The organism is Clostridium tyrobutyricum DSM 2637 = ATCC 25755 = JCM 11008 (assembly GCF_000359585.1).
In the GTDB taxonomy this organism is placed as follows: domain Bacteria; phylum Bacillota; class Clostridia; order Clostridiales; family Clostridiaceae; genus Clostridium_B; species Clostridium_B tyrobutyricum.
In genome coordinates, this window is the sequence record NZ_APMH01000019.1 from 1 (window position 1) to 57,671 (window position 57,671).

Genomic DNA, 57,671 nt, shown 5'->3' on the forward strand with positions numbered 1-57,671 from the left:
TTAATTTCTATTGACTTTTACTAGCTGGTCTCTATATGTTTATAAATCCATTATATAGAAAACCTTTGGCATCATTATGTCATGTTTGAATTTATTTATATATATCACTTGTTTTTTTTGACTTTTCTCCTATAATTTTCCTTATATGTTCTGGTTCAAGTACCTCCACATATTCACCATAACTCAATATCACAGAATAAATCCAGTTGTCTTCCACAATTTCCGTATTTACTACAACACTGCCATCTTTAAGAAATGTTGTCTCCTCTTCATCAAAATAATCCTGTATTCTATATCTTGCTTTCTCGGAAAATTTAAGTGAAATTTTTACAGGAACTACTTTTTTGGAATTGTAAGTTTTTATATATTCTTCATATGAAATTCTGTATTTGCAAACATCTTTGTTTAAAATCTTGAGTTCATCCATTCTGGTCAATTTAAATGTTCTATAGTCCTTTCTCAACATACAAAATGAAAAAACATACCATGAGAATCCCTTAAAAACAAGGGTTATTGGTTCTGCATTTCTTAAAATATACTCTCCTTTTGAATTTCTGTAGTTAAAACTTATGCATTTATTTTCCTTCACTGCTTCATATACTATTTTATATTTAACATTTTCCTTTTCAGATTTTTTAAAACCCCAGGGCAACGTATCTACAAATACCTGTTTGAAGTACAAGTCAACTGCACTTTTTTTATTATATGGTATAATACTCTTGACTTTTTCCATGGCTATTTCAACATTTCTATCATCCAAAACTCCATTTATATTTTTCAAAGCTTCCACTATGGAGATCATATCATTCAGTGTTAGAAACTGATGATTTATTTTGTAGTTGTCTAAAATATAAAATCCTCCATTGTTTCCCTGTCGTGAGGCTATTGGAATCCCTGACATATCAATTGCCCCAATATCCCTGTAAATAGTTCTTATGGAAACTTCAAATTTTTCCGCCAACTCTGCTGCTGATATTTTATCCTTGTTTAAGAGCATAACTACAATTGCCAGCAACCTGTTTATTTTCATAAATTTCAAACCTCATTTTCTGTAAATATAATAAAATTCTATTATACATATATTAACACAATAATATAAAAGTCAGCCATAAACTATTAAAAATATATTGACTAAACAAGCTCATACATCTTTAATTGATTTTAAAATATATCGGATTTCTGAAGCTTAAACAAATAATTGTATAATCCCTTTGGATTTATCAATTCTTTGTGTTTGCCCATTAGTTCTCGTTTTGAGAAGAGCTTTTCATAATTTTGATATTTCCCAGATACTCCTGAATTCTTTCGCTTACACTAAGCTTTGCATTACGATTTTTCAATATCTTGATTAGTAGTAATAAAACAAAAAGAAAATCCTCCTGTAATATATACAGAAAGATTTTTATAAAAAATTAAGTTGATTGGCATGTTAAATAACTTCTATACTACAGCTGGTGGCATAACAAGAGCTTCTCCTTCTATTACTGTCTTCCCAAGTTGATTGGTACAAGTAGTTTTCAATTTAAGTCTATTTTTTGCAATATTCATATCTATTACCTGTACCTCTGCTTTTATTGTATCACCAATATGCACAGGGGCTGTAAATTTAAGTTGTTGTCCCATATAAATGGTTCCAGGTCCAGGGAGATACATTCCAAGACATGCTGAAATAAGTCCTGAAACCAATATTCCATGAGCTATTCTTCCTTTAAACATGGTACCTTCAGATTTAACTTGATTTATGTGTGCAGGATTTAAATCACCGGTTATTCCAGCAAATAGATATACATCGGTTTCAGATATAGTCTTTTCTATGGAAACTTTATCTCCTATTTTTATTTTATCAATAGTCAAACCTTCCATAATTATTTCCCCCTTTATTTTAATATATAAGTACTTGACTTTACCTATATACACAGCAATAACCATGCCATAATACGCAAGCTTGATTTTAGATGCCATAAAAGTTTATGTACTGTTAATTATTTATACACAATATTGTAGGATACATTGAATTCAATGTATCCTACAATATTGTGTATTTAGTTTACATGTATTATATGCATATATGTGATTACTTTGAAATTTTTATATCTCCAGATACTGCATTTGCATTTATTTTTTTATATGGCCCACTGCCTACTTTAGCCGATGCCCTGCTCTTCCTTTCATTTTGATAATTCAACGGAAAGTTTGCATTTACATTGCCTGAAGTACAATTACCGTCAAATTCAAAACTCATATTTTCAGGAACTATCAAATTTATATCTCCAGAGGTTGAACTCATATTTGAATATTCATTTATACCTGAATAGTTTATCTTTACATCACCTGATATTGTCTTTACATTTCCGGAACCCGATATTGAATTTATATCCAGATCCCCAGAAGTAGCATGTATATCATAATGTTTGGAATTTAATTTTTCTGCAGTTATATCTCCTGAAATAGATTTTATATATATATTACTCCCGGTAATGCTATTGTTAACATGAAAATCCCCTGAACTCTGACTACATTCTATATCATTTAATTTAATATCCGAATTAAAAGTAATATCTCCAGATGCCACATGAATATTTAAATTTTTAGTATAATTTTTAGGGATGTATAACTCTATTTTTTCATTAAAATTCCCAAAATCAAATATATTAAACACTCTATTACTATTTTTTCTGATTACAATACTGTTGTTTTGTCTATCTACTATAAATTTTTCTGCATCTTTAAGATTTGTGGATGCTTTCTGAACAACTTTAAGACCGTTCCCATCTGTTGTACTCACGAATATATCTGAGCTTGGGAAATCAATATTTATATTATCATAACCCTTGATTGCTATATTCTCATCTTTTTGTATGATATTAGCTTCACCAAATCTGTTTTCAAAACTAAACCCTTTAATGCCTTTATATCGTATACCATATACAAGAAAACACGAAGCTGTAATGGCAATAATCACCCATATTACAATTAAAATTTTTGTTAATCTTCTATTCATGCTTTTACTCCTTCAATCTAAAACTTAACGTAATAATTTTTTCTACGGCTGCTCCTATTATAAATATAATCCATGAATACGCCCATGCACCAAATACAAAACTCAAAATAAAATATAATGCAACTATACCAAGCCATACTATGGATTTTATAGATTTCATGATTTCCTTCTCGGCATTATTGGAAGATTTCCACTCTTTAAATTCTTCTACTATAGTATCATCTGATTTCACATATCTAGGTCTTGAAGCCGCATTATATATAATAAAACAAGTAGCTATAGCATCAATAGTCAACATAATACAAACAGATATGTTTTCATTTACCATAAAAACTTCATTAAGCATTATAAGAACTACTACACTCATTATATATAATCCTATTGATATGGACAGTATAAATGCACTCCTTTTACGATGCTTCTGCATCTGATCATAGTTAAATATATCCTTTTCTTTTAATCCTTCTATTAATTCGTCTATGTCACCAATACTTGAAATTGCTATTTTAAAAGCATCTTCCTCATTTTTACCTGAAGATACAAGATCATCATACTTGTCTATGAGGTTGGCTAGAAGTTCTTCTTTTAATTCATTAGCTCTGTTGGTCTTTGGGGCATTTTCAAATAACTCCTCAACACTCTTTCTCAATTTTTCATACATATTTAAATACCTCCATTAATCAATTTATCAATTAATTTTTTAGACTCATCCCAGTCCTGCTTATTCTGAATTAATGCTTCTTTCCCCAATTCCGTTATAGAATAATATCTTCTTCTTGCTCCAGTATTCTGATCTCCCCAATAAGAAGTTATAAGGGAAGCTTTTTCCAACCTTCTGAAAGCAGAATAGAGAGTCGATTCTTTAAGTTCATACTTGTTGTTGGTCTTTTCCTTTATAAATTTATTTATTTCATAGCCATAACTATCTTTTTCAATTAAATGTGCCAAAATTATGGTATCGGTATGACCTCTTATTATATCGGATGTTATAGACATAGCATCACTCCTTCAATCACTTTAGTTTATGCAATTATATACTTTAATAGCGTAGTTATAGTATATAAAAATATACTTCGTCTGTCAATGTATATTTTATTTTGTTATATATAAAAATAGACCATAGAGTAAAATTTTCTATAATCCACTCCATAGTCCATTTTTTATTTTTATGTTAATGATTATCATAACCTTAATGATTCAAAAATTCTCTAGCTATAGCCTAATAAACTGCAGAATTAGGATGAAAATTACCTGCTGTCTAATAGTAAAAAATTATTGTGGATAAATTAATCTATCCTCTGTTATATTATTCAAAACTTCATTGAGATATTTGTTGCCCCAGTAATTTGCCATTGAAAGATTCATGTCCAGGTAATTCCCACAATCTTTTGCTGCGGCACCAGGAACATCACCCTTAAAGTTCGCAATAAATCCATACATCTCTTTCAACAGATCAATTATATCTTTTGACTCATAATCCCCATTTAGTATAAGATAGAATCCAGTTCTGCAACCCATAGGTCCAAAATATACTGTATTAGGTCCATATGTCTTGTGATTTCTCAAAAAAGTAGCACCTAAATGCTCTATTGTATGAACCTCAGCAGTATTTATAACAGGCTCAAGATTTGGTGTTGTCATTCTTATATCAAAAGTAGTTATGATTACTTCCCCAAATTTATCTTTTCTTGAAACATAAACTCCCGGTTTGAGTTTCAAATGGTTAACTGTAAAGCTTGCAATTTTTTCCATAATAAGCTACCTCCTATAGGTTTAATTATATAGCAATAGCTATTTTATTTCACCATGTTTTTCATAATTTTTTATTTCAATTATTGAGTTATTTTCGTCCACAAATACTACTATAGGATTATAATTTTTAGCTTCACTCTCATCCATCTGACAATATGTCATAAGTATAACTTTATCTTCTGGCTGTACATATCGCGCAGCTGCTCCATTCAAACAAATAACCTTACTACCTTCATCTCCTGCTATTACATATGTTTCAATCCTATTTCCATTATTTATATCAACTACTTGAATTTTTTCATATTCAAGTATATTGGCACTTTCCATCAACTTTCTGTCAATTGTTATACTGCCAACGTAGTTTAAATTAGCTTCAGTTACAGTTGCTCTATGAATTTTTGACTTTAGCATATTTAATTGCATGATCTTCCTCCTTGCCCAATACAGTCTCTAAATTTTAAAAGTAAAATTATCTATAAGTCTTATTTTCCCTATATAAACGGCAATTGCAACCAAAATATTTCCGTCAATATTTGAAACAGGTTTCAAATTTAAACTGTCCACTATCTCTACATAATCTATTTTTGCAAGAGATTCTGAATTCAACTTTTGTATAATTATTTTTTTTACTTTATCTGCATTTCTCTCTCCTGAGTTCAATGCTTTTTTCCCACACTCAAGACTTTTACTTAGCACTACAGCTGCCTTTCTTTCATCTTTTGAAAGGTAGGCGTTTCTAGAACTTTTTGCAAGTCCATCTGCTTCTCTTATTATAGGACACCCTATTATTTCAATATTAAAATTAAGATCCCTTACCATTCTCTTTATAACCGCCAGCTGCTGTGCATCTTTTTCACCAAAATAGGCTCTATCTGGAGTTACAATATTGAACAATTTAGAAACTACAAGACATACTCCGCCAAAATGAACTGGTCGTTTGGCGCCACACAGTCCTTCAGTCAATCCTTTTACATTTATAGTTGTACTTGCATCTTTATAATACATAGTTGAAGGTTCTGGATTAAATATCAAACTAGCTCCAGCACTTTCACATAATTCTCCATCTCTCGTAATATCCCTTGGATAAGTTTTAAGATCCTCATTTGGTCCAAATTGAGTTGGATTTACAAATACACTTACTACTACTTTGTCATTTTCTGATACCGCCCTTTTAATAAGACTTTCATGCCCCTCATGTAAATAACCCATAGTGGTAACAAGTCCAATAGTAGAGCCTTCTTTCCTCCATGATTTTACTTTATCTCTCACTTCTTCTATTGTATTTACTATATTCATTTCTATTGACCTCCATATAACTTTTCTAAAACTCTATCATCAACTTTAAAGCTGTATTTTTCATCAGGAAAAATACCAGATTTAACTTCTGATATATAATCTTTAAAAGCTTTTTTTACAACTTCTCCAGCATTACCATATGACTTTACAAATTTTGGCTTTAAATCTGAAAACAATCCAAGCATATCCTGATATACAAGTATTTGCCCATCACAATATTTCCCTGCACCTATTCCAATGGTAGGAACTGATACAGATTCTGTAACAATTTTTGCCAGTTTATATGGGATTCCTTCAAGTACAATTGAAAAGACTCCTGCATCTTCCAGCTTTTTAGCATCTTCCACTATGTTTCTAGCCTTGATTTCATCTTTGCCTTGAACCTTGAATCCACCAAACATATTGACTGACTGAGGGGTAAGCCCGATATGGCCCATTACTGGAATCTGTGCATTTACAATGGCTTTCACCTTTTCATAAACTGAAGCTCCCCCTTCAAGTTTTACAGCTCCTGCTGATCCTTCCTGTACTATTCTTCCAGCATTTTTTACTGCGTCATATACTGAAGTCTGATATGACATAAATGGCATATCACCTACCACAAGTGCACTGTGTGCAGCTCTGGACACTGCCTTTATGTGATGAATCATATCCTCCATAGTTACAGCCAAAGTATCCTTATAGCCAAGACAAACCATTCCAAGAGAATCACCTACTAGGATACCTTCAACTCCTGATTCGTCTATAAGCTTGGCCATAGAATAGTCATAAGCAGTAAGCATGGTTATTTTTTCATTTTTATGCTTTGCATCAATAAAAGTTGAAACACTATTTTTTGTCATCATCCATTCCTCCAAGTTTTTATTATTTTATACCTAGTTTGAATATGATATTTTCAGATAAATAAAGTAAATTCTGAAAATACATACACTGAATGGATAGAATATAAGAATGCGCCTGAAGTGCTAATGTTTGAAAAGCTCGATAAAGATAATAAGCCATTTAATTTTTAAATGGTCTTATTTTTTAGATTATATTTTTAAATTAAACAACAATAGAAATTAAATATATCTAAAATAATAATCTTATGATATTTAATAACACTTACGGTGCAGTTCAAAAATGATACTACCCATGTTAATTTTATCACATATTTATTTAACTTTCAATTTTATTCCAGATTAAATTCTAACCTGTTTTCCAACTTTTCCTCCATTTATAATCTTTATTTCCCCACTATACTCAACTCTATTTATATTACATCCTTTTCCTATAGTAACATTGTTTCCTCTTACTATATTGGCAGTAGTTCCTTCAAGACAGACGTTATCTCCCTCCATGGATTCAGTAACAAGTTCCCTTCTATAAGTAAATACAGATTTCAAAAGCTTGCCTACTATTGATTCATCAAATGCAGATATTCTGATATTTATATTTTCCCCTCCTATTTCTCTTGCGGTAGATTTTCCGTGTAAAACTATGTCTATTTCGCCAGCATTTAAAAGTCCACCTATCCGTGCAAATCCATATGCCTTGAAAATTTCACTTTCACAATCACCTTTTACATTCAATCCTCCTGATATATCAACTTCCTGCGCATATAAATTTCCATCTATATTACCATTTCCAGATATCTTTATTTTTCTGACTCTTATATTTTCCGAAATTCTACATGATCCGCTTATTTTAATCTCGTCAGCTTCCTCTATATTTCCCTCTATATTCATAGAGCCACTTACATCTATTCTCTTTGATTTGACATTTCCATTTATTTTGCCTGATCCACTAAACTTAATAATATCCTTTGTCGTTACATTTCCCTGTATTTTCCCAGTTCCACTTACTTTTAAAGAATTACATTCTATATTACCATTAACTTTCCCTGAACCACTTATCTTGACTTCATCATATATTCCTCCTCCTACACTTCCCGAACCTGAAATTTTAAGATTTTTTCTTTCTTCCACTTCAAAACAACTCCTTGATTTTTAATTTTAATTTCTGTACGGATTTACTAATATCCAAATTCATTACTACTTTAGATAAATTGTCAAAATGAATTTGATTCGGCAGTAATGAGATAAAACATATTCCAACCCCCATTTTCCTGACAAAGACTATTTCACAGTTTTTTCCACAGTAGCTGTTATAATTATCATGCATAATCTGAAGTACACTTTTGCTCTCTTCAATAGTAATATTCCCTACTGATAGAAACTCCTGCAATATAGTCATGTATAGTATTTCATTAAATGAATAAATAGAAGCTTTAGAATTAAAATCACCATATATTTTTATTACATCTTCCATAATAATTCCCTTTTCAATAATATCCTCACATGAAATTTTAATGTTGGAGACTTCATTAGAAAAAATTTGGGCCAAATCATCTAAAGACGTATCATCTTTTAAATTTTTTATTTTTTGTACTCTATCAAGTATTTCTTCTCTTGGGAAAAAAGTTTCCTGACCTGTAAAAGAAGCTTTTTTTATAAACCATTCCTCAGGAATTATTTTTTTTCGCTTCCATCTATAGAGTTGACCATAGGATATGTCTGTTAATTTCAAAAGCTCTTTTTTAGAAATTAAATTTTCTTCCATAAATTTCACTCCTTGAATATAGTGTAACATAACATTGTTATGTTGTAAATATTATTTACATATAATTAATTTACTTATACAAGCACATTAATTATAATTAATATATATCTATGACAGGAGGATCTATTATGAAAAGAATTTGTGTATATTCGGGATCAAGCTCGGGTATCAACAAAGAATATAGTAAATTTGCCAGATTGCTTGGAAAAGAATTAGTCAAAAATAATATTGATTTGGTTTATGGAGGCTCAAAAACAGGTCTTATGGGAGACATATCAGATGAAGTGTTTAAAAACAATGGTAAGGTAATAGGTATAATTCCACAAATACCCCTCTTAGAAGAAAAGACAAGCAAAAATCTCACTAAACTTATTAAAGTAAAAAATATGAGTGAACGTAAAGAAAAGATGTCTGACCTTTCTGATGGATTTGTAGCTCTTCCTGGAGGACTTGGTACATATGAAGAACTATTTGATACTTTAAGTTGGGCTAGAATCGGGATTCATCAAAAACCCATAGGTTTATTAAATATATCAAATTATTTTGATCCCCTGATATATATGCTTGAAAATTCATATAAGGAAGGATTTATAAGTAAATTAAGTATGAAACTATTATTGATTTCAGATAATCCCTGTGAATTGATAAATAGTATGAAGATTTCATGTAGACAACAAATAGAAATCAGAAAATCATAAAAAATTTTTCTGATTTCTATTATCAATTTACTTTATAACTTGTGCAATTATTCTTGCTAAATATTTCATAGAAGCCTGAGCTTCAGTTGTAGTATTTATGTCTGAACCAACTTCTATCAATATTGCATTATTACTCATACCTTGATTAAAATTTCTTATGCCGTGATTATAATACAATACTCCTTTTGCAAAACCAGGATACAACTGATTAGATACTTGAAGTATCTGATTAGCCAATGCCATATTTTTGCTAAAATGAGGGTTGTTTCTAGACATCACCATCATATAATTTGCTATACTCTCTCCATTTATATTCATTGTAACAGCATTTTTGTCTTCTATGGAATCTCTGTGAATATCTATTATTAGCTTGAAATCTCCATATTTTTTCAAATATTTACCTAAAGTAATGGCTGATCTGTCATAACTCCTATTATATGCCTCTGCATCATGTACAGTCCTATCATTTATTCCGGATATACCATATTTATTTAATTCAGAAATCAATTTATCTCCTACAGATACAACATTTTGAGTATCATCAAAACTATTTGGATCTCCAGGTTTATAGCTTTCCGTAGTATGTGTATGATATATTAATACATCTGGTTTTTCTTTGTTCATTTTCCTTTTTAAACTTGGATCAAATACGCTTACCTTGTCAGCTGGTGAATTTGAATTATTGCCCCTACTTAAATTTGAGTTGTCACCATTTTTTGCGATCTGCTTGTTGTCAAGTTTAAACTCATCTATATTTGAATTATTGATTTCACTAGAAGTATTTATACCTAAAAATGCTGCTTCTTTTCCCAATATAGATAGAGGATTTCGTGTATTTATATTAAAAATATTTAATGGAAAACTATTTGATAGAAAACTGCTTTCCGCCATATCATCCTCGCTGAATGATGTTGCTTTAACTGCAGGCATAGCATAATTCAATACCTGAACATAAAACATATTTCCTCTAATTTTATTATTGTTGTTACCTGCCTCTACTAAATATGGAAGAATTATTACGAATATAAGACTTATAATCAAAGTGCATATTTCAAATTTAGGACTGTCATTTCTGCTGAATTTTTTATACTTCAATACATTCACTGCTTTAAATTATAAAGCAGTTCCCCCCTCTCATATACACTAATTTGTATTTATTTTATTTATCATCTAAAATCCAGTAAACAAATACAGTAATAGGGATTGTAAATATCAAACCTATACTACTTGCAAAAGTTTTTATTATATCCGAAGCAATCATATCTTGATTTATTATATCTATAAATCTACTGTTATTTGACATATATCCCAATATCAAAAATACAGTTCCACTAATATACGCCAATACCAATGTAGTAGTCATAGTCCCTATGGTATCCCTGCCTACACTCATACCAGCTCTTACAATGCTTCCTTTTGAAATTCTTGGATTATTGTCCCTTAATTCCTTCATAGTTGAAGCTATAGACATACTTACATCCATTATTGCACCTAAAGCTCCTATAAGTATACATCCAAATAAAATTGCCTTGAAATTCAATGGATTTTTTAAAACAGCATCCATAAGTAATTGGGCGTCTTCAGTACCAACTCCTGAAACTCTAGTAGATCTAATAGACATAAAAGCTATTACACCTGCTATAACTACTCCACTGCTTGTTCCTAAAATTGCCGCTGCCGTTTTTTTATTAAAGCCACTAATTATAACAAAAGTTACCATAGTTATAAATATACAAATAACTATAGAAACTGTAATAGGATTATGTCCTTGTAGAATTAATGGTAAAAATACTTTTATAATTACCAGACATGTTATTCCTAAAGTTATCAATGATTTAAACCCTCTTATTCCGCCAATTACAACAATAGAAATTATAAAAAATATAAGTAGATGAATTAATTGTTTATCTCTCACTACTTGATATATACTAAATGTGTTTACTTTTCCACTACTATCTTCACCTATGGACAAAAAAACTTCATCACCTGTTTTAAATTCTATGTTATCTGGTTTTGAAGTTTGCATATCATGCTCAATATCAAATTCCTCACCATTGTGCTTTCCTTCTATAATTTTTACTCGTAGATTTTGTCGTTTTAGATTGTTGCCTTTATTTTTAGAAACTATTTTAATTATTTTGGATTTGACTATTTTTCCAGAATTATTATCTGAAACAGAAGACTCATTATTCATTGGTTGATCTGCTTTTACTTCTAAGGAACTAAATAAAATAATTGGAATTACTATAATTATAAAAAGTAAAAGACATTTATATATCTTTTTATGTATCTTATTGGACATTTTCATCACTCCCTGTTTTAACGCTTATTAAATACTATTCAATTATTTTAAAAATATAACAAAGAAATATTTTATTTACTATACATTGACAATAATTATCCCTTGAACTATTATATATGTAAATGCAAATTAATTGCATTTACTTATTTTAGGGAGGGTAATAAAATGCCAAAAAAAAATAGTATAATTGCATTGGTTGTGATACTTAGTTGTATTACATTTATTTTTTCTGGTTGCAATAATACAAATCAAAAAACTTCAGGTAGTACAAATGGATCCAAGGTAAAAGTAGTTGTATCTTTCAATGCAATGAGAGAATTTGCATCAGCTATAGGTAAGGATAAAATAGATATTACAACTATAATACCTAATGGTACTGAGCCTCATGATTTTGAGCCTACTGCCAAAGATATTAAAACTTTAGGCACTTCAGATATATTTGTATATAGTGGCCTTGGAATGGAATCATGGAAAGATAAAGTTATAAATTCTGCAGGAAATAAAAATTTAATTGCGGTAGATGCTTCACAGGGAGTCACACCAATTAAAAATACTGACAATGATGAAATAAAAGAACATGGTCAATATGACCCTCATATATGGCTAAGCCTAAAAGGAGCTGAAATTCAATCTAAGAACATAAGAAATGCATTAATAAAAGCTGACCCTTCCAACAAGGTTTACTATGAAAAAAATTATAATGACTTTTCAAAACAGCTTAATAGCCTTTATAATGAATACACTAAAAAATTTGCTTCTGTTAAAAATAAGAATTTTGTAACTGGGCATGCTGCTTTTGCATATCTTTGCAGAGATTATGGTTTAAAACAAAATAGCGTGGAAGGCATCTTTGCTGAAGGAGAACCATCTCCTAAAATACTTGAACAATTAGTAAACTACTGTAAACAAAATAAAATAAAAACTATATTTGTAGAAGATATGGTAAGTCCTAAAGTATCTAATACATTAGCTAAAGAAGTAGGTGCCAAAGTTGAAAAAATATATACATTGGAAAGTAAACAGGATAATAAAAACTATATTCAAAGTATGAGAGCCAATTTGGAAATGATTTATAACAGTTTGAAATAGAATAATTTCTAGAGTTTAACCTTTTGGTTACATTTAACTTAAAATCATCTTACTATTCTATAACTGTAAAAGCCAAAGTTATGGACTTAGGTAAGACAACGGGAACTGCATCATTAATATCATTATTCATTGTAATATTCAGTATTATAAAAATAATAATTTCATATATTAAGCCAGGTCATAATCCTACACTTATTACAATTATAGTATGTATATTTTTACTTATAATAAATAATCGGACTTATGCTTTTAGTACCATTTACTGTAATAAGTATGGCCTATTTACATTTTAAATTTAAAAAAGATTAAAATAAAAGCATGGAATATAAAATTAAATATATATCCATGCTTTTATCGCGTTACTAAAAGTAGTATATTTGTTATTACCAGGGAAATATCGTTATGTTATTTTCTATTGTAAAAAGTATTTTGTAATGGTAGATTAAATCTTCTTTTTCCATCCAATTCATAATAGGCATCTGCTGCTGCAGAAATAGTAGGAATAAGTACAATCTCTCCTACACCCTTTGCTCCATAAGCCAGTTTACCCAATTTCTTTTCTATAAGTTTATACTGTATATCAGGTATTTCAGTAGATCTCCAGAGTCCTATAGTACCAAATTTTGATTTTACATATCCATTTTCTGTTTCAAACTTTTCCGTAAGTGCAAATCCCAGTCCCATAACTACTCCTCCTTCTATTTGCCCCTCTATATTAGTAGGATTTATTGCTGTTCCAACATCCTGGGCTACAAATACTTTGCATACTCTGCCTTCCTTATCCAAAACTACCAGTTGAACAGCATATCCATAAGATTCATGTTGTTTTGGATGTTCTTTTTTAGATGTAAGTCTATCTGTTACTGCTGTAAATTCTCCTTTAAATATTTCACCTTCAAGCTCATTTAAACTTTTATACTTTAATGCTTCCTTCAATTTAAGTGAAGCTCTTCTCGTAGCTTCTCCCGTAATTAATGTTTGTCTTGATGCTGTAGTAGCTCCTGAATCCGGGGTAATATCAGTATCTGGAGCACATCTTTCTATTAATTTGAGTGGTATTCCAGTAGTCTCTCCGCATATTTGTACCATAACAGTTCCAAGCCCTTGTCCTATGCACTGAGCTGAAGTTTCCAGTATTACTTTCCCACCTTTAATTTCAAGATTACATCGTCCTGTATCTACTGTTCCAACTCCACATCCAGTATTTTTCATTGCAAGTCCAATACCTACATAATATTCTTTACTGCTTAAATATTTATAATATTCTTCTTTAGAGGCTTTAATTACCTCTATAGCAGCTGTAGTTTCATCGCATATCTGGCCTGTAGGCAGTGAATCACCTGGTTTAGCTGCATTTTTGTATCTAAATTTCCATTTATCAAGTCCAACTTTTTCTGCCAGTATATTAATATTGGTTTCACTTCCAAAAGTAGTCTGTGGAACACCAAATCCTCTAAATGCTCCTGCTGGAGGATTATTAGTATAAATTGCATAACCGTCAAGTTCAATATTAGGTATTCTATATGGTCCGCATAAATGAGTACATGCCCTTTCAAGTACAACTGAACCAAGAGATGCATAAGCACCAGTATCTGCTAAAACTCTTGCTTTTAAAGCTGTTATTTTTCCATCTTCATCACATGCTGTTGTTATTTCAGTTTCCATGGCATGACGTTTTGGGTGAACCAAAAGGCTTTCTTCTCTACTGAATGTAACTTTGACAGGTCTTTTAGTATAGTAAGTCAACAGTGCTGCATGATGCTGCACCGTCAAATCCTCTTTTCCACCAAATCCTCCACCTACATAGGCAGAAATAACATGAACTTTATCTTTAGGCAATCCAAGTATATAACTTATTTCTTCATGATCGTGATGAATATGCTGTGAAGAAACATAAAGCGTTAAAACATCTTCCTTATAAAAGGCAATTGCAGATTCTGGTTCCATAAATGCATGATCTATTGGCATTGTCTTATATGTCTTGGTTACCACATATTTTGAATTTGCAATAGCACTATCAGGATCCCCTCTTTTTACATAGGTATTACTTAAGACATTTCCCTTTTCATGAATTTTATAGGCATCTTCTTTTAAAGCATCATGTACATTTGTTATAGGTTTTAACTCCTCATATTCAACTTCAATTAAACTTAAAGCTTTATTTAATATTTCCCTTGTTTCAGCTGCCACTATTGCAATGGCATCTCCAACATATCTCGTTTCTTCTCCTGGAGCAATCATTGTTGGCCAGTCTCTGAATATATATCCTTGATAATTGTTGGCTGGTACATCTTCAGCAGTAAGTACTGCATGTACTCCTTTTAATTTTTTAGCTTTACTAGTATTTATACTAATTACCTTGGCTCTTGGATACTTAGATCTAAGTGCTTTACCATACAACATTCCTTCCATGTAGTAATCATCTGGATACATAGCTCGTCCTAAAGTTTTATCTACAGCATCTATTCTAGACATTCTACTGCCAACTTTAGCCTCTTCATCAAGTTTAATATCAACATCTTTTCTAAAAGCTTCAGCAGCCATAAGTATTGCCTTTTCTATTTTAACGTATCCTGTACATCTACATAAATTATTTTTTATAGCTTTCTTAACATCTACTGAAGTTGGCTCTGGATTATGATCTATCAATGCTTTAGCACTCATTACCATACCTGGTATACAAAATCCACACTGAACTGCACCTGCTTTTGCAAAAGCTTCTGAATATATCTTTTGTTCAGTTTCATTTAATCCTTCTACTGTAACTACATTTTTATTCTCTATATCTTTAATTTTCTTCGTACAGGCACGTACATTTTTGCCATCAATTAATACGATACATGCACCACAAGTTCCTTTGGCACATCCATTTTTTACTGAAGTCAATCTTGCTTCATCTCTTAAATAGTCAATCAATTTTAATTCTGCCGGCGCAGATACTTTATTTCCATTTAATATAAAAGTTATCATAATATCCTCCGAATTCATTTTCAATATTTTACAATAAAAAAGCTGAAACCAACTTTCCATATTGAAAAGTGGTCCCAGCTCAAACTGTCCTCTATTCATTTTAAAATCCTAAGACTTAAAACACAATTATTATATTTATGCATTAATAATACATAATAATTTAAATACTGTCAATAAAAAATATATTATATCTAAATTTGAACTATGATATAATATATTCTAAACTGGAGGTAAATTATATTATGTTAAGCATAATTGCAATACTTAATCAGAACAATTTAATAGGTAGAGATAATAAACTTATATGGCATATATCCAGGGATTTAAAAAGATTCAAGTACCTAACATCCGATAAAACTGTAATAATGGGAAGAAAAACTTTTGAATCTCTTCCTGGAATACTTCCAGACAGAGATCACATAATTATAACTAGAAATAAAAATTATGCAGTTTCAGATAAAAAAGTTACTGTTATACATGATATTACTAGCATTTTAAAATATATGTATTGTAAGAAAGAAGCCTTTGTAATAGGCGGTGGTGAAATTTACAAACAGCTTCTTCCCTATTGTAACAAGCTTTATTTAACTGAAGTAATATCCGATGAAACTGGAGACACTTATTTTCCAAAATTCAATAGGTGTGATTATCATATTGTAGAATATGATAAATACTTTGAACAGAATATTGAATACAATTTCATAACCCTTGAAAAAATTGATTACAATTACATGGCTTTATTCAATCACTGAATTCACACCGAGGGCACATTGATTTAATTGTATTTATAAGTTCCTTCTCAATATTTGAAATTCTATGCCTCTTATTGATTACCATTATGACTTCTATTTCCAAATTTACATCATTTATGAGAAGTGTAGTTATAGAGTGTGAACCCTTATAATAATTAAACATCATCTTAGGTACAAAGGATATACATGTACCACTTCCTACAACCTCTTCTATTACATTTAAATTATCAAATCTATATGCAATTTCAAAATTACCATACTTTTTTAATATTTGCGAAACTGCACAACTTGTTTCATATCCAGTATTATAGAGAGCCACAGGGTGTTCTAGTGCCTCCTTTATAGGAATTTCATTTTTATTTCCCAGCAGAGAATTTTTGCATGCAATTACCATAAGATTATCTTTAAATAACTTTTTAACAATAATATCATTGGATTTCATATATTGTTCTGTCTTTAAATTTATACTTATATCAGCCTTTCCCGATAATACATCATGTATCACATCATTTGATTCACCAATCTTTACCATTAAATTCACTTTGGGATGTTTATACTTGAATGTAGTAAGTATATTTACCATTATTGTATTGCAAAAACTTGGTTCAACTGCAATGCTTACGCCCCCTGTAAGCTCTGCCGCACTGCTTCTAGTAACATTTTTTATATCTTCTATCTGATCTATAATGCTGGATGCTTTTTCTATTACGACTTTTCCTATTTCCGTGGGTATCATTCCCTTATTGGTTCTTTTAAAAAGTTCAACACCCAATTCAAGTTCTAATTTTGAAATAGATGAACTAATTGCAGGTTGTGACATATAACTTCTCTCAGCTGCCAGAGAAATGGATTTGGACTGGGCAACCTCTACTATGTGATAAAATTGATCTAGACGCATAATATAATTTTCCTCCTTCAATACCCTGCATTTTAGGTAATTATATCATGCAGTAACGCCTGTTTACAAACTTGTAATTTAATACTTATAAATTTATCAAACCTCATCCAGAATACCATCTACTATATTAATCAGAATTTTTTCTGAATTAAGTCCACGAATCTTTTCTACAATTTCTCCATTATTGAATATAATTATATTAGGTATTCCCTGAAGTCTAAATCTATAAAATAAATCTTCATGTTTATCTACATCTACCCAATAAGCTTTAATTTTTTCTCTGTATTTATAAGCTATACTCTCTACTATTGGAATTTGCTCTCTACAAACTTTACATCTTCTAGCCCCAAAGAATACTAGAGACACCATACTGCTTTCAAAAGTAAATTTATCAAAGTTCTTTTCATCAATCTTTTTTAATGTTAATCTATTCATTATTCTTTTCATCATCTTCCTGTATCTGATCTATTAAATACTCCCTCATTTCAAAAAATTCTTTCTGTGATCTAAGTTTTCTAAAATTTTGTTCTTTAGATCTAATAAGAGGATTTTTATATTCTTTAATAATTCTTCCTGGATTTGAGTGCATGATAATAATTCTATTGCCGAGTAAAAGTGCTTCATCTACATCATGGGTAATAAAAAACAAACATTTTCGGGTTTTCTCCCATATAAAATAGAGATGTTTCTGCATTTTTTCTCGTGTAAGTGCATCAAGAGCGCTAAAAGGTTCATCTAAAAGTATTATTTTAGGATCTGCAGCCAGAGTTCTTGCAATTGCAGCTCTTTGTTTCATTCCTCCTGATAACTGATGTGGATATGATTTATCATAATCTCTTAAACCAACTAATTCTAGATAATGAGAGGCTATTTCTACTCTTTTTGCTTTAGATGCTCCCTTCATCTTTAGTCCAAACTCAATATTTTTTTGTATGTTAAGCCATGGAAGTAAGTTGGGCTGTTGAAATACCACACCTACTTGTGGATCCGGACTTGTATGTGAATTCCCATCTATAAAGACATTGCCAGATGATGGTGTAAGATAACCTGCAATAATATTTAAAAGCGAGGATTTTCCACATCCTGAAGGCCCAAGTACACATACAAAATCATCACTACATAGTTGAAGATTAATATTTTCAAGAGCACGAAACTTTTTACCTGATTGACCATAATCCAGGCTTATATTTTCAAGGGATATGTTAGAATCCTTACTTTTCAGTTCAGAAGATGTACATTCTGATAGTAATTCTATAGAACTCATGAATATCCCCCTTTATTTATCATATAATTTATTTAATATAGCTTTTTGGTACACTTGTAATTCTGGTGAAGATTTTATAGATTTTTGTGTTAGAAGATAATCCCCTGTACTTTTTAATAATTTTCCAAGATCACCTGGTTTACTTGATGTGCCAAGATATTTTGGATCAGTTTGTTCTTTGGAATCTAAAACAATTATTTCTTTCATGGATTTAAGTGTCTCTTGCTCAGATAGTCCAAGTTCTTTTGAAAGGGCTGCAGCAGATTTTTCGGGTTGCTGTTTATATTCATGCACAGAATCATTCAATACAGAAATATATTGTTTCATAGTATCAGGATATTTATCTGCAAAATCTTTACGAACAATACCAAGCTCACCTGTAATAGCTCCTTTTTTAGCTAGATCTCCTGAACTTACAATGACTTTTCCTCCATTAGCCAGTAATTTGGATTTGGTAGTTTCCCATACATATCCTCCTTGAATATCTCCTCTCTGCCATGCAGCCAATATATCAGGCATCTGCATGTCAAGAATTGTCAATTGTGATTCCTTGATACCATTTAATTTCAAGGCATTAATCAAACTAAAATGAGAAGTCGAACTAAAAGTAGTAGCTATCTTCTTTCCCTTTATATCATCAATTGAATTTATTCCTGAATCCTTTTTGACTACAAGAGCTTCACTATCACCTATAATATCATCCAGGTAATATACATAATATGGTAAATTATTTGCTATTCCAGATGCTGCAGGAGGTGTTCCTATAGTAGCCAAATCCAAAGAACCACTTGCCATAGCCGTAATTATGTCACGACCTGCATCAAACTTTATCCACGATACTTTTGTGCCGGGAAATTTCTTTTCAACAGCTCCATTTGCCTTTGCAAGAAGTTCTCCGTTTGGAGAAGCCATATATCCAATTCGTATCTCCTTAGGCTTGTCTTTTGTAGTTCCAGACCTTGATTCACTTCCATTTTGGCATCCTGCTGCAAAGGTTAAAATTCCTATAATCAATAGTATCAATGTAATTTTAAAATATTTTTTTGTTTTCATCATTTTTCCCCCTCTTTTTCAATCCATGGAGATGTTTTTCTAAGCAATAGTCTTATACAAGCATCAATGAATATAGCAATTATGCCCATAATTACAATTCCCATATAAACTACATCATTTCTTAAAAATTTGCTAGCATCAAGTACCATCCACCCAATTCCTGAAACTGCCGCTACCATTTCAGCTGCCACCAATGTAGCATATGATACTCCCACAGCAGTTCTCAGTCCTGTCAATATGTCTGGAAGACAAGATGGAAATATAACATAAATAAATAATTTGAATTTAGCTGCTCCAAGAGATTTGCAGCCATTTATTCTATCTTGTGGTATCTTTTTTACACTAAACACAGTATTGATAAATAATGGAGCAAATGCACTCAAGAAAAGCAGCATTATTTTTGAAACATCAGTTATTCCAAACCACAATACTAAAAGAGTATAATAAGCAAGTGGTGGAAGTGGTCTGTAAAATTCAATAAATGGATCCAATATAGCTTGTAATAGTTTCGAACTACCAGCAGCAATTCCTAGAGGAACTGCTGTTATAAAAGCAAAAAACAGTGCTATAAACAATCTTCTCATACTTGCAAATATATGGAAATATAAAGAATGACCTTTATATCCTTCTTTTAGGATTTGAATAAATGCGGACCAAACAGATCCTGGTGATGGCAAAAATACAGGATTAAACAAATTAAGTTTGCTGCCTATATACCATATTAGAAATACTATGATAACTGATATTACAGAAACAATTCTATATTTTTGCCTGGTAAAATTATTTTTTACTATATCCTTAAACATTAAAATCATTCCTTAAATGGTATTTTACTATGTTATCTAAATTTTTCTTGCTATTAAATCCAACAATTTTCTCTACTACCTCACCATTTTTAAACATTAGAACTGTAGGTATACCTTTTAATCTAAATCTTTGTGCCAGTGTCTCATACCTATCCACATCAACTGAATAAATTTTTAATTTTCTAAAATAGTACTCTGCTATTTCTTCTAAAATAGGATAGAGCATTTTACAAACTCCACATCTTTTTGCATAAAAAAGTACCAAAACAGGAATTTTATTATCAAATGTAAGTCTATCAAAATTTCTTTCCTCAATATTTAAAATAATATTATTTTTCATAGGATAAATTATTCCTCCAATGCCTGATATATTATTCCACCTTCAGTGTTTTTAGGAACAGGAACCCCTGTAAGATGGCTTATAGTTGGAACTATATCCACCACACCAACATTTCTATCAATAATCTCACCTTTTTTTATTCCAGCTCCTACTGCCGCAAACAATGCTCTCATGGAATATCCTAAAAGTTCATGATTGCTTAATCCATTTCCGTGGCATCTTGTAAATTCAGGCTCCAGTATATAAAATATATCTCCGGAATTTTCACCACCTAGACCAAGTACCTCCATATCCTTCCTGTTTAATGCAAAACTTATTACTCTCTTTCCGGTCTTAGGATCTCTGTAATTATATAGATCATCTATTATCTTTTCTACCAAAGCATCATAATCTTCAGGAGCAACAATTCCTTCAGGATCTCTTCCTTTTAAATTCACATATATGAAGGTGGCTCTTTGAGAAATTGCAGTAGTATTTTTCCAATCTATTTGCAATTTCCCATTTTCTTCTTTTAACTTGGTATATCCAAGTTGTCCCATAATTCCTGTATTTATTCCCCACATATCTCCTATTAAAGGAAATTCTGTTTTAGGATTCTTACCTACGCCACCGTGATCTGAAACTATAAATATGGTTGTCTCCCCATCAAGTCTTTTCAACATTTCACCTATAAACTTATCGCTTAATTCATATATTTTATATATTAAATCCTGATATCTCTTATATTCTTCTGAAGTTTCCTCAAATGTATAGTCAAGATAAAAGTGATTATACATGTCTATTCCATGCATATGAATATAAAAAAGGTCCCATTCCTTATTATCCAGTAAATAGTTAATAGCTTTTACATGCCAATCATACATTTCAGTAATAGATTCAAGCATAATTTCATCAGCAGTTTTATTTAGCCTGTCATAATTGGTAGGTTGGAGCATTGGTCCTACTTTATCATATATCTCTTTTCCTATTTTATCCGGATAAAAATATTTCCCTTTATTTAAATCCAGTACAAATGAGTAATAAAATTTCAATTTACTTCCATCACTTTTAATGTCAATTACTCTTATTTTATAAGCTACTTTAGTATTTTTACCATCTATTCTATAAGTGTCATATATCCAGCTGCTCCATTCACCTGCTTTTGCTTCTCCAATAGGTTCTTCATCTTTCTTGCTGGCATATATTTTTATCTTGTTATAATTTTTTCCGTCTTCTGTTACTATAAGACCATACCTTCTAGTCATACCGCTGTTTACTGGAAGTATCACCTCCTTGGCACCATCCGGTGCATTTTTGCAGTCAGAAGCAAATTTAATAGGAGTAGTTATCTGATCAGCATTTGGAAGATCAGAAGAAGATTCTCCATTTTCTTCAGAAGTAACAATATCAGGTGCAGTATATCCATATCCATCATATTCTGATTTACTTATATCAGCTTTTACTGAATTAACTTCCCCTTCAACCCTGCAATCAGTTCCTGTATTGTCTAATATATGTGGAACTTCCTTTATAGGAAAATCTCCTTCAATGCAGTTATATACTTTTTCATAATCTATATATCCTCTTAAATTTGTATATATACTTGTTCCATCTACATATATATCATCTTCAGTTTTTGGCGGCCATGCAGTGGGGTAATTAAATAGTATGCTTTTTTTACCTGAACGAGCATAGGCCTCCCATATTGTTTCTGCTTTTAGAAGTCTCGAGTCAAAACCATAATCCAATTGATCCAACGGGTTACCAAGTGTATGATTCCAAAAACAAGTTATACCATGAGTATTCGGAAATGCTCCAGTGGCCAGAGACGCCCAATTTGGAGGTGTAATTGCAGGCAGCACACTTCTCATAGAATAATCTTTTGTTGTAACACCCTGTGATATTACTTTTTTAAAATTTGGAAGCTTACCTTCCGACACATATTTTTTTACTTGAAGTGCATCTGCTCCATCCAATCCCAATAGAAGTACTTTTTTAGTTTTTATGTTGTTATTTGACATGTTTTCCTCCTTAAATTATGGTCAACTAAAAAAGACTGGACAACAAATTTAATATACAGCATCTATGCACTGTATAAAAATTTGTCTCCAGTCTTTCTGGTCAACAATTTAGTTTAGGTACATGGTATAGCATTTAGTAGTCACTGTCAATTAATTAATGTTTATACCCCCAATAGATTTTAATTATGTAATTCACAACAATTGGCTGTATACACCTTGATAACTTAGATTACCGGTACTAATAATACCTTAATGACTTTATAGTTTCATAATAAATAGCTTGTATATTATTTTTTATATATGTTATATTATAACTATAAAGTTCACAAAAGGAGAACAGCTAATGTACTGGCTTTTTTTATTTTTAGCAATCGTACTGGAATTAATAGGCACATCACTTATGAAAATTTCCAATGGATTGACAAAATTAATTCCATCCTTAGGCATGTTTATTGCATATTTTTTATGCTTTAGTATATTTTCACTGGCCCTTAAGAAAATAGATGTGAGTATTGCATATGCCATATGGTCAGGTGTAGGAATTACGGTAATATCCATTTTGGGAGTTCTGTTTTTCAAAGAATCAATGAATATAACTAAAATAATATCTATAATTCTAATTATTACAGGAATAATAGGTTTGAATTTAAGTGGTGTAAGCCATTAATTAGGAGGTCTTAGATGAAAAAATTTCTAATATGCTTTTTTGTACTAATACTTACAATTTCACTTGTTCCTATTAAAGCTTTAGCTTCAGATGGGGTAGATCTATCAAAACTAAATATAGAAACTAAAATAGCCCAGGATGGTTCTATTAATATGGAGGAACTTATAACTTATGACTTTAAAGATAAATATAATGGAGCCTATAGAGATATATCAACTAAAAATACCGATGGTCTATACAATTTAAATGTATTACTCATATCTAAAAATGGGCAGGAAATTCCATTTAAAAAAGTAACCGATGCTAAAGATGGAGATACTGGTGTATTTGAGTTAATCAAACAGGAAAATGATCTTTATCGAATTAAAATTTATAGTCCTTCTGACAATGAAAAAAAGACTTTTAAAATATCTTATACCATGAAAAATGTTGCAATAAAATATAACGATATAGGTGAATTCTTCTATACCTACTGGTCAGATTACAATGATACAGAAATAGACAATTTAAAAATACGAATTGATAATGCTATAATTCCAGATACTAAAAATATCAGAGCATATTATCATGGAATTTCAAATGGTATGGTTTCTATCAAAAATGGGAGTATTGAATACACTTTTCCACATGTGAATTCCAATGAACTTGTAGAAACACGGGTACTTTTTCCTCTTGAATCCATTCCTCTATCTACCAATGTAAGAAATGAAAATGGATTGAGCAAAATTTTAAATGAAGAGGCAGCATACCGGGAGAAACAACAGCTTAAAATAATTCATGCCAAACTTATAAAAAAAGTATTAAATATTATAAGTTTACTAATTTGTTTTTCTCTCATTATATTAATTATTGTAATATGGATTAAATTTAGAAATAGTTATTCAGACGCATATGATACTTATTCTCCTTATGATATTCCTGAAGATTGCAGCCCTGCAGTAGCAGCATATCTTGTAAACGGAACTATAAACGGAAGAACTATATATGCCACAATACTTGATTTATGGAGAAAGGGCTATTTAAATATTGAAAAGATAGACCTGGAAAACAAACTGGATAAAGTAGATTTCATCATAAAAAAATCTAAAAGTGCAACTTCAGAACTTTTAAAACATGAAATATATTTAATGAATTGGATATTTAATATATCTGAAGATAAAAATAATGTACGGACATCATCCATAAAGGAAGCAAGCAAAGATTCAGAATTCAATGTGAAATTTCAAACATGGTTAAACCTTGTAAAAGAAGAAACTAAATTAAGAGATTATTATGATAAAAAAGCCAGCCATATTGGTAAGTGGCTAACTGCAATCTCTATTTCAACTATAGTTATTTCCATTATAGCTCTTGTTTTTACAGCTTATTGGGGAATATTATGTCTAATCCTATCAATATTCACATTGATTTGTGGAATACATTATTGGTTAAGAAAAAGCCCTAATGGAAATTTGCAATATACTAGATGGATAAAATTTAAAAAATATATAAAGGATACTGACTTTACTTATACTGATGATACAGATTACATGGAAAAGTATATTCCATATGCTGAGGCTCTTAATATGAATAAATCATGTATGCTAAAATTCAAAGATGCATTTAATGATACTTCCCAAAATATGGGATGGATATACTATTATCTACTATTCAACACTTTAAATCTGAATAAAAATCAACACTTTAATAATTATATGTATGGTTGTTTTGGTATGGGATACTCTGGTATGGGTAGTTCTGCCAGTTCAAGCAGTAATTACGGAGGTTCAAGTAGTGGCAGTGCCGGCGGTGGAGGTGCCGGAGGATTTTAGTGGATTCTTTGAATCCACTTTTATTTTAGACAGTGCATATATCTTTCAACATCTTTTCCCTCTACTAAAAATGGCTGACCTTTTGAACAGAATACAGAAGAAGATGTATACTCAATATCAGAATTTTTATTGTACCCTATTTTTTTAACGATTTCTTCTCCATTATGACATATGTCATATCCATCAAAGACCATGCTAATTTTACCCTTACCTTTAGTAAATGATGTTAATTCCAAGCTATAATTCATTAATGCAGCCACAGGTCCCCTGCCTTCTATAATAACTGTATTGCCAGAAATTCCAGGAGTCTCAAAAACACCGTTTAATCTCTGTATATCTGATAAAATTCTACCCATATAATCCACATTAGCTTTTATATTAAACCTGTAAAATGGTTCAAGTAATATATTTTGTGCATTTTCCAGTCCCTGTCTAATTGCTCTGAAAGTAGCTTCTCTAAAGTCTCCACCACATGTATGTTTTATATGTGATCTTCCATCTACTAATGTTATATTCAAGTCAGTTACAGGTGAACCTGTCAATATACCATGATGCTCCCTTTCATAAATATGCTTTTGAATCAATTTTTGATAGTTAATACCAAGAGTATCTACATTACATTGACTTTTAAATGTGATTCCAGCATTTCTTTGACCTGGTTCAAGTTTAAGATAAACCTCTGCATAGTGTCTTAAAGGCTCAAAATGCCCACATCCATAACTACTTGACATAATTGTTTCCTTATATAAAATCTCGCAAGGCCCAAAATCCACATCCATATCGAATCTTTCATGTACAAATTCCTTTAAAACCTGAATTTGAATAATACCCATAATAGTAATCTGCATTTCCTGTAGTTTTTCATTCCATATAACTTTTAGTGAAGGATCCTCTTCTTCTAAAATATTGAAATATTTTAAAACATCCCTGCTATTTAAGCTTTCATCAAACAATACTTTGGATCTTAAGGTTGGTATCATTTTATATCTAATGTTGCCCTTAAAGTTTCCAATTCCACAACCTATATATGCAGATGGCATTCCTTTCACCGCTATTAATTGCCCAGCTGCAGCTCTATCTACATTTTTGAATTTCATACCATTATATATTCTCATTTCACTTATTTTTTCAGTACTTGGTGCTATTTCTTCACGTATTTTTAAAGTCCCACTTAAAATTTTTATATAAGCCAATTTATTTCTCTGTTCATCATGTCTTATTTTATATACAAATCCACTAAGTTTGTCTTCATCATTATATCGGGTAAAAGTCAACTGGTCTAGATTTTCCAAAAAGCTGTCTATTCCAATATTCTGTAGAGCCGAACCACTCATACATGGAAATACTTTATTATCTACTATCATTTTCATAAATGAGTTAAGCCAAATATCATCTTCATAATCTTCCTCTATATATTTTTCAACAAGTGCATCATTTCTTTCTGCAATAAATTCTGCGATTTTTCTGTCAAATTTTTTCTTTTTTATTGGTTTTGATATAAAACATATATCTTCAGTTAAATTTGATTTAATATCTTTAATTACAGTTTGAATGTTAGCACCTTCTCTATCCATCTTATTTATAAAAAAGAAAGTAGGTATATTATGACTTCTAAGCAACTGCCATACTATTTCTGTCTGGGATTGAATCCCATCTGCTGCACTTATTATCAAAATTGCATAGTCCAGTATTTCAATAGCCCTTTCCATTTCAGAAGAAAAATCCATATGTCCAGGAGTATCTATCAAATAATATGTAGAAAAATTATATTGAAAAACCGCCTGATCTGAAAATACAGTGATTCCTCTTTCCTTCTCTATACTGTTACTATCCAAAAATGAATCCTTATGATCAACTCTTCCTATAGTTCTTATACTCTTTGTATTATATAGAATTTGTTCTGCAAATGTAGTCTTACCAGCATCCACATGTGCAAACAATCCTATTGTCTTATTCATATTATAATCACCTAGTACTTCTACTTTTTATAAAATTAAAAAACTCTGTCTTGTTTCTATTTATAATCAGTTCTTCAGGCATATCTATACTTTTCAGCATTTTTAACGCAGCATCAAAGTTTCCTATATGAAAACAACAGTGGGCATCACTGTTTAATATTATTTTTACATTGTATTTTTTACATAAAAGAGCTACCTTTGTGCAAATTTTTTCACTTCCAATTCTTGATCTCACCAATGAACTGTTATTTATTTCAATAAGTACATTTTTTTCTTTTGCCTTCTTGACTACCTCTTCTTCATGAATTGGAAAACTGGGATTACCACAGTGACCTATAATAGACACATAAGGATTATCCATTGCACCTAAAAAAGCACTTGTATTTAAATCCGGGTTATTATTTGGTTTCATTACCGGATCATGTATACTAGCTATCATTACATCAAGCTTCTGCTGTATTTCTGTTGGAAGGTCTATATTGCCTTCATAATCAACAATATTTGCCTCTGAACCATAAAGCATAGTAACACCATAAAGCTCCTTTGGCAAAACTTTAAGATTTCCAAAATACCATTCATGTGGTGCTCCCGGCATGCTTGGAGCATGATCTGTAGTACCTAGAATTTCAAGGCCCTTTTCACTGGCATATTTTGCATTCTCAAATAATGTATTATAAGCATGTCCGCTTGCTATAGTATGTGTATGTATATCAATAGGATATTTCATAAATTAATTCCTCCATTCATATTCTGAAGCATATACTTTAAATTATAACTTAAAAAATTAATTGTAACAAATAAGCATTGGATATTATCATACCCAATGCTTATTACAAATTTTTTATACTTTTAAATCAATACCACTTTTCTTTTCTCTCATCATTAAGTCTATCAAATGTACTATCTGTGCTCCTGCCTCTACTGGAGGTGTGCCATTTCTGTGTATATTGGAAACTACCGTTCTTTGGGATTCCGGTTTTGAGGTGCTGGATTCATATGCCATATAGCTGCTCATACTCTCACCTGTAGCAAGACCAGGTCTCTCACCTATTAATATTATTGTAACTTTTGCATTCAAAACCTCACTTATCTCATCCATAGTAGCTACTCTGGCATATTTTACAAATATAGGGGTTCCTATTTTGTAACCCTTGGCTTTCAATCCATCTGCCATTATATAGTATATATCTTCCAAATTCACAGTAATAGCGGGGGAACTTAATCCATCTCCAGCTATTATCTGAACATCTGGACTGTATTTACAATTCTGCTTTATATATTCCAATGTTTCATTGGAAAATTTTCTTCCCAAATCAGGTCTTTGTATATACTCTTCTTTATTTTTTACCAATGTCTGTACTTTTAAAAATTTAAGTTTGTCTATAACAGCTTCATCTACATAAGACCAGACGGCATCCATTGCAACTGCATGATCAGCCCTTAGTTTCAAAAGTGTTTTCGTCTTGTATCTAGCACCAGCTCTTCCGACACAAATTCTAGCCGTGGTAGACTTTTTCATAGATTCATATACTTCATAACTATCTTCCATATTTTCACCTCATCTTAGACCATTTGCTTTTTTAAGAATACAGCAGGATCTCCTGCCTTCTCTGTAAGTTTTCCATTCTTTAGAATTCCTATTTGTTCAAGTCTATTTTCAAATTCCTTAATTGGTGTTTTCCCTGAAATTTCCCTTAAAGTTGCAATATCATGATAACTTGTGGATTGATACATAAGCATCACATCATCAGCACATGGAACTCCCATAAAATATGTGCAACCAGCATTAGTTAAAAGTATAGATAAATTATCCATATCATTTTGATCTGCTTTCATATGGTTCGTATAACATACATCAACCCCCATGGGAAGTCCTGTAAGTTTTCCCATAAAATGATCCTCAAGTCCTGCTCTTATGACTTGTTTTCCATCATATAAATATTCAGGTCCAATAAATCCTACAACCGTATTTACTAAAAATGGATTATAGCGTTTTGCAAACCCATAACATCTAGCTTCCATAGTAAGCTGATCAGCACCATTATTCCCATTAGATGAAAGTTCAGAACCCTGTCCGGTTTCAAAATACATAAAATTTTCTCCTTTAGAATTCTTTTTTTCTTTCATAAGTAAATAAGCTTCATCCATAATATCTTTATCTATTCCAAAACTCCTGTTTGATATTTCAGAACCCGCAATACTTTGAAATAAAAGATCCATTGGTACCCCTCTTTTTAATACCTCCATCTGAGTTGTTACATGGGCAAGTACACAATTCTGTGTTGGAATATTCCATTCATTAGTAAACTCATTAAACTTTCTCAATATTCTAGATACGCTGTCTATACTATCATTTACTGGATTTAGCCCTATGACAGCATCCCCTACTCCATAGCTTATTCCTTCCATAACAGATGCCATTATTCCATCTATATCATCTGTTGGATGATTAGGTTGAAGTCTTGCTGAAAGAGTACCTCTCTCTCCTATCTTTGTATTGCAAAATGCTGTATTACAAAATTTTTGTGCTGAATATACAAGGTCCATATTAGTCATAAGCTTTGTAACGGCTGATATCATCTCAGAAGTAAGTCCATTTTTTACAGACTTTATGTTTTCCTCTGAAGAACTAAGTATGAATTCTCTAAATTCTCCAACTGTCATAGATTTAATTTTATTATAACTTTTTTCATCAACTGCATCCTGTATTATTCTCGTAACTTCATCATTTTCATATGGAACAACAGGATTATTTCTAAGTTCACCGAGAGTAATATCAGATAACACGATTTTTGCTGCAACTCTTTCAGCTGTACTGTTGGCAGCAATTCCAGCAAGCAAATCTCCTGATTTTTCTTCATTTGCCTTAGCCAAAACATCTTTTACGTCCTTAAATTTATATATTTTATTGAATAAATTAGTTTTTAAATTCATAAAATCACCTGTTTCATATATTTAAATAGCTTTATCTTGTTCATCCATCTTAGTTACTTCATCATTTTTAGAGGATGAATTTTTAAATTTTGAATATAGAAAATAATATACAATAGCAATCAAATAAGCACCTACCACAAAAGCTACAGTTGAAATATTAGAATATCCAACAGTTATAAGTAATACAGCATCTAATACAAGAGATATAACTGGTAATGAATATGAAACTTTATATGGTCTTTCAAGATTAGGTTCTTTTCTTCTTAAAATAAGCAATGAAATCATACTTATAGCATGAAGTGCAATTGCACCAAAACTTGATATTACTATAATTACTGCAGTACTATTTAAAAGTACAAATAACATGCCTATAATACTTGGTATGATTATAGCTACCATTGGAGAACCTTTTTTATTTATTCTTGATAAAAATTCAGGTAGATATCTGGACCTTGACATTGCGAATATCTGTCTTGAATATCCCATTATTATTCCATGAAGACTAGCTACAAGTCCAAAGAGACCTACAAAACTCATTAACTTTGAAAATACATTTCCTTTACCATATATAGCATCCAATGCATCTGGAAGTGGTGAATCTGTGGAACCAAGTACTTTACTATCCAGTACTCCAGATGTACATACAAAAGTAACAAGTGCCAAAATTACAAGTGTAAGTATTGCAAGAATAAAACCTTTTGGTACGTCTTTTTTGGGATTTTTACACTCCTCTGCTGACATTGCACCACCTTCTGCTGCTAGATAAAACCATATTGCAAAGGGAATAGCATTGAATATTCCTTTAAATCCTCCTCTAAAAGCATTCTGGCCTATTATCTTTGTAGTATCGATATGAGTAAAACTAGCACCTGCAAATATTACAAGTCCAACAATTGCAACAATAGTTACAACAGTCTCAATTATTGCAGCAGTTTTAACTCCACCACAATTTATAATGACAAAAATTCCATAAGCTACAAGTGCTGCTGGTATTATTGGAACAACTGGTACAATAAAGTGAATGTAAGCTCCAATGGATATTGCTATTGCAGGTGTCGCAAATAAGAATTCAACAATAGATGAAAATCCAGCGAAAAATCCTCCAAACCTTCCCATTGCCCTTGTTGCATATTCAGAAGATCCGCCTGCATCAGGTATTGCTGTTGCTAATTCTGCATAACTAAACATAAAAGCCGTATAAAAAAGTGTTACAACTGCTATTGCTACTATAAAACCTACTGGTCCTACAAATGCAAGTGCATTATTCCAGCCAAAATACATCCCTGATATAACCATGCCAACTATAATAGCCCAAAGCTGAAATGGTGATAGTGTCTTCTTTAATTTATTACTCATTTAAAATCTCCTCCCAATTAACTATTAAAAATCAATGTTTTTACCACAACAGGTATAGCACCTGCTATAGGTTTTCCAATATCAATGTAATCTCCATTACTAGTTGAAATCCCATCTATGCATATAATATCTTTATTGTTATATTTACTTTTTATTGTTTGTCCCAAAGCCTTTGCAAAATCATTTTCTACAACAACTATTATTAGTTGACTTTTTAAAACTTCAAATGATTTAACTATTCCACATGCCATTGTTTGTATTTGCTTGTAAGAAGGGCTTTCTGGTCCTCTAAATGCAATTGCAACTAATGTATCTGTATACATTTTTATTTTACTTGTAATATATTTATATATAGATTCTTCATTTGACAAGATTTTATCCTCAAGTTTTATTATTGGAGTATTCTTTATAGGTAATATATCCTCATCAAAAGCTATTGTACTACCACTTATTTTTATAGAATGACTACCTGCCCCTATCACAGTAGCTCGTATTTTTTCTTTTGACTCTATAATTCTATATCTTTTGTCTTTTAAAAAATCCCTTATAGAACTTCCAAGAAGCGGCCCTATATCTCCATATTTTATTACATCTGATAGTTTATCGACCATATAGTTGCTATATATAAATTCAGCGACTCCTCCAGAGAACATAAATATTTCGGGTTTTATCTTTCTATTTTCATGTCCTATAAAAAGATCATTTTCCTCTTTAGATAAATTTTTATTATTGGCAATTTTCATAATAATATTTATAAATGAATTCACAAGTAACCTTAATTCTTTAAGTTCAGGTTTTATTCCAATTCGTAAATTTAGCCTCAATATATCTATTAGTTTGAATATTTTTGATGAGATATAAGTTATAATTCCTTTCTCATCAAACTGTATAAGTCTTCCTCCTATATTCAGTGCAAAAGAGTCTACAGGTTCCCCTTTATAAAACACAACAGCATTAGTAGTTCCTCCACCTATATCAAAATTTATTACTTTATCTATAATACCTTTGGAAACTTTAGAAGCTCCTGCTCCAAAACCTGCTAGTACCGCTTCTAAATCGCCACCTGCAGTAGCTACTACAAAATCCCCTGCAAAATCAGAGAGTGCTTTCAAAACTTGTTCAGCATTTTCTTTTCTTGCGGTTTCTCCAGTTATAATTATTGCACCAGTAGAAATATCTTTTTTCTTTATACCTGCTTTTTCATATTCCAGTAATATCAGATTTTTTAATTTATTCAAATCTATTTTTTCTTTTGTTAGTAGAGGAGTAAAATATACATTGCTTTTATAAATTACAACCTTTTTAGTAATTTTAACTTTTGGTACAAGAAAACTACTTGCTGTATTCTGCACTGTTATTTCACTGAATATAATTTGTGTAGTAGTAGTACCAATATCAATTCCTACACTTAATATCTTATCCTGCATTATTTTATTTCACCCCCTTTTTATAGAGTTTATAAAAATAAAATGGAACCCAAAACACCTACATGTTTTAAGCTCCATTGCTTATTAAACCAATATTAATTTCCAATATTACACTAAAATTATAAACTTAAATAAATGCTCCGTTGCACTTCATCTATAATTTATATTAAGTCTACCATAATAATGTGTTAATGTAAAGTGGATTTTAGTATTAATTTAATAATATAATTCATTTATGTACTGATATTTATCAATAAATAGCGAAATTATTTCCTTCCGCAGCAATTCTTGTATTTTTTCCCACTTCCACAAGGGCATAAATCATTTCTTCCTATTTTTATTTTGTTTTGTACTGTATTATAATTAAGTTCTTCAATTGTATATCCTTTTGTAATCCATTGTCTCGTATTATTGGAAAAATAGCATATTTCATTTGTAATGTGAGCGGCTTGTTCTACTTTTTCGAATTTAAAATCACCTATAAGATTTAAAACCATTTCATCAAAATCTTCCCCATTTTTTATACTAATCTCTAAATTATACATAAGGCTTTCTACTGAAGATTTACTTAAATTCAAATTGTTTATTAGATAATTTGAAAGTCTTCTATAAGATTTAGTTCTGTCTATAAAACCAGGTTTTGAAGAACTTAACAACTGCTGCTTTTTAAAAGGATAAAAATTTAAATTACGTTTTTCATTGCGTTTATTTAATATATATGAAATATCCTTTACATATATATTGCATCCTATACCATTTCTGAATTTAAATATACCATAGTATTCAGAGGCATTTTCCATGATTATATCCAAATTAAAATCTGATAAATTATAATTTACATAAGATTTAGCTAATATTCTAAAGTCATTTATATTCAATACACCATAGTAAAAACACATTCCACAAAATAATTTTATCAATTCTTCATTTTTCTTAAGTCTATTTTGAAGATTATTTTTATTTCTTATTATTTCTTCTAATTCCTGGGGAACTATTATACTCCTTTTACCATTTATTATACCGTTAAATAAAACAGCCCTATTTTTAAAATACATAATTTTATCTATATGAGAATTGTCATTTCTATATTCACTATTATTTAAATAATTTAAAATATAATGAAATCTAGCAATGTCTATGTTGTCTATGAATACATTCATTCTATCTTTATATACAGACTTTATTATATTTTTTAAATCGTCTTTTTTTAAACCAGATACCTTTTTTATATATAAATTTTTACAAATATCCAACAATTGCTTTTTAGTAAGTCTTTCTAAATGATATGTCAAATCAAAATTTTCATCTATCTTGTCCCATAAACATGCATCATCTTCTAAAACTTCGGGTAAATAGGGAACTTCGTTATATTTATTTCCATGATATGAACATACACGATCCCTTGGAGAATTTTCATATTCTAATTTTTCTATCATTTCTACATTTCTAAATGCCTTTTTGCTGCACTTTACACATAAATACTCCTGATTTTCATAATCATAGTATTCTGCTTTTCTGTCACATTCTGCACATAATATATCAGGTTTATTATTTCTTGCCATTATCTCTATCTTATTTTTTGTTTTTAACCATTTGATTTCATTTATAACCTTTATTTTTAAATATGTAGTATTTCCAAGATCATATTCATAATCTATATCATCTTTTAATTTTATTATATTCTTAATAATTACATTCATATTATTCTTAGATCTATTCCATATTTCATCCGTATCAATTTCCGAATCATAATTTTCTCCATGTATACTAAATCTGCTTAAATGTCCACAACATTCAACCCAAATATTTCTTAAGAATCTATCTAAATCTTTTAATTTCGCCTCCTTGTCTATATTTATATACAACCAGTAATCAGGATTGTATCTAGCCTCTATAAACAATATAAACTTACCTGCACTATTTACAGAAGATTTATCTAGCCTATTGCAGTTTTTTAAGTGTCTTGACATTCCTGATTTGGTGAATTCATTATTACAATAATAACATTTTCCTTTCATATTGACCTCCTTATAAAGTATACCTATTAATTATAATATTAAGAGATCAAAAATGAAAATATGATTTTCGTTCCACTATTGTTTGATTCAATATTTATATCTCCATTCAATTTATCTTTTACCATACTTTTTACTATATCCAAACCAAGGCTTTGATGCTTTGCTGACTTAATATCAAATCCAATTCCATTGTCAATTACAGATATATTAGAATACATAATTCCCCTGTTTATAACTATTTCTATGTATCCTTCATCTTTATAAACAAATGCATGTTCAAATGCATTTGACAGTAATTCATTTATAATAATGGCTATGGAGGTTGCTTTATCAGAATTTACATAAAAGCTATCTCCAATCAAATTTATAATTATATTTTTATTATTCTGTATAGATGATCTTATAGCATTATTTTTGATTTTATCCAATATATTCTTTATATCCACATCATCTATACCATTTTTAGCCAATACTTCATGGGTAGCTGCTATACTAAGTATTCTTCCTATACTATCATTAAAAGCTTTTTTTGCCTGGGTATTTTCTATTCTTCTTGATTGAAGTCTTAGAATACTGGCTATAGTCTGTAAATTATTTTTAACTCTATGATGAATTTCCCGTATTGCTACTGATTTTAAAACAATCTCTTTTTCCTTCTCTCGTATATCCGTTATATCTTTAATAAGCATAATTACTCCAAGTCCCCCATTTGATGTTTTCGCCAATGCATATTTTATCTGCAAAGAAAACTTTCCTACTGTTACTTCTGAAGATATAGATTTATTTTCACTTATAATGTTTATAAAATTAATTTTACTCAATACAAGATTATGAAATTTCATTCCTATTATTTTATCCTTGTATCCAAGTTTTTTATATAAGTTTTCAGCAATATAGTTGGCATATATAGAATATCCATTTTTATCAAATATAACTATAGCATCATTAATAAGATTAAAATCAAGGGAATTTTGTAAATCAGGCTGACTAAAATTCATAATAGTCTCAGTTAGCTGTTCTGTAGTTTCAGATAGTATTTCCATGTTTCTATTTTTACTTACATCTTCAGTTACATCTCTTTCCATTATCAATACACCAATTACCCTACCCACATTGTTCTTAATAGGAACAGTATTTTGTTTAACCACTCTATTTTCCTGGGTAACGGCTTTTAAATCTGAAGTTCCCATACCTACTTCAAGTGTTCTAAGAGCTGCCGGTTCATTTTCTCTTAAAGCAAGCTTTCCCACAACTGAATTTTTATATAATGACAAATTATTTGGAGGCTTTGCCTCTCCAACCACAATAGCTTTATCAGAACTTTTAATCAAACAATCTATAAATATATCTGCTCTTACTAAGTCAGAAATGATTTTTATGTATTTTTCCATGTCTTCTAATATACATATATCCTCATGAGGTAAATCTGTATATTTTTCACACAATTTTCTAAGCATTTTTATTTGCCTTTCTATACTTTCTAACTAATCTTGTTGACGTTTCTAGAATAGATTTTTGCCCATCCATGCTTAATTTTCTTATTTGTCTGTAAGCATCATTTTCCTTCAGGGAGTACTTATCCATTAATATTTCCTTTGCCTGATGTATGATTTTAATATTTTTTGCTGTATCTTTGGCTTCAATTATTTCATTCCTAATATTTCTTATCTCTTTACCCTTTGAAATTGCTATTTCAATCTGAGGAATTAAATTTCTTTCATCTATAGGTTTTACAATGTAGCCAATAGCTCCAACTTCTTTTACCTTGTCAATAAATTCACTTCCACTATAAGCTGTAAGCATAACTATTGCATCTACAATGTTTTCATCAATTAGTATTTTTGAAGCTTGTATTCCATCTAATTTAGGCATTTTTATATCCATAATTACCAAATCAGGTTTGTATATTCTACATAGATCCACAGCTTGAAGTCCATCGGCTGCCTTTCCAACTACATCATAACCAGAAGATATAAGCATTTCAGAAATATCCATTCTTGTAATTGGCTCATCTTCTGCTAATACTATTTTATCTTTCATATGTAAAAACCACCTTTCACCATATAAGCAAAACAATTATGGTAAAATCATAAAATAATTATTTATAATTTTATCACAAAATCATGTGTATAACTATTATATTTTCATATAATAAGCTAAAAAAATATTAATCATACTTTTCTAGCTTATTTTAAATATTATTGTCAATAATATTTAATAAACATATTTTAAGGAGATATTGTGTAATGAAATTAACTAGAACAGAAGTATTGTTAATACGGCATGGTGAAACTTTATGGCATAAATTGGGGAAGTTACAAGGAAATTTTGATATAGATCTATCCTCTGATGGTATGATACAAGCTGAATATTTGGCTCAAAAATTAGATGGAAAATTTGACTTCATATATTCAAGTCCCATGAAGTGTGCAAAAAAACTGCAGAAATAATTTCAAAAGGTACTGAAAAATCTATTAATACGATAAATGATTTACGTGATATACATTTTGGTGAATGGTAAGGGTTAACTAAAGCTGAAATTTTCAACAACTATAAAGTTCAATATATTAACTGGAAAACTACTGGCATAGGAAAAACTATGTGCAACAGAAATTTAAATCTTAAAATAGCTTGTAAAAGAGCTAAAACCGCTATTCTTTCATTGATTAAAATACATGAACATGAACGAATTGTTGTAGTTGCCCATAAAGGCATAATAAAAGCCGGATTAATGGGATTATTGGAATGGAATTTAAATATGTATAATAAAATAATACTTTTAAATACTTCCATATGCCAATTGTCCTTTAACGAAAGCTTGACTCCTTCTATTTTTACATTGAATGATGATTCTCATTTAAAATGGAGTTGAATGCCCCTTAATTATATATTCATCTCTTTTCTCTGATATTAAACTGAATATGAAGATATGATAATTTATTTTCAAATACTATTACCAATCTATCATATCTGAATTTTCTTAATATTTAAATATTTAATATATCAATAAAACGATACAACAAATAACATATATTTATAAACTCATTATAAACATTTAATGTCGATTCATGGCTTATTTTACGCTTTTTATTGTTGACATAAAATTAGTTAAATTCTGATTATTAATAAATAAACTATTAATCCTTTAATTTTATTGACAATTTTTAATTTTTGATATACAATAAATGTGTAGTAAATGAAAGGTGGTGAAATGAATGAAAGAATTGAACAATAAAAAACCAAATTTAATAACTCCAGAAGTTATCAATGAATGTCTTTGTGAATCATTTGGAGATATTGAAAAAAGTGCTCAAGCACATAAAAAAATCAGGAAACAATTAAATTAGCCTTTTAAGTACAGGCTATTCTATTTTTAATAAAAATAGAATAGATGTATTAAAAGGTTTTTTTAATACAATCTATATTGAATTCCCCTCTATTACTTTTATCTTTCAAAATCTTATTTAATTTCTCTGAGTTTAAAGGTTTGCTAAATATAAATCCCTGTATTTTATTACATCCTATACTTTTTAGATATCTTAGTTGTTTATCTGTTTCTACCCCTTCTGCTACTATATCAATATTTAAATCATGGCTTAAAGCAACAATATGATTTATAATTATTAGATGTTTTTCATGTATTTTTATACTGTCTATAAAAGATTTATCTAATTTTATACCATCAACAGGTAAATATGTTAAATAGTTTAACGAGGAGTACTTTGTTCCAAAATCATCTATAAATATCTTAACTCCTATTTTCTTTATTTCAAACAAGACTCTAAGTATTGATTTTGATTTTTCTACCAGAACTCTTTCCGTAATTTCAAAACATATATATCTAGGATCTATTTTCATATCCTTCAATGTAGAAGTTACATAACTTACAAATCTTTTATCTTCAAGCTGCATTTTAGATATATTAACTGACATGTGAATATCTTTATATCCTAATGACTCCATTTTTTTCATTTGGATACATGATTCATAGAATACAAATTTACCTATTTCATTTATCATACCATTTTTCTCAACAATATCTATAAACTGATTTGGTAATCTCATACCTGAAGGATGATTCCACCTTATCAATGCTTCTACACCATAAATTTCTTTTTCATGAATATCAACTTGAGGTTGATAATAAACTACAAACTCTTTATTTGATATTGCCGTCCTCAATTCATTCTCAATTTTAATATTGTTTAAAATCTCTATATTCATTTCTTTATTATAAATTTTATATTTATTATTGCCATTTCTTTTAGCATTATTTAGAGCTATATTGGAATATTTAAATATGTTCTCTATATCTTTTACTCTTTTAGTAAATAAAAAAATACCTATACATACTGTTACAAAAATTTTTTCTTTATTAATATTAAATAACCTATTAAACAATCCTAAAAATTTTTCAGCTTTCAATTTTATATCTAAAACATTTCCGTAATCAACTATTACAACACAAAATTTACTTCCTTCAAGTTTACACAACATATCCTTAAATTCCAAACTACTTTTTAATATAAAAGCTATTTTTCTTAATAATGTTTGTACTACTTTATCTTTATAAACGTCATTTATTTTTTCAAAATTGTCAATATCAATACTAAATACTGCTATTTTTCTATCATTTAAAATAGATTTATTAATAAATCTATTTAACTGCATTGTTAAAAACAACCTATTGGGAATACTAGTTATTTCATCATAATATTTTAAATATTCAAGGTCAGATTTATATATTTTTTTATCAGTAATGTCAGAAATATAATTAATAATTAAAGTATTATATTTACCATCTGAAAAAATTCTACCTTTATGTAAAACCCATTTGATTTTTTGAGATTTAGTTATAATTCTATATTCACATTGAAAATACTTAGAATTTTCACTTATAAACTTCATCAAACAATTATCAATTATTTTTATATCATCAGGACATATAACTTTTATAAGCTCATTAAAAAAATTAGCATTTTGTTTAATATTATATTCGGTAATATTCTTCCACATTTTAGATATACTGAATTTATTATCTTCCATATTCCATTTTACTGTAAATCCATTAATATTATCTAATATGAATTTTTTTTCTTCTTCGATTGACAACTATTACACCCCCCCTTATAAAATAATACTGTCATTAAGTTTGATTCCAATTATTGTATCCTTATAAAATTATATAAGCCCTTATCTGTAATTTTGATATTATCAAAGCAACTTATCACTATAAATATACAATAATAAATATAATTTTTGATATTATTAAATAATAAATATATTATAGAATACTATAATTACTTTGTTTAAATATTTCATTTTATGTTTAAAAATGTCATATTATATACAGTATACACAACCTTTAATATAATTACAAGTGTATTTTACACTTATAGTTTGTTATATCCTTTGTCAAAAATTGCTAAAGTCAAATTGGGTGATGCATATGAAAACAGATTATAAAAAATTAGGAAAACGAATTAAAACAATACGTAAAGAAAGGGCCCTTACTCAGGAAAAGCTGGCAGAAATGACCGGCCTTTCTAACAACTACATAAGTAACATTGAGACAAATAGATCTATACCAAGCATTGATACTCTATTGAAAATTTGTAATTCGCTTGGTGTAACCCCCGATTTCATATTATTGGATTCAATTTATACTTCTAAAAAATATTTAAAAGATGAAATTGCTGTAAAGCTCAATAAATGTAGTGAAAAAAATATACATCTTATCGCAAAATTTTGCGACTTGTTGATAGAAGAACAAACTAACGAATAAAAAAACTATCCCAAAATAGTGTTAAATACTATTTTGGGACAAATATGTTAATATTCATTATTTAAAATTTGAGCTATTGGTCCAACAGGACTAATTATATTTTTAATTTTCTCGTATGGAATTTCTATTTTAAATAACCCATGAACATAAGGCGTATAATCATATACTTGATAGTAAATAACCAGACTAGTAGGAGTCAAATAATATTCTTGATCTGGAGTTATACCATTATACTCATTAATTAAAGTAATATTATTTTGTTCTATATATTGTTTTGCAAGTTCATTTAAAACCGCTGTATAATTTACTTTAGAATTAAACAAATCGCTGAAACTATATACTCTTCCGTTTTCTATATTGACAGTTATAGAAGAATATTTAGTATATCCATGTGCAGCTCTATTTACATAAATATACATACTAAACAATATACTTAGTATACCACTTTCATTTAAAGTTACTTCGTAGTCTCCAAGAATCTGATTAAAATCCACAACACCGTCTACAAGTGCTTGACTTTTAAAAAGTTCCCCCACTTCATTTATAATAGCATTATTTATATTAGATATATTTTCCTTGTTCTTTGTATTATCTACAACAGGATAGGATATTTTAAATTTATCCGGTTCAAGTATCTGTTCCTCTAATTTAATGCCCTCCTTTAGATTTTCGCTCCTATATTTCATATTATTTTTAAAATTGTCAGGATAACTAAAATAAATCATTTTAAGTTCCTTCTCCGCTCTTAATACACTAACATACTATTCTACAAAGCCGTTTATTGTGATTATATTATTATAATTTTAACACATACTGTTGAATATAAATTATATTTAAGATAAAATATCCATGTACTTAATAAGTATAATTCATTAATATTAAAGGCAGGAATTTTTATGTTCATAAATTTATTTAGAGGAATACTTATAGGTTTAATAGTAGGCATGCCCATTGGTCCAATTGGAGCCATATGTCTTAAGAATACTATTACTTTTGGTAGAAAATATGGTTTAATCTGTGGATTTGGTTCGGCATTTGCCGACAGCATTTATGCATTTTTAGTTTCATTTGGACTTATGATAATAACAAAATTTATATTTTTATATCAGTCATACTTTCATATAATAGGTGGAATTATACTTATTTGCTTCGGTATATATATATCATTAAAGGCAAATTCCAATGTTAAAAATGAATCTATTTCAAATAGTAATTCTTTATTTAAGGGATTTATATCAACATTTTTGCTGGCACTGTCAAATCCAGCTACTATTTTTTCGTTTATAGCTATATTTACAGCACTTCATCTAGTAAATATAAGTGCAGATATCAATAGCAAAATTATTTTAATAATTGGTGTATTTATAGGAAGCATGCTGTGGTGGTTTATATTGATTTTTACAACATTCAAATTCAATAACAAACTCAATGTAAAAAGTACATCTATTGTAGACAATATTTTAAGTTTCATAGTTATACTTTCAGGAATAATAATATTTTTAGGTGCTTTTAAATTCTTTCACTTAAGAAATTTTCCTGTTTTACATGCAAAATTATTTCAATTTTTCTTTAAAATCAAAACTTTAATGTATCGTTGCTCTTATTAGCTTTTCCTGTGCTTTTAAAGATTTTTCAGTTAACTCATTTATTTTATTATGTAATTCCATTCTATTGGAGTCATTCAAATAAATGTTTTCTAACGTTTTAGTTATTTTAGAAGTTGCATTACATAAATCATTAAGCATATCTTCATTTTTACGCCAATCCGAAGATATTGCTTTTGCTTCATTGATCTTATTTTCTAATTTTTTTATTAAATAATCTTCTATATTTATAGATTTATTATTCATTTTATCATCACCCTGATTTATATTTTCTACATAATAACCTAATTTCCTTCAATTTTAATACTATTTTTTATTTAATTTTAAAATATATACATATAGTATAAAACTATATTATCTAAAACAACAAATGTCTTTACTAAATAGAAGTTTTTAAGTTATAATAAATATATTAAACTTTTTATGGAGAAGAGGTTCTATACAATGCATAATGCAAATCTACCATATGAAAAACATTCTATGAAAATAACTCAAGATGATTTGAAGAAAATTCTTGAAAGTGAAAATTCTCCTATTTTTATTGATCTCAGAACTCCTACAGAATTTTCCCAAGGTCATATTATGAAAAGCAAAAATATACCTATTGAAGTTTTTAAGGAAGTTATAATTAAAATGAATTTAGATTTAAAATCACCAATTATACTATATTGTCGTACTGGTAGAAAATCAGGTATAGCTGCGAATATATTATATGAGCTTGGTTTTAAAAAGATCTATAATTTTGGTGGTATAAATAACTGGAATTATGCTTTAGAAAAATGAATTATATCTTTATGTTATATTTTTTTATCTTATTATATAAAGTATTTCTCCTTATTCCAAGTGCTTTTGCAGAATGTGTAATATTATTATTAAATATTTTAAGTGTTTTAACAATATGTTCCTTTTCTACGTACTCGAGACTTAAATATTTTTTCTTAATATTTAATATATTATTATTTTCATCTATTTTTTGTTTTCCAAAATATTCCAATGGTATTGAATTCGTATTTACTAACAAATTAACTAAATTTTCCAGTTCTCTTACATTGCCCGGCCACTTATAATTCATCATTTTTTTCAAATATTTTTCAGGTATTTCTATATTCTTTTTGTCTGATTTTTTACTTATCTTATTGATAAAGTATTTTATAATAGGAAGTATATCGGATTTTCTTTCTCTCAATGGCGGTAAATAAATAGGAAGTACATTTAGTCTATAGTAGAGATCCTTTCTAAATCTACCCAATTCCACTTCTATTTTTAGATCTCTATTAGTAACTGCAATAATTCTTACATCTACAGACATAGGTTTTGAGCCGCCTATTCTGGTTATAATTCCTTCCTGTACAACTCTTAGTAGTTTTGTTTGCATATCAAGAGGCATTTCTCCTATTTCATCCAGCATTATAGTTCCTCCATTGGCTAATTCGAATTTTCCAGGATTACCTCCTTTTTTTGCCCCTGTAAACGATCCATCTTCATATCCAAAAAGTTCTGATTCTATAAGTTGTTTTGGAATAGCACCACAATTTAGTGCTACAAAAGGGCCATCTACTCTATTACTATAGTTATGAATTGATTGTGCAAACAGTTCCTTTCCTGTTCCACTCTCTCCCATTATAAGTATAGTAGACTTACTATTTGCAATCTTTTTTGCGTACTCAACTACTTTTATAAAGTTTGCATCCTGTCCAACTATTTTATCAAAAGTATAGTATGCTTGTCCGCTTTTATTTTTATTTATAGTTTTTATCTTTTGAAACACATATATTATTTCAATAGTATTTTGTTTGGAGTTGTATATCGGATTGGCAGTTAGCTGAAATTGCAATTTATTACCTGAGGTTATTATATTTACCTTCCAAGAAAAGTTTTTACCTGAATATATATCATTTTTTATTTTATCCCAGTCTTTTAAAAGATATTTCATTTCTGATACTTCTAAATTCACATTATTATTTTCAAACATTTCTGAAGCTTTTTTATTATAAATACCTATTTTTCCATCTATATCGGAGGTAATTATAGCCAATGGGATTGAATTAAATACTGTTTTTTTATACTTGTTATCTGTGTCATGTTTTATACAATATGACTTTCTCTTTAATTTCTCAGATATAACATCAGAAGCTGAAATAACCATTCCAAAAGTATGAGAATTTACATTTTCATTATATCCTGTAAAATTTAGAATACCTATAATTTTATTTGTATTGTCCTTTATGGGAGAAGCATAACATGTCCATTTGTAATACTTATTTATAAAATGTTCCTTTCCACATATACAAGCCGGCTCATTGGTATTGATAACTGAACTTATTGCATTAGTTCCAATACTTTCTTCATTCATAAAAGCACCTGGTATCATTTTTATAGAAAAAGCTTGAGATAATATTTCTTTATCACCTATAGCATTTAATATACAGCCTTCCATATCTGTAAGCAATATAAAAAAGTTAAATTCTTGTACAAAACTCATGAGCTTTTCCATATATGGTACGGCACATAATATTAAATTTCTGTTGGAATTAATCCTATTCTGCAACTCCATATCACTAATAATTTTTTTGCTATAGATTTGTTCTGGTTTAATGCCAAACTTTTTACACCTTTCATGAGAAGTCTCTATATATGATTTATAACCAGCCTTTATCATAATAACCCCTTCTTTTCAACTATTAATTTAAGGCATACAATTTTTTATAGTTATTTTTCACAAAGTATCATGTTCAAATTAAACTCCTTTTTTAACCAAAAACCATTTTTATCATTCCATACCAATTCATTTATACATCCATAATTTTGCCTTATTCTAAAAATATCACTTAATGAAATTCCCAAAATATTTCCGATTATAACCCTATTTACTCCTAAATGAGCAATTATAAGTACATTTCCTGTTGTTTGTTTTATAATATTTTCAACCGCTGGAACCACTCTAGTTTGCAACTGTTTAAAACTTTCTCCGCCTTTAGGAACAAAAGTATCTATATTTTCTCCTCTTTTTTTAAACTCCTCAGTGAAAAATTTTTTTATATATTTAAAAGACTTACCTTCCCACTTTCCCAAATTTATTTCCATAAGTTCTTTTATTTTAACTCTTGGTACATTTCTATTTCCTATAATTATATCCGATGTCTGGATACATCTTTTCATAGGACTTAAATAAACTTTTTCTATATAAATACTAGAAAAAAATTTTTTTAGATTCATACTTTGTGCTATTCCTTCCATACAAAGAGGTAAGTCTGTAATTCCTATATACCTTTTTTCTCTATCCATTTTAATTTTACCGTGTCTGATCAAATAAATTTTTCTACTCATACTTGAATACCCTGCCAATTGCACACTTTAATTTTTCCATTATATCTTCAGCTGCATCAAATCTAAGATTTATTTTGTATAAAGCTTCTTGATTATCTCTATATTTATTTAGACAATACTCACGTCTCGCTTTTAAATTAATAATTTTATCTTTCTTTACAAGTTTGTCGGATAAATAAAGTATTTCACTTTCTTTAATATTTTCTTGGCTTGAAACTTTTATATTCATATGATGAGATATTATATTGCCTAATTTGGGATAGCCTAATTTTTTTAATAGTTTGCCTCCTGCTTCTGCATGATTTTTACAATTCCTAGATACATCATGAAGGAGTCCCGCTGTTTTCAAAATATTCTTGTCAAAATTGTATCCTGCATCATTTAGTGACTCACAAATATCCATTGCTACTTGTGAGACCTTGACGCTATGCTCTATTACATCTAAAGGTACATTATATAATTTTAAAATGCATAAACATTCTTCTATATTTGGAATCTGCGAATTAAAATAATCTACTAATTTACAATACTCGTCTTTAGTATCCATATCCATTAAAATGCTATTATCACACACTGCAACCATTGTAGAATCCTTCTCGAATTTAGCAAGCAATTTCTTCAATCCTCCACCTCCACTCCACTTCTTTATTATATTTTTATATTTACAATCTATTAGGGGAGGATGTCCTTTTTTTTCATTAAAAACAGGATATATAATTCCCGCATTTCCTTTTAAGTATTCGTTTTCTAATGAATTGATAGTATTTGTTTTAACAAGTGGTATGTCTACAGGAATCATAAAAAAGCCATCCACAGTATCATCTAAATCTCCCAGTGCTGTTACTATAGATGAGTACATACCCTTTGGGTAATCCCTGTTTTCCACACATTTAATCTTGCTATTTTTTAACAATTCCAATATTTCATTTCCTCGGTGTCCCACCACCACAACAATATTGTTGATACCTGAAGATGTAAAGGTATTTATAAGCAGCTCCACTGCAGTATATTTTCCAAATTTCAAAAGAGGTTTAAAGTCCCCCATTCTAGAAGAATAGCCAGCTGAAATAATTATTGCTCCAAAGTTATTCCTTTTCATTTGTAATTGATCTCCTAACCTTTATCAATTCAGCTGCAATACTTATTGCTATCTCTTCAGGAGTCTGGGCATCTATTTCAAGTCCTATTGGGCAGTGTACTCTTTGTATATCTTCAATGATATATTCTTTCTTTAAAAGAGTATTGTATACAAAATTTCTCTTGGTCTTACTACCTATCATTCCTATATATCTAGCATCAGTTTTTAGAACTTGCTCCAGAACCTCTTTATCACAAGCATGCCCTCTTGTAACTATTATAACATAACTTCTATTGTCAATTTTAACAGTGTCAAGAAGATTTTCAAAAGACTCAAGTACTACAATCTCATCTGCAATTTTGAACTTTTCTCTATTGGCAAACTCTTCCCTATCATCTAAAACAATGGTTCTGAAATCAAGCATTTTAGTTAAAGTTGCAATTTTTTGGGATATATGGCCGGCACCCATTATAAATACTTTTTCATAATTGAATACAGGTTCTATTAAATAATTACTCTCACTGTCAGTCATATATTTAAATTTAACATTTTTAAAATCTTCCCTTATATTTCTAAATACATGTTGAACCTTGTCATTTTCCTTACCATAAAATCCTGTTTCCGTACATATCCATTTATCTACTCCATTTATATATTTTGTATTTGGTCTTATTTCAGTTACCAGCACAAAGTCAGTGCCCTTTTTCTTTAATGACATTGCTTTCTTATATGTTTCAATCATGAAAGTATCACTACAGTCTATATACTCAAGAAGCAATTTTACACTTCCACCACAAACTGAGCCAAGTGCAGCAGCTCCTTCATTTGAAAAAGAAAAATCTTTAACTATGAATTCCTTGTTTTCAAAAACCTTTGAAGATAATTTTATGGAAACAGCCTCAAATATTCCACCTCCTATAGTGCCTTCAATAGAAAAATCCCTCTTTATAATCATCTTTGTACCCTGTTCTCTAGGAGCAGAGCCAGACTTTTCCAAGATAGTAGCCAACACAAAATCCTCTTGTTCATATATTAAATCCTCTATGATTTTATATATATCCTTCATAAATAAACCTTCTTTCTATTATCATATATTTTTCTCTTTAACATGCTATTTTTTATTTGTTTATCTTCTGTTGAATTTATAATTTTAAATTCTATTATATTATTCAATAACTCATCTTCTATGAAAGTTATATTTTTAATCCCTTTCAGTATTTCTAGTGACAACTTGTTAAAATCACACTGATTAAATAATGTCAAATACACATATATTTTATTGTAATCTTCAATATGCAAACTATAATTCATAACTTGTGGAAAAGATAAAATGATTTCATCTAATTGACTCATATAAATATATTTATGTGAACTTATTTCAAATCTATTGTCAATTCTACCAAGTACCTTGTTCATGGTTTTTAAAAAGCTTCCACATTTACAACAATTTTTACTAAAAGAAGCTATATCTCCAGTTTTATATCTTATAAGTGGCATTCCCTCACTTTTAAGAGTTGTAAATACTACTTCTCCCGGTTCACCATATTTTATCTCTCTTCCTGTAGTTGGATCTACAATTTCAAAATAGATATCATTTTCTCTAAGATGATATCCATTTAAAGTTTCACATTGAACTGCTCCTCCATATCCCATTTCAGTCATGCCATAATGTGTAAATACTTTAGTTTTAAATTTATCTGTCATCTCATTTACAAGAGTTTCAGGCACATAATCGGAACTAAGAAGTATTTTATCTATTCTGTCTTTAAATATACTACTTTGACTTCTGCTGAATTGAAGTAACTGTATTGGAATTCCAACTATACAATTTATATGCTTGTTTTTTATAATATCAGCCGTATCACTAGTATTCTTCATAATTCCCTGTACATAGCAGTATATATTTATTTTCTCCAGTGCTCTTTTAAGCAGATACCCGATACTTCCATAAGAATTTCCCGGAAACATCACCAATATCCTGTCACCTTCATCTACCAAGGACTTCATTCCATAACTAAAAAAGTCAACTGTCAATTCCAGATCCTTTTCTGTAAAATATATTCTTTTCTCATACCCCGTTGTACCTGAAGTTTTAAGTGTTACAACTCTTTTAATATTCTTTTGTGGTACACATAAAAATCTAAAAGGATTTTGAATTATATCTTTAGAATTAGTAAATGGTACATTTTTAAAGTCTTTAAATGAATTTATATATTCCGCTTTAATATCTTTTAGATATTCTCTATAAAATTTGCTGTTTTCTTTTACATAAGCTATTGTCTCCTTTATTTTGTGAAGTTGATATTCTTTCAACCTTTTTCTACTTTTATACTGTATTTCAGTTTTATCCATTATAAGTTTTTCAATTGTTGTGCACTTCATTTATGCTTCCCCTTCTATACATATAATTTCCATTTATATCTGTAATATTGTATAAGCAGAAAGGTATCAATTTTCCCTCTGGATTGACTACATGAATACAACAGTCCTTTACTCTCTCTAAATCTAAATTCCATATGTCTTGAAAAGCCATAGCAGATATACTAAAAGAATAGTTTTTTATTCTATAAAGTATGCTGTCCCAGGTATTTGGTCTTTTGAAATTCAACTTCTCTTTTAAATTTATTGGTTTTCTTGCCGACCAATTTCTTGATACAAACCTTTTTGCTTTTACTGCTCCCTTTACTGCTGTTTCAACTGTGCTGCAGCAGCTATTTGAATTGGTAACACTTAATATTTCATCTTTATTTATATATATATAGTTTCCATGAAAAGAACAAAGGGCATTTTCACATCCTGGAGGCTTCATACTGTTTATTTTAATTTTGCCAGAAGTTTGTTTTTCTATATTATCCATAATTTCAGGCAAAGTAATTCTATCTGAATCCTCAGGTATATGAGGAATTCTTCCAAAATAACTTACAGGCTGGAAATGTACACCTCTAACTGAAGGAAGATTATCAATTGCAAAATCTATTATTTCTCCTATATTGTCTATATTTATTCCTGGAACTAAAGTTGGCACAAGAACTACTCCTATTCCATATGTTTTACAATTTTTTATAGCTTGCAATTTGAGTTCAAGAAGTTTTCTTCCTCTCAACTCTTTGTATATAGAATCTTTAGTTCCGTCAAATTGTAAAAAAACAGAATCAAGTCCTGCCTCACCTAATCTTTTAGTAAAATCCTCTTCCAAAGCAATGCGTATTCCATTAGTATTTAACTGTATAAATTCAAATCCAATATTTCTTCCTAAAAGTACTATTTGTGGAAGATCATCTCGAAGTGTTGGTTCACCGCCTGACAGCTGTACATTACACCTTCCAGAGGATTTCATCAAGGACTCATATAGGAATTTTATCTTTTCCATAGAAGGATCTTCTCCTTTATTCAAACAAGAACTTGCAAAACAAAATCTGCATTTCAAATTACATTTCTGAGTAACTTCTATAAGGCCAGTACATGTGTTCTGTCTATGTGAACTGCACAATCCACAATCATAAGGACACCCTTTGTTCACAGTAGTATTCGGATAATTTATATATGCTCTCTTCTTATTTCTAACCCAACTATTTAAAGGTATACTTTCATCCCATATAATAGTGGTGAATTTTCCATGTTCATGGCAGTACTTCTCCATATATACTTTATTATGTTTCAGTATTTTCTTTGCAGATATTTTTTTCAAACAGCAGGGACATATACTTTCAGTTTCTGATATCAAATTTGAATTTGTCATGATTATTCCCTGTCTCCAAAGTCATATCCATTTTCATATAATATCTGCTGTATCTTTAAATAACATTCTTTTACTATGTCCCCGCACTTTACTGGATATGTTGTATTACCTTCATCATCCTTTATAATTTGAACTCCTACTAGATCTATACAATCCGTACTTTCAAATTTTTCCTCAAACCATTCCATATATTCATCCATCATTACTTTAAAATTTTCTTTACAATATTCCTCCTCACTGCCTTTTCCTCCATACATGCCCAATATTTGTATTCCGGATATAATACATCCACAAGTCTTTTGTTTAAGATTTATACCACCGCATAATCCATGGGAAGCCTTTACTAAATCTTCATTTTCTCTTTCTTCTTCTTCTAAAGCCATTATAATCATAATCTGGCTACAACAAAATCCAGATACTGCTAACTTGTATATACGAAACGATATATCATCCATATTATTTATCTCCTCTTTTAGCTATAATAATAAAATACCCTGGTTTACATCTTCTAAGCACTTCCTCAAATTGACATCCATTCACAGAGCACTCCATGGCCTTGTTCCAAAAGATTGCCATGGAACCATAAGTAAATATGGTCCTTACCATAAGTTGTTTCAACATATGGCTGCAATCTTGAAATAGTAATATATTAAAGCCTCTGTGTTCAAGCTTACTTTTCAATACTTCTAAATTATGCAATCCCCTCATACAACTGTTAACTGAAAATGAATTCATATCATCTATAAATTCAGGTCTCTTTGCATAAACATCATTTACGATAAACCATCCTTCTTTTTTTAAAACTCTAAATACTTCCGATATAACTGTATCTAAATCATCCATAAGAGAAAGCGTACACTCTGCCAATACTCCTTTGAAGCTTTCATCCTTAAAGGGTATATTTTCGCCTCTGCCATGAATTAATTTTATATTTTCATATTTGCTCATACCTGCATTTATTAATTTATCGCAAGGATCCAGTCCAATAGCTTTTATTCCATATTTTTTATAAATATAGTAAACAGTAGCACCCATTCCACTTCCTAAATCAAGCAGTGAATCCTCTTTGGAGAACTTGCAGAACTTTATCCCCTTATCTGTAAGGGAAAAATCTCCAGGTCTTAAAGTTTCTCCCGTAATATTTCTCATATGCTGACTTTCATAAGTATTGAAAGGTTTCATTATTTATCCTCCAATCCCTTTTCAACTTCCAACATTTTTCCAAGAGCTAGATCCTCATTTATAATTACCATTTTACATTGTGGGCATTGCATAAGCTCTACTTCAAATCGTCCTCCAAGATAAAGTACGCTTACCTGTTTGAGTTCCAATTTTTTATGACATCTATAGCAAATCCAGCAATCATCTTGATCTACATCAGTATTCATATTTATTCCTCCACTATTTCCATTCTATGAGTATAAACACTATGAACAACTAACCCTTCATCCTTTTTCTCGTATTCTACCCAATGGGTCACGTTTCCAATTCTAAGCCTGGCCAAATAATGTGAATTTTTAGTATTAATAAACTTTTCATTATTTTTTTCCGCATTATAGATAACTTTTTCAACATCTTCAAGAAGAATAAACCTATCATTCATACTCTCTTTTACATCATTAGATATTATCAAATTTAAATTATAGATTACATTTGGAGTATCAACTTCTTCATTCCATATATTTTTTAACAAATTAATTTTTAAAAGGATTCTGTTTTTATGTCTTTCTGAAAGAGTGGGTGCCTTTTTAAGAGAAACTTTCTCAATATTATCACTATATATCAAATCCAAAATATGATATGTTTTCTTGCCTTTAGATACAAATAAATCCTTGCACATAGCACAATAAACTAGATAATCTTCACTGCTTTCCTGAATCCTGTCATTTACAAATTCATCCGACTGCTCTCTATTAGCAAAATATACAAGGCCCCCATATCCGCAGCACTTTGTCTTCTCTCTTGAATATTTCAATTCTTCTACAGTATATCCTAAATCTGATACTATATGTCTTATACTATTATGAATTCTATTGTTATGCCTTGTAGTACATGCATCATGTATATTAAGTACATGCTTTTTAGAAATTTTGTTTTTAATAGGAATTCCACGTTTATCCATAACCTCCCATAAGGAAATATATTTTATTTCAGGCATGTATTTTTCAAAAACACTACAACAACTAGAACAAGCTAATATAAAAATAGGTTTTTTCATAGCTTTCCACTTATCTCTAATGTTTTCTACATTGAGCTTCATCAAGTCCTGTCTTCCTGACCAATCTGCAGGTGCTCCACAACATCCTAAGAAAATCCCTACTCCTCTTTTAATATTTGATATAAGATATTTATAAGTCTTTTCAATATACTCAGGCTGTGATGCTGAAAGCTGACAACCTGGATAAAATACATATTTTACTTCATTATATCCCGGCTGATTTTTTACCATATGAAAGTATTTGCTATTGCTGAATTCCATATCTTTCAAAGCAAAATCATGGGCAGATATTGGCATTCTACCTCTCTCTACCATACTTTGTCTTGTTTCCTGTATTATTTCTTTCATATCTATACAGGATGGACAGACCTCCTTGCACAGTCCACATAATGTACATGAATTTATTATTTTATTAGCATAATGGTTTCCAAGAACTATAGTCTCATTATGATTTATCTCCCGTATGTATTTCTTGGGAACCCTGTTATATTTCTTTAGATGGCTGCAAATTTTTACACAATTCAGGCATTGACATTTAAGGCATCTTTTCGCTTCTTCCACAGCTTCTTCTCTTGTATACTTATCTCCTTTTCTTTCTACCTTTCCTTGAAATTCAATAGTATCTGTGTTGATTACCAAAGGTGTCATATAAGTTCCTTCTTTTTCTCTGGCAACTGTAATGGAGATTTTTTGTATATACCTATCCATTGAAATTGCAGAGCTCATTGCTGAACTTACAGAATATATTACGGAATCATTTTGATTAAAAAGTCTTCCTCCTACAAATACAGAGGATTTGCCAATTTGATGTGTTTCATGATTTATTTCTAAATTTTCATCCCATATTCCAGTTCCAAGGTAAACTGCATCAAATTGTTCTGATATATTCCTCAATTGAACTTTATCAACTTTTGTATTATAATTAATCTCAATATTTCTATTTTTAAATTCATTTAATCCTATTTTTATAGATTCCCCAGTAAGGTCTTTACCTTGGTGAGTCCATATTCTTCCACCTATTTTTTCAGTACATTCATATATTGTTACATTATATCCTTTATTATCAAGACTGTTTGCGGCTACTATGCCACTTAACCCACCACCTACTATTGCAACTCTCTTGTCATTTTTAGGTATTGAGAAACCTTTTCTTTTAGAAACAAATCCTAAATCTACAGTAAGCTTTTCTAAATCTCCTATACTTATGCTTCCACCTATATTTTCTCTTACACATACTTCTTCACATGGATGATCACATATTTTCCCTATTAATCTTGGAAAGGGAATCTTCTTGCTCATAACTTTATATGCTTTTTTAAAATCACCATTTTCTATTTCTTCCATAAAAGATCTTAAATCAACATGAACAGGACAAAAAGCTGTACAGGCAGATGGTTCATCAGTAATACACATATCACTCATTTTTAATAATTTATTTGAATCCATGTATTTCCTCCATTTCTTTTGATAAATGGAAACCAAAATTTTTATTTAATAGATTACGGTATTTGAAATAATAGTATTTAATCTCTCCAAGATTAAATACTATTATAGGATTAAATGCTTTATTTAATATAGCATCTAAAGTTTCTTGAGTGCAGCTAAAATTTTATCAGGTTTTGCCGGCAACTTAGTTATACGTACTCCACAGGCATCATAAATTGCATTTACTATTGCTGCATGTGGTGCTGAAAGCGGCATCTCACCTGCTCCTGAAGCACCAAATGGTCCATATGGTCTAGGTGTCTCCAAATATTCTATATTTATATCATCAGGCACATCTCTTACTTGAGGTATTCCACAAGCTGTAAGTGTAGTATGTTTTTTAATGTCTTCAAAATCCTCACTCAAAGCCAATCCAATACCCTGAGCTAAACCTCCATACATTTGCCCGTCAACTATAAGTCTATTTATTATAGTTCCAACATCAGACAACATACTTAAACCTGTTACTCTTGCCTTTCCTGTTTTAATATTTACCTCTACCTCTGCTAAAAGTGCTCCATACATATAGCAAGGGAAGGGATTTCCCTGACCGGTATGCACGTCGGCTGCTGTACAAGGTGCTGTCCATTTACCGCTATATTTAACAGGTAAATTCTCAGCTATCATTTCATCATAAGTTCTGTAAGTTCCATCCGGATTTTTAAGTGCCGTTACTAGATTTTCACAAGCAACTCTTGTAGCATTTCCTGTTAAAACATTTGAACGACTTCCACCTGCCGGACCACTATCTGGAGTTTTCTGCATATCATTCATAACCAATTTTATCTGTTCCGGTTTTATGCCCAACTGTTTTAAAACTTCATAACTTATAGTAAGTGTTCCCATATCTGCTCCCTGTCCATGATCTTCCCATGAATTGCCTACAGATACACCTGTTGGTGTTATTTCAGCCCAGGCTTCAGACGTATCTGCTCCATCAAGTCCTGAACTATACAGAAGTAGTGCTATACCTGAACCATATTTCTTGTCTTTGCTAATTTTATTTTTTTCTGCTGCTGCCTTTTTAGATTTTTTATACTGAGGTCTCAATTTGTCCAACATATCCGGAAGACAAATTACATCCGGCTCACAACCTGTCGGAGTAGTAGAACCTTTCCTATAAACATTTTTATATCTCAATTCCAGTGGATCTAATCCCATCTTATCTGCCAATTCATCAATCAATACTTCTGATGAAAACAAACTCTGTGGTGAACCATATCCTCTAAAAGCTGAACCCCAGGCATGATTTGTACAAACTTCCCTACCTTCTCCTCTTATGTTTGGTATATCATAACCTGCACCTATAAATTGTGCACCTCTTGTGGTAAGCATATCACCAAATTCACAATATGGTCCGTGATCAACTGACCAGTCTGACTCTAATGCCAGTAATTTTCCATCTTTATCTGCACCCATTTTAACATGCATAAAAAATGGAGATCTCTTTCCAGTATAAGTTATCTGCTGATACATATTAAATCCTAAATATACCGGTCGTTTTGTTATTAATGCAGCAACACCTAAAAGAGCTTCAATAGTTGGACTGAATTTATATCCAAAAGTACCTCCTGTTGGATTCTGTACTATCTTCAATTTTTCAAGTGGAATTCCTATTCCTTCTGCTACCATGGCAGCATGTACATGTATTCCAACACTTTTTGAATGAATAACTAGTTCTTCCGACTCATTTATATATGCAAAACCAACGTCTGGTTCAAGTGGAAGATGTGGCTGTCTACCTACATAAAAATCATCCTCAACTACATAATCCGCCTTTTCCATTATCGAGCTGGTATCTTCTCCTTTAACTACTTCAGTTTCAAAAAATACATTTGGAGTTCCAGGATGAATCTCGATAGCATCTTCAGCCATTGCAGCTGGTGCGCTCATATAAGCTGGAAGTTCTTGAATTTCTACCTTAACCTTGTCTATTGCCTGCTCTGCTTGATATTCCGTATCTGCAAGTATCATAGCTATAGCATCACCAAATTGGAATATCTTTTTATCATTCAATATAGGTCTTTCCTTTCCATCGCCCTTGTTATTAGGAAATGCCAGTCCATTTATTCTATTAGTTCCTGGAACATCCATGTATGTTATAACTTTATATACTCCCGGCATTTTTTCAGCTTCTGATGTATCTATTGATAAAATATTGGCATGAGGAACTTTAGCTTGTACCAACTTAATATGAAGTGTATTTTCAGGAAGTTCCAATCCCAAATCCGCACCAAATCTCCAATTTCCAGTTACTTTTGCAACAGCAGAAGGACGTATAGCTTTTGTTCCTATAAGGCTATCACCTTCTTTTAGTTTAAACCATAAATCCTCCTTTTTTACCTCACCTCTCATAAGCCTTGCAGCATCCATTACTGCATCAACCAAAGGTATATATCCTGTGCATCTGCATATATTCCTATGCTTTTGGAACCAATCTCTTACATCCTGTCTAGTAGGATTTATATTTTCATCAAGTAATGCCTTGGCAGATACTATAAATCCAGGAGTACAAAAACCACATTGTGCAGCTCCATGAATCATCCATGATAATTGAAGAGGATGTAAGTCATTTGCAGTTCCCAATCCCTCAATAGTAGTAATTTCAGCCTCTTCCTCCACTCTTTTCATTCTTGTAATGCAAGCTCTTACCACCTTTCCATTCATTATTACAGAACAAGCTCCACATTCACCTTTACCACATCCCACTTTAGTGCCTAAAAGATGAAGTTGTTCTCTAAGAACTGTTGACAACATTGTTTCAGGTGTTGTTATGACAATTTTTGGAATGCCATTAATTATTAAAGTCGTATTATACATTATAAATTCCTCCTTAAAAAATATTTATTATATAGCACATTTTCCAAATCCACAGTTGGGAAATGAACACTTTTCACATTCAATACACAAACCTCCATGACCAAGCTTTATTATATCTTTCCTGATAACTTTTTCACCTGCTGCAAGTCTTGGTACAATCAGGTCAAAAATTGTTCTTTTATTATACATTACACATCCTGGCAACCCTAAAACTGGTACTTCATTTATATAGGAAAGTAAAAACATTGAACCTGGAAGTATAGGTGCACCATAGGATATAATCTGTGCCCCTGATTTCCTTATTCCTGTAGGTGTTACATCATCTGGATCTACAGACATTCCACCAGTAACCGTAATCATATCTGCTCCTTCTTCTATAAGTTGTGTTATGGATTTTGCAATCATTTCTGCATCATCCCTTGCATATAACTGCTTTATTATATTACAGTCAAGTTCTTTAAATTTCTGCTGTATGACAGGTCCAAACTTATCCTTTATCCGCTTATAAAACACTTCATTTCCTGTAGTAACTATACCTATATTTAATTTTTTTAGAGGTTTGACATCTACAATAGGATAATTTGTTTTACATATATCCTCTATATGCTTTATCTTACTTTCC

Annotated in this window: 56 protein-coding genes (1 of these 56 running past the window's edge); 11 read left to right on the top strand and 45 right to left on the bottom strand. The window is 30.1% G+C overall.

Going from position 1 to position 57,671, the window contains the following annotated elements; genetic code table 11:
* Nucleotides 1-91: 91 nt before the first annotated feature.
* From J418_RS0108955 to J418_RS0109005, 11 genes are all read right to left on the bottom strand, one after another.
* Nucleotides 92-1,030: a helix-turn-helix transcriptional regulator gene (locus J418_RS0108955; RefSeq protein WP_017895394.1), complete on the bottom strand. Its 939-nt coding sequence runs from the start codon at nucleotides 1,028-1,030 to the stop codon at nucleotides 92-94.
* A gap of 410 nt (nucleotides 1,031-1,440) precedes the next feature.
* Nucleotides 1,441-1,863 (bottom strand): MaoC family dehydratase, encoded by a 423-nt coding sequence (locus tag J418_RS0108960; protein WP_017751821.1) that lies wholly within the window; start codon nucleotides 1,861-1,863, stop codon nucleotides 1,441-1,443.
* 211 nt (nucleotides 1,864-2,074) lie between these two features.
* Nucleotides 2,075-3,001 (bottom strand): DUF4097 domain-containing protein, encoded by a 927-nt coding sequence (locus tag J418_RS0108965; RefSeq protein WP_017895395.1) that lies wholly within the window; start codon nucleotides 2,999-3,001, stop codon nucleotides 2,075-2,077.
* 4 nt (nucleotides 3,002-3,005) lie between these two features.
* Nucleotides 3,006-3,662 (bottom strand): permease prefix domain 1-containing protein, encoded by a 657-nt coding sequence (locus tag J418_RS0108970; protein WP_017895396.1) that lies wholly within the window; start codon nucleotides 3,660-3,662, stop codon nucleotides 3,006-3,008.
* Nucleotides 3,663-3,664: 2 nt separating this feature from the next.
* Nucleotides 3,665-3,997, bottom strand: a complete 333-nt coding sequence (locus J418_RS0108975; protein WP_017751824.1) for a PadR family transcriptional regulator — start codon at nucleotides 3,995-3,997, stop codon at nucleotides 3,665-3,667.
* 276 nt (nucleotides 3,998-4,273) lie between these two features.
* Nucleotides 4,274-4,753, bottom strand: a complete 480-nt coding sequence (locus J418_RS0108980) for an S-ribosylhomocysteine lyase (protein WP_017751825.1) — start codon at nucleotides 4,751-4,753, stop codon at nucleotides 4,274-4,276.
* 39 nt (nucleotides 4,754-4,792) lie between these two features.
* Complete coding sequence (gene panD / locus J418_RS0108985) at nucleotides 4,793-5,176, bottom strand: aspartate 1-decarboxylase (RefSeq protein WP_017751826.1); 384 nt, start codon at nucleotides 5,174-5,176, stop codon at nucleotides 4,793-4,795.
* Nucleotides 5,177-5,203: 27 nt separating this feature from the next.
* Nucleotides 5,204-6,049 carry a pantoate--beta-alanine ligase gene (gene panC, locus J418_RS0108990; protein ID WP_017751827.1) on the bottom strand — a complete coding sequence of 282 codons (846 nt, stop codon included), beginning with the start codon at nucleotides 6,047-6,049 and terminating at the stop codon, nucleotides 5,204-5,206.
* Between the two features lie 2 nt (nucleotides 6,050-6,051).
* Nucleotides 6,052-6,891, bottom strand: coding sequence for a 3-methyl-2-oxobutanoate hydroxymethyltransferase (panB, locus tag J418_RS0108995; RefSeq protein WP_017895397.1), 840 nt, complete (start codon nucleotides 6,889-6,891; stop codon nucleotides 6,052-6,054).
* A 339-nt stretch (nucleotides 6,892-7,230) separates the two neighbouring features.
* The gene (locus J418_RS0109000; RefSeq protein ID WP_017895398.1) at nucleotides 7,231-8,016 is read right to left on the bottom strand and encodes a polymer-forming cytoskeletal protein; all 786 of its coding nucleotides are present in this window, start codon (nucleotides 8,014-8,016) and stop codon (nucleotides 7,231-7,233) included.
* Between the two features lies 1 nt (nucleotide 8,017).
* Nucleotides 8,018-8,650, bottom strand: a complete 633-nt coding sequence (locus tag J418_RS0109005; RefSeq protein ID WP_017751830.1) for a YhbD family protein — start codon at nucleotides 8,648-8,650, stop codon at nucleotides 8,018-8,020.
* A 128-nt stretch (nucleotides 8,651-8,778) separates the two neighbouring features.
* Here J418_RS0109005 and J418_RS0109010 point away from each other — a divergent pair, with 128 nt between their 5' ends.
* On the top strand, nucleotides 8,779-9,348 hold the full coding sequence (locus tag J418_RS0109010; protein WP_017751831.1) for an LOG family protein: 570 nt from the start codon (nucleotides 8,779-8,781) through the stop codon (nucleotides 9,346-9,348).
* A gap of 27 nt (nucleotides 9,349-9,375) precedes the next feature.
* Here J418_RS0109010 and J418_RS0109015 read toward each other — a convergent pair whose 3' ends face one another.
* Both J418_RS0109015 and J418_RS0109020 read right to left on the bottom strand, forming a co-directional pair.
* Nucleotides 9,376-10,452 (bottom strand): stage II sporulation protein P, encoded by a 1,077-nt coding sequence (locus J418_RS0109015; protein WP_017895399.1) that lies wholly within the window; start codon nucleotides 10,450-10,452, stop codon nucleotides 9,376-9,378.
* Nucleotides 10,453-10,507: 55 nt separating this feature from the next.
* Nucleotides 10,508-11,650: a YibE/F family protein gene (locus tag J418_RS0109020; protein ID WP_017751833.1), complete on the bottom strand. Its 1,143-nt coding sequence runs from the start codon at nucleotides 11,648-11,650 to the stop codon at nucleotides 10,508-10,510.
* A gap of 165 nt (nucleotides 11,651-11,815) precedes the next feature.
* Here J418_RS0109020 and J418_RS0109025 point away from each other — a divergent pair, with 165 nt between their 5' ends.
* Nucleotides 11,816-12,739, top strand: a complete 924-nt coding sequence (locus J418_RS0109025; protein ID WP_017895400.1) for a metal ABC transporter substrate-binding protein — start codon at nucleotides 11,816-11,818, stop codon at nucleotides 12,737-12,739.
* A gap of 405 nt (nucleotides 12,740-13,144) precedes the next feature.
* On the opposite strand, the gene xdh is transcribed toward J418_RS0109025, so the two are convergent.
* Nucleotides 13,145-15,709 (bottom strand): selenium-dependent xanthine dehydrogenase, encoded by a 2,565-nt coding sequence (gene xdh, locus J418_RS0109030; protein WP_026142639.1) that lies wholly within the window; start codon nucleotides 15,707-15,709, stop codon nucleotides 13,145-13,147.
* Between the two features lie 242 nt (nucleotides 15,710-15,951).
* Between xdh and J418_RS0109035 the strand changes: the two genes are divergently transcribed.
* A complete protein-coding gene (locus J418_RS0109035) occupies nucleotides 15,952-16,461 on the top strand; it encodes a dihydrofolate reductase (RefSeq protein ID WP_017751836.1) in 510 nt (169 codons plus the stop codon).
* Here the strand turns inward: J418_RS0109035 and J418_RS0109040 are convergent.
* The 7 genes from J418_RS0109040 to J418_RS0109070 form a co-directional block, all read right to left on the bottom strand.
* On the bottom strand, nucleotides 16,451-17,359 hold the full coding sequence (locus tag J418_RS0109040) for a LysR family transcriptional regulator (RefSeq protein WP_017895402.1): 909 nt from the start codon (nucleotides 17,357-17,359) through the stop codon (nucleotides 16,451-16,453). The two genes, J418_RS0109035 and J418_RS0109040, sit on opposite strands and share 11 nt — an antisense overlap.
* Before the next feature lie 96 nt (nucleotides 17,360-17,455).
* The gene (locus tag J418_RS0109045) at nucleotides 17,456-17,794 is read right to left on the bottom strand and encodes a thioredoxin family protein (protein ID WP_035122601.1); all 339 of its coding nucleotides are present in this window, start codon (nucleotides 17,792-17,794) and stop codon (nucleotides 17,456-17,458) included.
* On the bottom strand, nucleotides 17,787-18,623 hold the full coding sequence (locus J418_RS0109050; RefSeq protein ID WP_017895404.1) for an ABC transporter ATP-binding protein: 837 nt from the start codon (nucleotides 18,621-18,623) through the stop codon (nucleotides 17,787-17,789). The genes J418_RS0109045 and J418_RS0109050 overlap by 8 nt, the downstream gene beginning before the upstream one ends.
* A 12-nt stretch (nucleotides 18,624-18,635) precedes the next feature.
* The gene (locus tag J418_RS0109055) at nucleotides 18,636-19,676 is read right to left on the bottom strand and encodes a taurine ABC transporter substrate-binding protein (protein ID WP_017895405.1); all 1,041 of its coding nucleotides are present in this window, start codon (nucleotides 19,674-19,676) and stop codon (nucleotides 18,636-18,638) included.
* Nucleotides 19,676-20,482 carry an ABC transporter permease subunit gene (locus tag J418_RS0109060; RefSeq protein WP_017895406.1) on the bottom strand — a complete coding sequence of 269 codons (807 nt, stop codon included), beginning with the start codon at nucleotides 20,480-20,482 and terminating at the stop codon, nucleotides 19,676-19,678. Before J418_RS0109060 ends, J418_RS0109055 begins: the two co-directional genes overlap by 1 nt.
* Nucleotides 20,475-20,822 carry a thioredoxin family protein gene (locus J418_RS0109065; RefSeq protein WP_017895407.1) on the bottom strand — a complete coding sequence of 116 codons (348 nt, stop codon included), beginning with the start codon at nucleotides 20,820-20,822 and terminating at the stop codon, nucleotides 20,475-20,477. The genes J418_RS0109060 and J418_RS0109065 overlap by 8 nt, the downstream gene beginning before the upstream one ends.
* Before the next feature lie 8 nt (nucleotides 20,823-20,830).
* On the bottom strand, nucleotides 20,831-22,822 hold the full coding sequence (locus J418_RS0109070; RefSeq protein ID WP_017895408.1) for an alkaline phosphatase family protein: 1,992 nt from the start codon (nucleotides 22,820-22,822) through the stop codon (nucleotides 20,831-20,833).
* Between the two features lie 343 nt (nucleotides 22,823-23,165).
* On the opposite strand from J418_RS0109070, the gene J418_RS0109075 reads away from it, so the two are divergent.
* Both J418_RS0109075 and J418_RS0109080 read left to right on the top strand, forming a co-directional pair.
* Nucleotides 23,166-23,489: a DMT family transporter gene (locus tag J418_RS0109075; protein WP_017751844.1), complete on the top strand. Its 324-nt coding sequence runs from the start codon at nucleotides 23,166-23,168 to the stop codon at nucleotides 23,487-23,489.
* A gap of 14 nt (nucleotides 23,490-23,503) precedes the next feature.
* On the top strand, nucleotides 23,504-25,300 hold the full coding sequence (locus J418_RS0109080; RefSeq protein WP_017895409.1) for a DUF2207 domain-containing protein: 1,797 nt from the start codon (nucleotides 23,504-23,506) through the stop codon (nucleotides 25,298-25,300).
* 20 nt (nucleotides 25,301-25,320) lie between these two features.
* Here J418_RS0109080 and J418_RS0109085 read toward each other — a convergent pair whose 3' ends face one another.
* From J418_RS0109085 to J418_RS0109125, 9 genes are all read right to left on the bottom strand, one after another.
* Nucleotides 25,321-27,258, bottom strand: coding sequence for a GTP-binding protein (locus tag J418_RS0109085; RefSeq protein WP_017895410.1), 1,938 nt, complete (start codon nucleotides 27,256-27,258; stop codon nucleotides 25,321-25,323).
* Between the two features lie 7 nt (nucleotides 27,259-27,265).
* Nucleotides 27,266-27,985, bottom strand: coding sequence for a phosphatase (locus J418_RS0109090; protein WP_017751847.1), 720 nt, complete (start codon nucleotides 27,983-27,985; stop codon nucleotides 27,266-27,268).
* Nucleotides 27,986-28,099: 114 nt separating this feature from the next.
* The gene (eutC, locus tag J418_RS0109095) at nucleotides 28,100-28,807 is read right to left on the bottom strand and encodes an ethanolamine ammonia-lyase subunit EutC (protein ID WP_017895411.1); all 708 of its coding nucleotides are present in this window, start codon (nucleotides 28,805-28,807) and stop codon (nucleotides 28,100-28,102) included.
* Between the two features lie 14 nt (nucleotides 28,808-28,821).
* Nucleotides 28,822-30,192, bottom strand: a complete 1,371-nt coding sequence (locus tag J418_RS0109100) for an ethanolamine ammonia-lyase subunit EutB (protein WP_017895412.1) — start codon at nucleotides 30,190-30,192, stop codon at nucleotides 28,822-28,824.
* A 21-nt stretch (nucleotides 30,193-30,213) separates the two neighbouring features.
* A complete protein-coding gene (eat, locus tag J418_RS0109105) occupies nucleotides 30,214-31,548 on the bottom strand; it encodes an ethanolamine permease (protein WP_017750523.1) in 1,335 nt (444 codons plus the stop codon).
* A gap of 17 nt (nucleotides 31,549-31,565) precedes the next feature.
* Complete coding sequence (locus J418_RS0109110; RefSeq protein WP_017895413.1) at nucleotides 31,566-32,975, bottom strand: ethanolamine ammonia-lyase reactivating factor EutA; 1,410 nt, start codon at nucleotides 32,973-32,975, stop codon at nucleotides 31,566-31,568.
* Between the two features lie 266 nt (nucleotides 32,976-33,241).
* Nucleotides 33,242-34,993, bottom strand: a complete 1,752-nt coding sequence (locus tag J418_RS0109115; RefSeq protein WP_017895414.1) for an SEC-C metal-binding domain-containing protein — start codon at nucleotides 34,991-34,993, stop codon at nucleotides 33,242-33,244.
* A gap of 38 nt (nucleotides 34,994-35,031) precedes the next feature.
* Nucleotides 35,032-36,450, bottom strand: a complete 1,419-nt coding sequence (locus tag J418_RS0109120; protein WP_017895415.1) for a sensor histidine kinase — start codon at nucleotides 36,448-36,450, stop codon at nucleotides 35,032-35,034.
* Complete coding sequence (locus J418_RS0109125) at nucleotides 36,443-37,033, bottom strand: ANTAR domain-containing response regulator (RefSeq protein ID WP_017750527.1); 591 nt, start codon at nucleotides 37,031-37,033, stop codon at nucleotides 36,443-36,445. The genes J418_RS0109120 and J418_RS0109125 overlap by 8 nt, the downstream gene beginning before the upstream one ends.
* A 206-nt stretch (nucleotides 37,034-37,239) precedes the next feature.
* On the opposite strand from J418_RS0109125, the gene J418_RS16955 reads away from it, so the two are divergent.
* The 3 genes from J418_RS16955 (at nucleotide 37,240) to J418_RS16965 (ending at nucleotide 38,340) form a co-directional block, all read left to right on the top strand.
* Nucleotides 37,240-37,443 (top strand): histidine phosphatase family protein, encoded by a 204-nt coding sequence (locus J418_RS16955; protein ID WP_250637127.1) that lies wholly within the window; start codon nucleotides 37,240-37,242, stop codon nucleotides 37,441-37,443.
* A 116-nt stretch (nucleotides 37,444-37,559) separates the two neighbouring features.
* Complete coding sequence (locus tag J418_RS16960; protein WP_335617649.1) at nucleotides 37,560-37,865, top strand: histidine phosphatase family protein; 306 nt, start codon at nucleotides 37,560-37,562, stop codon at nucleotides 37,863-37,865.
* Between the two features lie 343 nt (nucleotides 37,866-38,208).
* Nucleotides 38,209-38,340, top strand: coding sequence for a hypothetical protein (locus J418_RS16965; protein ID WP_017750529.1), 132 nt, complete (start codon nucleotides 38,209-38,211; stop codon nucleotides 38,338-38,340).
* A gap of 49 nt (nucleotides 38,341-38,389) precedes the next feature.
* On the opposite strand, the gene J418_RS0109140 is transcribed toward J418_RS16965, so the two are convergent.
* Nucleotides 38,390-40,105, bottom strand: coding sequence for a bifunctional diguanylate cyclase/phosphodiesterase (locus tag J418_RS0109140; protein WP_017895416.1), 1,716 nt, complete (start codon nucleotides 40,103-40,105; stop codon nucleotides 38,390-38,392).
* 337 nt (nucleotides 40,106-40,442) lie between these two features.
* Between J418_RS0109140 and J418_RS0109145 the strand changes: the two genes are divergently transcribed.
* Entirely contained in the window at nucleotides 40,443-40,778 is a 336-nt protein-coding gene (locus J418_RS0109145) for a helix-turn-helix domain-containing protein (RefSeq protein WP_017895417.1), read from the top strand.
* 47 nt (nucleotides 40,779-40,825) lie between these two features.
* Here the strand turns inward: J418_RS0109145 and J418_RS0109150 are convergent, their stop codons facing one another.
* A complete protein-coding gene (locus J418_RS0109150; protein WP_017750532.1) occupies nucleotides 40,826-41,503 on the bottom strand; it encodes an RsiV family protein in 678 nt (225 codons plus the stop codon).
* 171 nt (nucleotides 41,504-41,674) lie between these two features.
* Between J418_RS0109150 and J418_RS0109155 the strand changes: the two genes are divergently transcribed.
* A complete protein-coding gene (locus J418_RS0109155; protein ID WP_017895418.1) occupies nucleotides 41,675-42,385 on the top strand; it encodes a LysE family translocator in 711 nt (236 codons plus the stop codon).
* On the opposite strand, the gene J418_RS0109160 is transcribed toward J418_RS0109155, so the two are convergent.
* On the bottom strand, nucleotides 42,362-42,628 hold the full coding sequence (locus J418_RS0109160; protein WP_017750534.1) for a hypothetical protein: 267 nt from the start codon (nucleotides 42,626-42,628) through the stop codon (nucleotides 42,362-42,364). The genes J418_RS0109155 and J418_RS0109160 overlap by 24 nt on opposite strands.
* Nucleotides 42,629-42,826: 198 nt before the next feature.
* Here J418_RS0109160 and J418_RS0109165 point away from each other — a divergent pair, with 198 nt between their 5' ends.
* A complete protein-coding gene (locus J418_RS0109165) occupies nucleotides 42,827-43,165 on the top strand; it encodes a rhodanese-like domain-containing protein (protein ID WP_017750535.1) in 339 nt (112 codons plus the stop codon).
* Nucleotide 43,166: 1 nt separating this feature from the next.
* On the opposite strand, the gene J418_RS0109170 is transcribed toward J418_RS0109165, so the two are convergent.
* From J418_RS0109170 to J418_RS0109225, 12 genes are all read right to left on the bottom strand, one after another.
* Nucleotides 43,167-45,041, bottom strand: a complete 1,875-nt coding sequence (locus tag J418_RS0109170) for a sigma-54 interaction domain-containing protein (protein WP_017895419.1) — start codon at nucleotides 45,039-45,041, stop codon at nucleotides 43,167-43,169.
* Between the two features lie 50 nt (nucleotides 45,042-45,091).
* Nucleotides 45,092-45,709: a histidine phosphatase family protein gene (locus tag J418_RS0109175; protein WP_017895420.1), complete on the bottom strand. Its 618-nt coding sequence runs from the start codon at nucleotides 45,707-45,709 to the stop codon at nucleotides 45,092-45,094.
* Complete coding sequence (locus J418_RS0109180; RefSeq protein WP_017895421.1) at nucleotides 45,702-46,808, bottom strand: DVU_1551 family NTP transferase; 1,107 nt, start codon at nucleotides 46,806-46,808, stop codon at nucleotides 45,702-45,704. Before J418_RS0109180 ends, J418_RS0109175 begins: the two co-directional genes overlap by 8 nt.
* On the bottom strand, nucleotides 46,795-47,853 hold the full coding sequence (locus J418_RS0109185; RefSeq protein WP_017895422.1) for an XdhC family aldehyde oxidoreductase maturation factor: 1,059 nt from the start codon (nucleotides 47,851-47,853) through the stop codon (nucleotides 46,795-46,797). Before J418_RS0109185 ends, J418_RS0109180 begins: the two co-directional genes overlap by 14 nt.
* On the bottom strand, nucleotides 47,850-49,169 hold the full coding sequence (locus tag J418_RS0109190; RefSeq protein ID WP_017895423.1) for a DVU_1553 family AMP-dependent CoA ligase: 1,320 nt from the start codon (nucleotides 49,167-49,169) through the stop codon (nucleotides 47,850-47,852). The genes J418_RS0109185 and J418_RS0109190 overlap by 4 nt, the downstream gene beginning before the upstream one ends.
* Entirely contained in the window at nucleotides 49,150-50,526 is a 1,377-nt protein-coding gene (trsS, locus tag J418_RS0109195) for a radical SAM (seleno)protein TrsS (protein WP_017895424.1), read from the bottom strand. The genes J418_RS0109190 and trsS overlap by 20 nt, the downstream gene beginning before the upstream one ends.
* A gap of 2 nt (nucleotides 50,527-50,528) precedes the next feature.
* The gene (locus J418_RS0109200; RefSeq protein WP_017750542.1) at nucleotides 50,529-50,981 is read right to left on the bottom strand and encodes a DVU_1555 family C-GCAxxG-C-C protein; all 453 of its coding nucleotides are present in this window, start codon (nucleotides 50,979-50,981) and stop codon (nucleotides 50,529-50,531) included.
* A gap of 1 nt (nucleotide 50,982) precedes the next feature.
* Nucleotides 50,983-51,708, bottom strand: a complete 726-nt coding sequence (gene trsM / locus J418_RS0109205) for a DVU_1556 family methyltransferase (RefSeq protein ID WP_017895425.1) — start codon at nucleotides 51,706-51,708, stop codon at nucleotides 50,983-50,985.
* Nucleotides 51,708-51,914 carry a DVU_1557 family redox protein gene (locus J418_RS0109210; protein ID WP_017750544.1) on the bottom strand — a complete coding sequence of 69 codons (207 nt, stop codon included), beginning with the start codon at nucleotides 51,912-51,914 and terminating at the stop codon, nucleotides 51,708-51,710. The genes trsM and J418_RS0109210 overlap by 1 nt, the downstream gene beginning before the upstream one ends.
* Nucleotides 51,915-51,916: 2 nt before the next feature.
* Entirely contained in the window at nucleotides 51,917-54,190 is a 2,274-nt protein-coding gene (locus J418_RS0109215) for a pyridine nucleotide-disulfide oxidoreductase/dicluster-binding protein (RefSeq protein WP_017895426.1), read from the bottom strand.
* A gap of 135 nt (nucleotides 54,191-54,325) precedes the next feature.
* Entirely contained in the window at nucleotides 54,326-57,049 is a 2,724-nt protein-coding gene (locus tag J418_RS0109220) for a molybdopterin-dependent aldehyde oxidoreductase (RefSeq protein ID WP_017895427.1), read from the bottom strand.
* 27 nt (nucleotides 57,050-57,076) lie between these two features.
* On the bottom strand, nucleotides 57,077-57,671 hold the 3' portion of the coding sequence (locus J418_RS0109225) for a molybdopterin-binding protein (protein WP_017895428.1). It continues 434 nt past the right edge of the window; the window shows 595 of its 1,029 coding nt (coding positions 435-1,029); its start codon lies beyond the right edge, outside the window; it ends in the stop codon at nucleotides 57,077-57,079.

What these genes read in the sequence shown, in the direction of transcription:
- J418_RS0108955 (WP_017895394.1), bottom strand. Translation starts at nt 1,030, where the DNA reads ATGAAAATAAACAGGTTGCTGGCAATTGTAGTTATGCTCTTAAACAAG.
- J418_RS0108960 (WP_017751821.1), bottom strand. Translation starts at nt 1,863, where the DNA reads ATGGAAGGTTTGACTATTGATAAAATAAAAATAGGAGATAAAGTTTCC.
- J418_RS0108965 (WP_017895395.1), bottom strand. Translation starts at nt 3,001, where the DNA reads ATGAATAGAAGATTAACAAAAATTTTAATTGTAATATGGGTGATTATT.
- J418_RS0108970 (WP_017895396.1), bottom strand. Translation starts at nt 3,662, where the DNA reads ATGTATGAAAAATTGAGAAAGAGTGTTGAGGAGTTATTTGAAAATGCC.
- J418_RS0108975 (WP_017751824.1), bottom strand. Translation starts at nt 3,997, where the DNA reads ATGTCTATAACATCCGATATAATAAGAGGTCATACCGATACCATAATT.
- J418_RS0108980 (WP_017751825.1), bottom strand. Translation starts at nt 4,753, where the DNA reads ATGGAAAAAATTGCAAGCTTTACAGTTAACCATTTGAAACTCAAACCG.
- panD (WP_017751826.1), bottom strand. Translation starts at nt 5,176, where the DNA reads ATGCAATTAAATATGCTAAAGTCAAAAATTCATAGAGCAACTGTAACT.
- panC (WP_017751827.1), bottom strand. Translation starts at nt 6,049, where the DNA reads ATGAATATAGTAAATACAATAGAAGAAGTGAGAGATAAAGTAAAATCA.
- panB (WP_017895397.1), bottom strand. Translation starts at nt 6,891, where the DNA reads ATGACAAAAAATAGTGTTTCAACTTTTATTGATGCAAAGCATAAAAAT.
- J418_RS0109005 (WP_017751830.1), bottom strand. Translation starts at nt 8,650, where the DNA reads ATGGAAGAAAATTTAATTTCTAAAAAAGAGCTTTTGAAATTAACAGAC.
- J418_RS0109010 (WP_017751831.1), top strand. Translation starts at nt 8,779, where the DNA reads ATGAAAAGAATTTGTGTATATTCGGGATCAAGCTCGGGTATCAACAAA.
- J418_RS0109020 (WP_017751833.1), bottom strand. Translation starts at nt 11,650, where the DNA reads ATGTCCAATAAGATACATAAAAAGATATATAAATGTCTTTTACTTTTT.
- J418_RS0109025 (WP_017895400.1), top strand. Translation starts at nt 11,816, where the DNA reads ATGCCAAAAAAAAATAGTATAATTGCATTGGTTGTGATACTTAGTTGT.
- xdh (WP_026142639.1), bottom strand. Translation starts at nt 15,709, where the DNA reads ATGATAACTTTTATATTAAATGGAAATAAAGTATCTGCGCCGGCAGAA.
- J418_RS0109035 (WP_017751836.1), top strand. Translation starts at nt 15,952, where the DNA reads ATGTTAAGCATAATTGCAATACTTAATCAGAACAATTTAATAGGTAGA.
- J418_RS0109040 (WP_017895402.1), bottom strand. Translation starts at nt 17,359, where the DNA reads ATGCGTCTAGATCAATTTTATCACATAGTAGAGGTTGCCCAGTCCAAA.
- J418_RS0109045 (WP_035122601.1), bottom strand. Translation starts at nt 17,794, where the DNA reads ATGAATAGATTAACATTAAAAAAGATTGATGAAAAGAACTTTGATAAA.
- J418_RS0109050 (WP_017895404.1), bottom strand. Translation starts at nt 18,623, where the DNA reads ATGAGTTCTATAGAATTACTATCAGAATGTACATCTTCTGAACTGAAA.
- J418_RS0109055 (WP_017895405.1), bottom strand. Translation starts at nt 19,676, where the DNA reads ATGAAAACAAAAAAATATTTTAAAATTACATTGATACTATTGATTATA.
- J418_RS0109060 (WP_017895406.1), bottom strand. Translation starts at nt 20,482, where the DNA reads ATGTTTAAGGATATAGTAAAAAATAATTTTACCAGGCAAAAATATAGA.
- J418_RS0109065 (WP_017895407.1), bottom strand. Translation starts at nt 20,822, where the DNA reads ATGAAAAATAATATTATTTTAAATATTGAGGAAAGAAATTTTGATAGA.
- J418_RS0109070 (WP_017895408.1), bottom strand. Translation starts at nt 22,822, where the DNA reads ATGTCAAATAACAACATAAAAACTAAAAAAGTACTTCTATTGGGATTG.
- J418_RS0109075 (WP_017751844.1), top strand. Translation starts at nt 23,166, where the DNA reads ATGTACTGGCTTTTTTTATTTTTAGCAATCGTACTGGAATTAATAGGC.
- J418_RS0109080 (WP_017895409.1), top strand. Translation starts at nt 23,504, where the DNA reads ATGAAAAAATTTCTAATATGCTTTTTTGTACTAATACTTACAATTTCA.
- J418_RS0109085 (WP_017895410.1), bottom strand. Translation starts at nt 27,258, where the DNA reads ATGAATAAGACAATAGGATTGTTTGCACATGTGGATGCTGGTAAGACT.
- J418_RS0109090 (WP_017751847.1), bottom strand. Translation starts at nt 27,985, where the DNA reads ATGAAATATCCTATTGATATACATACACATACTATAGCAAGCGGACAT.
- eutC (WP_017895411.1), bottom strand. Translation starts at nt 28,807, where the DNA reads ATGGAAGATAGTTATGAAGTATATGAATCTATGAAAAAGTCTACCACG.
- J418_RS0109100 (WP_017895412.1), bottom strand. Translation starts at nt 30,192, where the DNA reads ATGAATTTAAAAACTAATTTATTCAATAAAATATATAAATTTAAGGAC.
- eat (WP_017750523.1), bottom strand. Translation starts at nt 31,548, where the DNA reads ATGAGTAATAAATTAAAGAAGACACTATCACCATTTCAGCTTTGGGCT.
- J418_RS0109110 (WP_017895413.1), bottom strand. Translation starts at nt 32,975, where the DNA reads ATGCAGGATAAGATATTAAGTGTAGGAATTGATATTGGTACTACTACT.
- J418_RS0109115 (WP_017895414.1), bottom strand. Translation starts at nt 34,993, where the DNA reads ATGAAAGGAAAATGTTATTATTGTAATAATGAATTCACCAAATCAGGA.
- J418_RS0109120 (WP_017895415.1), bottom strand. Translation starts at nt 36,450, where the DNA reads ATGCTTAGAAAATTGTGTGAAAAATATACAGATTTACCTCATGAGGAT.
- J418_RS0109125 (WP_017750527.1), bottom strand. Translation starts at nt 37,033, where the DNA reads ATGAAAGATAAAATAGTATTAGCAGAAGATGAGCCAATTACAAGAATG.
- J418_RS16955 (WP_250637127.1), top strand. Translation starts at nt 37,240, where the DNA reads ATGAAATTAACTAGAACAGAAGTATTGTTAATACGGCATGGTGAAACT.
- J418_RS16965 (WP_017750529.1), top strand. Translation starts at nt 38,209, where the DNA reads ATGAAAGAATTGAACAATAAAAAACCAAATTTAATAACTCCAGAAGTT.
- J418_RS0109145 (WP_017895417.1), top strand. Translation starts at nt 40,443, where the DNA reads ATGAAAACAGATTATAAAAAATTAGGAAAACGAATTAAAACAATACGT.
- J418_RS0109150 (WP_017750532.1), bottom strand. Translation starts at nt 41,503, where the DNA reads ATGATTTATTTTAGTTATCCTGACAATTTTAAAAATAATATGAAATAT.
- J418_RS0109155 (WP_017895418.1), top strand. Translation starts at nt 41,675, where the DNA reads ATGTTCATAAATTTATTTAGAGGAATACTTATAGGTTTAATAGTAGGC.
- J418_RS0109160 (WP_017750534.1), bottom strand. Translation starts at nt 42,628, where the DNA reads ATGAATAATAAATCTATAAATATAGAAGATTATTTAATAAAAAAATTA.
- J418_RS0109165 (WP_017750535.1), top strand. Translation starts at nt 42,827, where the DNA reads ATGCATAATGCAAATCTACCATATGAAAAACATTCTATGAAAATAACT.
- J418_RS0109170 (WP_017895419.1), bottom strand. Translation starts at nt 45,041, where the DNA reads ATGATAAAGGCTGGTTATAAATCATATATAGAGACTTCTCATGAAAGG.
- J418_RS0109175 (WP_017895420.1), bottom strand. Translation starts at nt 45,709, where the DNA reads ATGAGTAGAAAAATTTATTTGATCAGACACGGTAAAATTAAAATGGAT.
- J418_RS0109180 (WP_017895421.1), bottom strand. Translation starts at nt 46,808, where the DNA reads ATGAAAAGGAATAACTTTGGAGCAATAATTATTTCAGCTGGCTATTCT.
- J418_RS0109185 (WP_017895422.1), bottom strand. Translation starts at nt 47,853, where the DNA reads ATGAAGGATATATATAAAATCATAGAGGATTTAATATATGAACAAGAG.
- J418_RS0109190 (WP_017895423.1), bottom strand. Translation starts at nt 49,169, where the DNA reads ATGAAGTGCACAACAATTGAAAAACTTATAATGGATAAAACTGAAATA.
- trsS (WP_017895424.1), bottom strand. Translation starts at nt 50,526, where the DNA reads ATGACAAATTCAAATTTGATATCAGAAACTGAAAGTATATGTCCCTGC.
- J418_RS0109200 (WP_017750542.1), bottom strand. Translation starts at nt 50,981, where the DNA reads ATGGATGATATATCGTTTCGTATATACAAGTTAGCAGTATCTGGATTT.
- trsM (WP_017895425.1), bottom strand. Translation starts at nt 51,708, where the DNA reads ATGAAACCTTTCAATACTTATGAAAGTCAGCATATGAGAAATATTACG.
- J418_RS0109210 (WP_017750544.1), bottom strand. Translation starts at nt 51,914, where the DNA reads ATGAATACTGATGTAGATCAAGATGATTGCTGGATTTGCTATAGATGT.
- J418_RS0109215 (WP_017895426.1), bottom strand. Translation starts at nt 54,190, where the DNA reads ATGGATTCAAATAAATTATTAAAAATGAGTGATATGTGTATTACTGAT.
- J418_RS0109220 (WP_017895427.1), bottom strand. Translation starts at nt 57,049, where the DNA reads ATGTATAATACGACTTTAATAATTAATGGCATTCCAAAAATTGTCATA.